General features: G+C 71.1%; 46 protein-coding genes and 4 pseudogenes (1 of these 50 only partly in view). 24 read left to right on the top strand and 26 right to left on the bottom strand.

The window, feature by feature from the left end; genetic code table 11:
• Together mltG and AB0M76_RS38785 are read right to left on the bottom strand one after the other, a co-directional pair.
• On the bottom strand, positions 1-322 hold the 5' end (the start) of the coding sequence (mltG, locus tag AB0M76_RS38790) for an endolytic transglycosylase MltG (RefSeq protein ID WP_365957434.1). It extends 545 nt beyond the left edge of the window; the window shows 322 of its 867 coding nt (coding positions 1-322); the start codon lies at positions 320-322; its stop codon lies beyond the left edge, outside the window.
• 63 nt (positions 323-385) lie between these two features.
• Complete coding sequence (locus AB0M76_RS38785) at positions 386-2,311, bottom strand: ABC transporter ATP-binding protein (protein ID WP_365957433.1); 1,926 nt, start codon at positions 2,309-2,311, stop codon at positions 386-388.
• Between the two features lie 86 nt (positions 2,312-2,397).
• Between AB0M76_RS38785 and AB0M76_RS38780 the strand changes: the two genes are divergently transcribed.
• The 4 genes from AB0M76_RS38780 to AB0M76_RS38765 all read left to right on the top strand — a co-directional run bounded on the left by AB0M76_RS38780 (position 2,398) and on the right by AB0M76_RS38765 (position 9,653).
• On the top strand, positions 2,398-2,862 hold the full coding sequence (locus tag AB0M76_RS38780; RefSeq protein WP_365957432.1) for a MarR family transcriptional regulator: 465 nt from the start codon (positions 2,398-2,400) through the stop codon (positions 2,860-2,862).
• Between the two features lie 65 nt (positions 2,863-2,927).
• A complete protein-coding gene (locus tag AB0M76_RS38775; RefSeq protein ID WP_365957431.1) occupies positions 2,928-5,876 on the top strand; it encodes an FAD-binding and (Fe-S)-binding domain-containing protein in 2,949 nt (982 codons plus the stop codon).
• A 145-nt stretch (positions 5,877-6,021) separates the two neighbouring features.
• Positions 6,022-7,875 carry an ABC transporter ATP-binding protein gene (locus tag AB0M76_RS38770; RefSeq protein WP_365957430.1) on the top strand — a complete coding sequence of 618 codons (1,854 nt, stop codon included), beginning with the start codon at positions 6,022-6,024 and terminating at the stop codon, positions 7,873-7,875.
• Complete coding sequence (locus tag AB0M76_RS38765; protein WP_365957429.1) at positions 7,872-9,653, top strand: ABC transporter ATP-binding protein; 1,782 nt, start codon at positions 7,872-7,874, stop codon at positions 9,651-9,653. The genes AB0M76_RS38770 and AB0M76_RS38765 overlap by 4 nt, the downstream gene beginning before the upstream one ends.
• An 81-nt stretch (positions 9,654-9,734) precedes the next feature.
• Here the strand turns inward: AB0M76_RS38765 and AB0M76_RS38760 are convergent, their stop codons facing one another.
• Positions 9,735-10,526, bottom strand: coding sequence for a metal-dependent hydrolase (locus AB0M76_RS38760; RefSeq protein WP_133898761.1), 792 nt, complete (start codon positions 10,524-10,526; stop codon positions 9,735-9,737).
• A gap of 145 nt (positions 10,527-10,671) precedes the next feature.
• Here AB0M76_RS38760 and AB0M76_RS38755 point away from each other — a divergent pair, with 145 nt between their 5' ends.
• The 3 genes from AB0M76_RS38755 to AB0M76_RS38745 all read left to right on the top strand — a co-directional run bounded on the left by AB0M76_RS38755 (position 10,672) and on the right by AB0M76_RS38745 (position 14,637).
• On the top strand, positions 10,672-13,194 hold the full coding sequence (locus AB0M76_RS38755; protein ID WP_365957428.1) for a DUF3516 domain-containing protein: 2,523 nt from the start codon (positions 10,672-10,674) through the stop codon (positions 13,192-13,194).
• 106 nt (positions 13,195-13,300) lie between these two features.
• Positions 13,301-14,203, top strand: coding sequence for an acyl-CoA thioesterase II (locus AB0M76_RS38750; protein ID WP_365957427.1), 903 nt, complete (start codon positions 13,301-13,303; stop codon positions 14,201-14,203).
• A 32-nt stretch (positions 14,204-14,235) separates the two neighbouring features.
• Positions 14,236-14,637, top strand: a complete 402-nt coding sequence (locus AB0M76_RS38745) for a YchJ family metal-binding protein (protein WP_365957426.1) — start codon at positions 14,236-14,238, stop codon at positions 14,635-14,637.
• On the opposite strand, the gene AB0M76_RS38740 is transcribed toward AB0M76_RS38745, so the two are convergent.
• Entirely contained in the window at positions 14,625-15,470 is an 846-nt protein-coding gene (locus tag AB0M76_RS38740; RefSeq protein ID WP_365957425.1) for a DUF6397 family protein, read from the bottom strand. The two genes, AB0M76_RS38745 and AB0M76_RS38740, sit on opposite strands and share 13 nt — an antisense overlap.
• Positions 15,471-15,574: 104 nt before the next feature.
• Positions 15,575-15,973, bottom strand: coding sequence for a roadblock/LC7 domain-containing protein (locus AB0M76_RS38735; RefSeq protein ID WP_030296771.1), 399 nt, complete (start codon positions 15,971-15,973; stop codon positions 15,575-15,577).
• A 108-nt stretch (positions 15,974-16,081) separates the two neighbouring features.
• Here AB0M76_RS38735 and AB0M76_RS38730 point away from each other — a divergent pair, with 108 nt between their 5' ends.
• Entirely contained in the window at positions 16,082-16,510 is a 429-nt protein-coding gene (locus AB0M76_RS38730) for a PPOX class F420-dependent oxidoreductase (RefSeq protein WP_267001064.1), read from the top strand.
• Positions 16,511-16,542: 32 nt separating this feature from the next.
• Here AB0M76_RS38730 and AB0M76_RS38725 read toward each other — a convergent pair whose 3' ends face one another.
• From AB0M76_RS38725 to AB0M76_RS38705, 5 genes are all read right to left on the bottom strand, one after another.
• Positions 16,543-17,208 (bottom strand): ATP/GTP-binding protein, encoded by a 666-nt coding sequence (locus AB0M76_RS38725; RefSeq protein WP_365957424.1) that lies wholly within the window; start codon positions 17,206-17,208, stop codon positions 16,543-16,545.
• Positions 17,208-17,597 carry a DUF742 domain-containing protein gene (locus tag AB0M76_RS38720; protein WP_365957423.1) on the bottom strand — a complete coding sequence of 130 codons (390 nt, stop codon included), beginning with the start codon at positions 17,595-17,597 and terminating at the stop codon, positions 17,208-17,210. Before AB0M76_RS38720 ends, AB0M76_RS38725 begins: the two co-directional genes overlap by 1 nt.
• 12 nt (positions 17,598-17,609) lie before the next feature.
• Positions 17,610-18,053 (bottom strand): roadblock/LC7 domain-containing protein, encoded by a 444-nt coding sequence (locus tag AB0M76_RS38715; RefSeq protein ID WP_266631662.1) that lies wholly within the window; start codon positions 18,051-18,053, stop codon positions 17,610-17,612.
• Entirely contained in the window at positions 18,053-20,719 is a 2,667-nt protein-coding gene (locus AB0M76_RS38710; RefSeq protein ID WP_365957422.1) for a nitrate- and nitrite sensing domain-containing protein, read from the bottom strand. The genes AB0M76_RS38715 and AB0M76_RS38710 overlap by 1 nt, the downstream gene beginning before the upstream one ends.
• Before the next feature lie 91 nt (positions 20,720-20,810).
• Complete coding sequence (locus AB0M76_RS38705; protein ID WP_365957421.1) at positions 20,811-21,617, bottom strand: MHYT domain-containing protein; 807 nt, start codon at positions 21,615-21,617, stop codon at positions 20,811-20,813.
• 214 nt (positions 21,618-21,831) lie between these two features.
• Here AB0M76_RS38705 and AB0M76_RS38700 point away from each other — a divergent pair, with 214 nt between their 5' ends.
• Positions 21,832-22,431 (top strand): methyltransferase domain-containing protein, encoded by a 600-nt coding sequence (locus AB0M76_RS38700; RefSeq protein ID WP_365957420.1) that lies wholly within the window; start codon positions 21,832-21,834, stop codon positions 22,429-22,431.
• Between the two features lie 66 nt (positions 22,432-22,497).
• Here AB0M76_RS38700 and AB0M76_RS38695 read toward each other — a convergent pair whose 3' ends face one another.
• Positions 22,498-23,412 (bottom strand): oxygenase MpaB family protein, encoded by a 915-nt coding sequence (locus tag AB0M76_RS38695; RefSeq protein WP_365957419.1) that lies wholly within the window; start codon positions 23,410-23,412, stop codon positions 22,498-22,500.
• Between the two features lie 135 nt (positions 23,413-23,547).
• Between AB0M76_RS38695 and AB0M76_RS38690 the strand changes: the two genes are divergently transcribed.
• Together AB0M76_RS38690 and AB0M76_RS38685 are read left to right on the top strand one after the other, a co-directional pair.
• The gene (locus tag AB0M76_RS38690; protein WP_365957418.1) at positions 23,548-24,342 is read left to right on the top strand and encodes a hypothetical protein; all 795 of its coding nucleotides are present in this window, start codon (positions 23,548-23,550) and stop codon (positions 24,340-24,342) included.
• Between the two features lie 22 nt (positions 24,343-24,364).
• A pseudogene (locus AB0M76_RS38685) lies at positions 24,365-24,821 on the top strand (SAM-dependent methyltransferase).
• 106 nt (positions 24,822-24,927) lie between these two features.
• Here the strand turns inward: AB0M76_RS38685 and AB0M76_RS38680 are convergent.
• A complete protein-coding gene (locus AB0M76_RS38680) occupies positions 24,928-25,110 on the bottom strand; it encodes a hypothetical protein (RefSeq protein WP_266669547.1) in 183 nt (60 codons plus the stop codon).
• 399 nt (positions 25,111-25,509) lie between these two features.
• Here AB0M76_RS38680 and AB0M76_RS38675 point away from each other — a divergent pair, with 399 nt between their 5' ends.
• The gene (locus AB0M76_RS38675) at positions 25,510-26,886 is read left to right on the top strand and encodes a GAF domain-containing protein (RefSeq protein ID WP_365957417.1); all 1,377 of its coding nucleotides are present in this window, start codon (positions 25,510-25,512) and stop codon (positions 26,884-26,886) included.
• Positions 26,887-26,940: 54 nt separating this feature from the next.
• The gene (locus AB0M76_RS38670; RefSeq protein WP_365957416.1) at positions 26,941-28,464 is read left to right on the top strand and encodes an aldehyde dehydrogenase family protein; all 1,524 of its coding nucleotides are present in this window, start codon (positions 26,941-26,943) and stop codon (positions 28,462-28,464) included.
• Positions 28,465-28,591: 127 nt separating this feature from the next.
• On the opposite strand, the gene AB0M76_RS38665 is transcribed toward AB0M76_RS38670, so the two are convergent.
• The 6 genes and pseudogenes from AB0M76_RS38665 to AB0M76_RS38640 all read right to left on the bottom strand — a co-directional run.
• Complete coding sequence (locus AB0M76_RS38665; RefSeq protein WP_365957436.1) at positions 28,592-28,747, bottom strand: maleylpyruvate isomerase N-terminal domain-containing protein; 156 nt, start codon at positions 28,745-28,747, stop codon at positions 28,592-28,594.
• Positions 28,748-29,167: 420 nt separating this feature from the next.
• On the bottom strand, positions 29,168-30,154 hold the full coding sequence (locus AB0M76_RS38660; protein WP_030296791.1) for a helix-turn-helix domain-containing protein: 987 nt from the start codon (positions 30,152-30,154) through the stop codon (positions 29,168-29,170).
• Between the two features lie 660 nt (positions 30,155-30,814).
• Positions 30,815-31,411 (bottom strand): NAD(P)-binding domain-containing protein, encoded by a 597-nt coding sequence (locus tag AB0M76_RS38655; RefSeq protein WP_266631639.1) that lies wholly within the window; start codon positions 31,409-31,411, stop codon positions 30,815-30,817.
• A gap of 44 nt (positions 31,412-31,455) precedes the next feature.
• Entirely contained in the window at positions 31,456-32,274 is an 819-nt protein-coding gene (locus AB0M76_RS38650) for a 3'(2'),5'-bisphosphate nucleotidase CysQ (RefSeq protein WP_365957415.1), read from the bottom strand.
• Positions 32,275-32,382: 108 nt separating this feature from the next.
• Positions 32,383-33,957, bottom strand: coding sequence for a GMC family oxidoreductase N-terminal domain-containing protein (locus tag AB0M76_RS38645; protein WP_365957414.1), 1,575 nt, complete (start codon positions 33,955-33,957; stop codon positions 32,383-32,385).
• Positions 33,958-35,396: 1,439 nt separating this feature from the next.
• Positions 35,397-35,564, bottom strand: a pseudogene (locus AB0M76_RS38640) (pirin family protein); the annotation flags it as partial.
• A gap of 93 nt (positions 35,565-35,657) precedes the next feature.
• Here AB0M76_RS38640 and AB0M76_RS38635 point away from each other — a divergent pair.
• The 3 genes and pseudogenes from AB0M76_RS38635 to AB0M76_RS38625 form a co-directional block, all read left to right on the top strand.
• Positions 35,658-36,008 (top strand): annotated as a pseudogene (locus AB0M76_RS38635) (site-specific integrase); the annotation flags it as partial.
• A 475-nt stretch (positions 36,009-36,483) separates the two neighbouring features.
• Positions 36,484-36,810: a tyrosine-type recombinase/integrase gene (locus AB0M76_RS38630; protein WP_365957435.1), complete on the top strand. Its 327-nt coding sequence runs from the start codon at positions 36,484-36,486 to the stop codon at positions 36,808-36,810.
• Between the two features lie 307 nt (positions 36,811-37,117).
• Positions 37,118-37,630 (top strand): hypothetical protein, encoded by a 513-nt coding sequence (locus AB0M76_RS38625; RefSeq protein WP_365957413.1) that lies wholly within the window; start codon positions 37,118-37,120, stop codon positions 37,628-37,630.
• Here AB0M76_RS38625 and AB0M76_RS38620 read toward each other — a convergent pair.
• Together AB0M76_RS38620 and AB0M76_RS38615 are read right to left on the bottom strand one after the other, a co-directional pair.
• Positions 37,611-38,439, bottom strand: a pseudogene (locus AB0M76_RS38620) (IS5 family transposase). The gene AB0M76_RS38625 and the pseudogene AB0M76_RS38620 overlap by 20 nt on opposite strands.
• A gap of 117 nt (positions 38,440-38,556) precedes the next feature.
• Positions 38,557-39,192, bottom strand: coding sequence for a VOC family protein (locus tag AB0M76_RS38615; RefSeq protein ID WP_365957412.1), 636 nt, complete (start codon positions 39,190-39,192; stop codon positions 38,557-38,559).
• Between the two features lie 586 nt (positions 39,193-39,778).
• Here AB0M76_RS38615 and AB0M76_RS38610 point away from each other — a divergent pair.
• From AB0M76_RS38610 to AB0M76_RS38595, 4 genes are all read left to right on the top strand, one after another.
• Positions 39,779-39,994, top strand: a complete 216-nt coding sequence (locus tag AB0M76_RS38610; protein ID WP_365957411.1) for a hypothetical protein — start codon at positions 39,779-39,781, stop codon at positions 39,992-39,994.
• Between the two features lie 102 nt (positions 39,995-40,096).
• Positions 40,097-40,729, top strand: a complete 633-nt coding sequence (locus AB0M76_RS38605; RefSeq protein ID WP_365957410.1) for a restriction endonuclease subunit S — start codon at positions 40,097-40,099, stop codon at positions 40,727-40,729.
• Complete coding sequence (locus tag AB0M76_RS38600) at positions 40,720-42,717, top strand: N-6 DNA methylase (protein WP_365957409.1); 1,998 nt, start codon at positions 40,720-40,722, stop codon at positions 42,715-42,717. Before AB0M76_RS38605 ends, AB0M76_RS38600 begins: the two co-directional genes overlap by 10 nt.
• A 474-nt stretch (positions 42,718-43,191) precedes the next feature.
• On the top strand, positions 43,192-47,169 hold the full coding sequence (locus AB0M76_RS38595; protein WP_365957408.1) for an ATP-binding protein: 3,978 nt from the start codon (positions 43,192-43,194) through the stop codon (positions 47,167-47,169).
• Between the two features lie 121 nt (positions 47,170-47,290).
• Here AB0M76_RS38595 and AB0M76_RS38590 read toward each other — a convergent pair whose 3' ends face one another.
• Positions 47,291-47,866, bottom strand: coding sequence for a hypothetical protein (locus AB0M76_RS38590; protein ID WP_365957407.1), 576 nt, complete (start codon positions 47,864-47,866; stop codon positions 47,291-47,293).
• On the opposite strand from AB0M76_RS38590, the gene AB0M76_RS38585 reads away from it, so the two are divergent.
• Positions 47,861-48,946: a hypothetical protein gene (locus AB0M76_RS38585; RefSeq protein WP_365957406.1), complete on the top strand. Its 1,086-nt coding sequence runs from the start codon at positions 47,861-47,863 to the stop codon at positions 48,944-48,946. The two genes, AB0M76_RS38590 and AB0M76_RS38585, sit on opposite strands and share 6 nt — an antisense overlap.
• A 607-nt stretch (positions 48,947-49,553) precedes the next feature.
• Here the strand turns inward: AB0M76_RS38585 and AB0M76_RS38580 are convergent.
• Entirely contained in the window at positions 49,554-50,672 is a 1,119-nt protein-coding gene (locus tag AB0M76_RS38580; protein ID WP_365957405.1) for an acyl-CoA desaturase, read from the bottom strand.
• A gap of 7 nt (positions 50,673-50,679) precedes the next feature.
• The gene (locus AB0M76_RS38575) at positions 50,680-51,735 is read right to left on the bottom strand and encodes a ferredoxin reductase (protein WP_365957404.1); all 1,056 of its coding nucleotides are present in this window, start codon (positions 51,733-51,735) and stop codon (positions 50,680-50,682) included.
• Positions 51,736-51,822: 87 nt separating this feature from the next.
• On the opposite strand from AB0M76_RS38575, the gene AB0M76_RS38570 reads away from it, so the two are divergent.
• Positions 51,823-52,962: a helix-turn-helix domain-containing protein gene (locus AB0M76_RS38570; protein ID WP_365957403.1), complete on the top strand. Its 1,140-nt coding sequence runs from the start codon at positions 51,823-51,825 to the stop codon at positions 52,960-52,962.
• 306 nt (positions 52,963-53,268) lie between these two features.
• Here AB0M76_RS38570 and AB0M76_RS38565 read toward each other — a convergent pair whose 3' ends face one another.
• Positions 53,269-54,138: a recombinase family protein gene (locus AB0M76_RS38565; RefSeq protein WP_365957402.1), complete on the bottom strand. Its 870-nt coding sequence runs from the start codon at positions 54,136-54,138 to the stop codon at positions 53,269-53,271.
• Positions 54,139-54,269: 131 nt separating this feature from the next.
• Between AB0M76_RS38565 and AB0M76_RS38560 the strand changes: the two genes are divergently transcribed.
• Positions 54,270-54,830, top strand: a complete 561-nt coding sequence (locus AB0M76_RS38560; protein ID WP_365957401.1) for a recombinase family protein — start codon at positions 54,270-54,272, stop codon at positions 54,828-54,830.
• On the opposite strand, the gene AB0M76_RS38555 is transcribed toward AB0M76_RS38560, so the two are convergent.
• Both AB0M76_RS38555 and AB0M76_RS38550 read right to left on the bottom strand, forming a co-directional pair.
• Complete coding sequence (locus tag AB0M76_RS38555) at positions 54,804-55,673, bottom strand: PhzF family phenazine biosynthesis isomerase (protein ID WP_365957400.1); 870 nt, start codon at positions 55,671-55,673, stop codon at positions 54,804-54,806. The genes AB0M76_RS38560 and AB0M76_RS38555 overlap by 27 nt on opposite strands.
• A 110-nt stretch (positions 55,674-55,783) precedes the next feature.
• Positions 55,784-56,095, bottom strand: a complete 312-nt coding sequence (locus AB0M76_RS38550; RefSeq protein ID WP_365957399.1) for an EthD family reductase — start codon at positions 56,093-56,095, stop codon at positions 55,784-55,786.
• 167 nt (positions 56,096-56,262) lie between these two features.
• Here AB0M76_RS38550 and AB0M76_RS38545 point away from each other — a divergent pair, with 167 nt between their 5' ends.
• Positions 56,263-57,165 (top strand): LysR family transcriptional regulator, encoded by a 903-nt coding sequence (locus tag AB0M76_RS38545; protein WP_365957398.1) that lies wholly within the window; start codon positions 56,263-56,265, stop codon positions 57,163-57,165.
• Positions 57,166-57,429: the final 264 nt, after the last annotated feature.

The following is a 57,429-nucleotide window of genomic DNA, read 5'->3' as shown; positions in this document are numbered from 1 at the left end:
CGGGGTACGTCGCCGGGAACAGGAAACCCTCCGGATTGCCCTTCGCCTCTGCGGGCAGGGCCAGTCCGGCCGTGGCGACCGCCGCTTTGGCGGAACCTGCCGGGAGCTTCAGTTCGCGGTCGATCGCGGCGTACACCTGAGGTGCTCGCCAGCCCTCGGGAATGGTCAACTGGCGCGGCTTCTCGGGGGCTTCCGCGCTCCGCAGCAGCGGAAAGACGGCTGCGGTCGCACCGATGGCGAGCAGCATGCCGAGGAGGAGCGCCAGACGGCCCCGGCGGGTGAGCCGGGAACGACGCCGTGGCGGCTGGTACTCATGACGCATGCGGGCACGCTAACCCGCGAAGCGTCACATGTCGGGCATCACGCCCGTACATCTGTCATACGATCACACGTTTACCGGCGTAGGTTGCGCGGCTCCCCCCGCCGGCTCCGCTGACCTGGCGCCCTTGGCCACCGACACCTCCCGGACCACTCGGGCCGCGGCCGCCTCCGGGGTGAGCGCGGCTTCCCGGTCACGGCGGACCAGGGCCGCGTACCGGCCCTCCGCCTCCAGCAGTTCCTCGTGCGTACCGCGCTCGGCGATACGGCCCTTGTCCAGGACGACGATCTGGTCGGCGTCGCGGACGGTGGAGAGCCGGTGCGCGATGGTGATCGTGGTGCGGCCTTGGGAAAGGTTGTCGATGGCCCGCTGCACGGCATGCTCGGTGCGGGTGTCGAGAGCACTGGTGGCCTCGTCGAGGATCAGCACCGGCGGGTCGCGCAGGATGGTGCGGGCGATGGCGAGGCGCTGCTTCTCGCCTCCGGAGAAGCGGTAGCCGCGCTCGCCGACCAGGGTGTCGTACCCGTCGGGCAGGGACTCGATGTGGTCGTGGATCTGGGCCGCGCGGGCCGCCTCGGCGATCTCCTCGTCGGTGGCGTCCGGCTTCGCGAAGCGGAGGTTGTCGGCGACCGAGGCGTGGAAGAGGTACGTCTCCTGGGAGACCACGCCTATGGAGCGGGCCAGCGAGTCGAAGTCGAGGTCGCGTACGTCCACGCCGTCGATGGCGACCCGGCCGCCGGTCACGTCGTAGAGCCGGGGCACGAGGTAGCTCAGCGTGCTCTTGCCCGAGCCGGTCGGGCCGACCACGGCGAGCGAGCCGCCGGCCGGGACGGTGATGTCGATCCCCGCCAGCGTGGGCCCGTGCTTGGCGTCGTACGCGAAGTGCACGTCCTCCAGGCGGACCTCGCCCCTGGCCCGGTCCAGGCGCACCGCGTCCGCGCGCTCGGTGATGTCCACCGGCAGGTCAAGGTACTCGAAGATCCGGCCGAACAGGGCGAGCGAGGTCTGGATCTGCACGCCGGTCGACAGCAGGCTCACGGCGGGCCGGAACAGGCCCTGCTGGAGCGTCACGAAGGCGACGAGGGTGCCGACCGAGAGCGAGGGGGCGCCCGACTGCAGGGCTATGCCGGCGGCCCAGTAGATGAGCGCGGGCATGGCGGCCATGACGATGCCGATCGTGGACATCCGCCAGCGCCCGGCCATGCTGGAGCGCACCTCGAGACCGACGAGCTTCTCGGACTCGTCGGAGAAGGACCGGGTCAGCGAGTCGGCGCGGCCCATCGTGCGGCCGAGGAGGATGCCGCTCACCGACAAGGACTCAGTGACCGTGGCGGCCATGGCGGCCATCTGCTTCTGCCGCTGGAGCGTGATCCTCTTGCGCTCGCGGCCGACCCGCCGGCTGATCCACACGAACACCGGCAGCAGGAGCAGCGAGACGAGGGTGAGCCGCCAGTCGAGGGCGAGCATCGCGACGACGGAGGCGATCACTGCCGTCAGGTTGGAGACGAGCGAGGTCGCGGTGGAGGTGACGGTGGCCTGCATGCCGCCGATGTCGTTGGCTATGCGGGACTGCACCTCGCCGGTCCGGGTGCGGGTGAAGAAGGCCAGCGGCATCCGCTGGAGCTGGGCGTACACGGCGGTGCGCAGGTCGTGCATGACGCGCTGGCCGACGGTGGTGGAGATCAGGGTCTGGAGCACGCCGAACACGCTGGTGACGACGGCGGTGAGGATCATGCCGAGCGCGAGCAGGCTGAGCAGCCCGGTCCGCCCCTCGGGGATGGCGACGTCCAGGATCTCCTTCAGCAGGAACGGCGAGGCCACTCCGACCAGCGAGGAGGCGCAGACGAGCAGCCCCACGACGGCGAGGCGGCCGCGGTAGGGGCCGAACAGGCCCACGATCCGGCGCAGCTCACGCGGCTGCTCCTCGGGGGCGGGGCGGTCGGGGTCGAGGGCTTCTTTCGATGGGGTCCACTTCGGTTCTTCGGGGCGCATGGGCCTCCTTCTGACGAGACTCGCATGAGCATAGCTCATTGTTACCTATGCTCACAATGAATCTGGTCCTGGTACTGTTTCCCAGTATGAGCACCGCTTCCGAAACCGACAGCACAGACGGCGTCCTCGCCGAACAGCTGCTGCGGCTGACCCGCCGGCTGCACCGGATCCAGAAGCGCCACCTGGAACCGCTCGGCATCACCCCCGCCCAGAGCCGGCTGCTGCGCCTCGTCTCGCACTACGACGGCGACGAGCCGCCCCGGATGGCGGACCTCGCCGCCCGTCTGGAAGTCGTGCCCCGCGCCGTGACCACGCTGGTGGACGGCCTGGAGGCCGCCGAATGCGTGCGTCGCGCGCCCGATCCGGCGAACCGGCGCGTCATAAGGATCGAGCTCACCGACACGGGCCGCGCCACGCTGCGCCGGCTGCGCAACGCGCGAACCGACGCGGCAGAGGAGATCCTGGCTCCGTTGACCGCCGGGCAGCGCGAGGTGCTCGGCGGCCTGATGAACGCTCTGACGGACGCCCCGATGGAGCGCCGCTGCCGATAAGGCCGCCCCCGAGGCCGGGAAACGCTCCCCGGGACTAGGCCGAACGAGTAGGCAAGGGGTCGCGCATGCCGCTGCTGGAACCGAGGCCCGGGGCCCTGCGCCCGCGCAGCATCAGCGGCCCCGCCCCCGACCGGGTCCCGGAGCACCACGCCGCCGGCACCCCGGAGCCGCTGCGCACCGAGCTGACCGAGCTGCTGGGCGCCGAGAAGGTGCTGTGCAAGGTCTCCGACCTGGTCCGCTACGCCTCCGACGCCTCGCCGTACCGGTTCGTGCCGCAGGTGGTGGTGATCGCCGAGGACATCGACGACGTCTCCGCGGTCCTCTCGTACGCCCACGGCCGCGGGCGCGAGATCGTCTTCCGCGCCGCCGGGACCTCGTTGAACGGCCAGGCCCAGGGCGAGGACATCCTGGTCGACGTACGCCGCCACTGGGCCGGTATCGAGGTGCTGGAGGACGGCCGCCGGGCCCGGATCCGGCCCGGCACCACCGTGGCGCGGGCCAATGCCGTGCTCGCCCGGCACGGCCGCGTCCTCGGCCCCGACCCCGCGAGCGCCGTCGCCTGCACCCTCGGCGGAGTCGTCGCCAACAACGCGTCCGGCATGACGGCGGGCACCACGAGGAACTCGTACCGCACGCTCTCCTCCCTCACCTTCGTACTGCCCGGCGGCACCGTCGTGGACACCGCCGATCCGCTGGCCGACGAGGAGCTGGCGCGCGCGGAACCGGCTCTGTGCCGCGGGCTGATGGAGATCAAGCAGGAGATCGAGGCCGATCCCGAACTCGTCGCCCGGATCCGGGCCAAGTACGAGATCAAGAACACCACCGGCTACCGCCTCGACGCGTACCTGGACGGCGCCACGCCCGTCGAGATCCTGCGCGGGCTGATGGTCGGCTCGGAGGGCACGCTCGGCTTCATCGCCGAGGTCGTCTTCGACACCGTGGCGCTGGACCGCGAGCTCACCAGCGCCCTGCTCTTCTTCCCCTCGCTGCCCGCGGCGGCCGCCGCCGTACCGCTGTTCAACGAGGCGGGCGCCCTCGCCGTCGAGGTGATGGACGGCAACACGCTGCGCGCCTCGGTCAGCGTCGAGGGCGTCCCCGCCGACTGGGCCGGCCTGCCGAAGGACACCACCGCCCTGCTGGTGGAGTTCCGCGCTCCGGACGAGGCGGGGCGCGCGGAGTACGAGCGGCGCGCCGCCGAGGTCCTCGCCGGGCTGGACCTGGTCGCGCCGGTGCCCTCGGTCACCAACGCCCTCACCCGGGACACGAAGACGATCAACGGCTACTGGAAGGCCCGCAAGGCCTTCGTCACCGCCGTCGGCGGGGCCCGCGCCTCCGGCACCACTCTGATCACCGAGGACTTCGCAGTGCCGCCCTCCCGGCTGGCCGAGGCCTGCGAGTCGCTCCTCGCACTCCAGGCGGAGCACGGCTTCGATGCGGCCGTCGCGGGCCACGCGGCCCACGGCAACCTGCACTTCCTGCTCGCCTTCGACGCCGCGAAGCCCGCCGACGTGGAGCGGTACGGGGCCTTCATGGAGGCGTTCTGCCGGCTGACGGTGGAGCGGTTCGACGGCTCACTGAAGGCCGAGCACTCCACCGGCCGCAACATGGCCCCCTTCCTGGAGCTGGAGTGGGGGCCCCGGGCCACCGAGCTGATGTGGCGGACGAAGCGGGTCGTCGACCCGGACGGACTGCTCGCGCCGCGCATCCTCCTCGACCGCGACCCGAAAGCCCATCTGCGCGGGCTGAAGACGATTCCGCAGGTGGAGGCGGTGGCCGATCCGTGCATCGAGTGCGGTTTCTGCGAACCGACCTGCCCCAGCGAGGACCTGACGACCACACCCCGGCAACGGATCGTGCTGCGCCGGGAGATGATGCGCCAGCAGCCCGGCTCCCGGGTGCTGGACGGGCTGCTCGAGGCCTACGGCTACGACGCCGTGGACACCTGCGCGGGTGATTCCACCTGCAAGCTGGCCTGCCCCGTCGGCATCGACACGGGCGCCCTGATGCGGGACTTCCGCCACCGCCGGCACAGCCCGCGCGAGGAGCGGGCCGCCGCGCTCGCCGCGACGCGGTTCAAGTCCGTGGAGGGCGCCGCCCGGCTGGCCGTGGCCGCCGCCGACAAGCTGGTCGACCGGCTGGCCGACCGGGTCGGGAGCCGGCTGCTGGAGGCGGTCACCGGGGCCGCGCGCAAGGCCGTACGCCCCGACCTGGTTCCCGAGTGGCTGCCGCAGATCCCCGGCGCGGCCGCCCGGAAGCTGCCCGGGACCCGGCGGGTGGGCGCGGCGGCCGTGTACTACCCGGCCTGCGTGAACCGGATCTTCGGCGGCCCCAAGAGTCGGCCCGGCCCCTCCCTGCCCGAGGCCGTGGTGGCGGTGTCGGAGCGGGCCGGGAAGCCGGTGTGGATCCCCGGCGACGTCGCGGGCACCTGCTGCGCGACGATCTGGCACTCCAAGGGCTACGACGCCGGGAACCGGGTGATGGCCAACCGGATCGTGGAGGCCGCCTGGGGCTGGACCGCCGGCGGGCGGCTGCCGCTGGTGGTCGACGCGTCCTCGTGCACGCTGGGCATCGCGCACGAGGTGGTCCCGTTCCTGACGGACGACAACCGGGCGCTGCACGCGGAGCTGACGGTCGTCGACTCGGTCGTGTGGGCGGCGGACGAGCTGCTCCCGCACCTGGAGATCCGGCGCACGGTGGGCTCGGCCGTGCTCCATCCGACCTGCTCGATGCGGCACTTGGGCGACGAGGCGCAGCTGCGGGCGGTGGCCGAGGCGTGTGCGACGGAGGTGGTGGTTCCGGACGATGCGGGCTGCTGTGCCTTCGCCGGCGACAGAGGCATGCTGCATCCGGAGCTGACGGCATCGGCGACGGAGCGCGAGGCGGCGGAGGTGACGTCGCGGGCGTACGACGCGCATCTGTCGGCGAACCGGATGTGCGAGGTGGGCATGGACCGGGCCACCGGCCGCAGCTACTACTCGGCTCTGCTGGAACTGGAGCGGGCCACCCGTCCTTGACGTGGCGATACGCAGCCGGTCGGGCCGCAAGAGCGCCGCACATCCCGCCACGTAAGGCCTTGGCCAACGCAAAATCGATTGCCCGGGACCGGTCCGGAAGGCGAACCTTGCACGGTTTGAACCACTCGACCAGTCATGAGGCGTCATGCAGATCAGCGATCTTCCGTATCCGGACCCCGGGGTACCCGATGCTCGCTCCGGCCCGCGCTTCCTGTTGTGGCTGGGACGGGGCCAACTCGGCGGGCAGGCCAGGAGTCTGTGCTGGGGACTGGTGCACTTCTGCGGCATCGCCGGGCTGCCGTACGCGGTGGGCATGGGCGTCGACGCGGTCGTACGGCGGGACGGCACCGGGCTGCTGCTGGTCGGCGCGCTGCTGGTGCTGATCGGCATCGCCATCTCGGTCGGCGATGCGATGCTCCACCGGACCGCCGTCACCAACTGGATCACCGCCGCCGCGCGCGTGCAGCAGCTGCTCGCCCGCAAGACCGCCGAGCTGGGCTCCGCCCTGACCCGGCGGGTCGCGGCGGGCGAAGTGGTCGCGGTCTCCACGGGCGACGTGGAGAAGATCGGCTGGTTCGTCGAGGCGGTCTCCCGCTTCCTCGCCGCCGCCTTCTCCGTCGTCGCCATCTGCGTCGGCCTGCTGTTCTACGCGCCGTCGATCGGCGTGGTCGTCGCGATCGGCGTCCCGGTGCTCGCCCTGTCCGTGCTGCCGCTGCTGCCCCGCGCCACCCAACGCGCCGACATCCAGCGCGAGAAGGCCGGCAGGGCCACCGAACTGGCCTCCGACACCGTGGCCGGCCTGCGGGTGCTGCGCGGCATCGGCGGCGAGGAGCTGTTCCTCGGCCGCTACCGCGAAGCCTCGCAGGAGGTCCGCAAGGCGGCCGTGCGCAGCGCCCGGATGTGGGCGCTGATCTCCGCGATCCAGGTGCTGCTGCCGGGCGCGCTGCTGATCACTGTGGTCTGGTACGGCTCCGTGCTCGTGCTGGACGACCGGCTGGCGGTCGGTGAACTCGTGGCCGCCTTCAGTGCGGTGGCCACGATGCTCTACCCGTTGCGGCACTTCGAGGAGATCGCCATGGCGTACTCCTTCTCCCGGCCCTCCGCCCAGCGGGCCGCCCGGGTGCTGTCGCTGACGCGTACGGACGCCCCGGAGCCGGCGACGCCGGACGCCGGGATTCCGCAGGCTCCGGCCCCCGGCGGGGACCTGTACGACCCTGCGACCGGACTGCTGGCCCCGGCCGGCCGGTTCACCGCCGTGGTGTGCGGGGACCCGGACCTGGCGGGCGGGCTCGCCGAGCGCCTCGGCGGCCATCCGGCGGACGACGGGCCGGCAGCCGACCGGGTCTCGGTGCTGCTGGGCGGGGTCGCGCTGGACGAGCTCGCGCTGGACACCGCGCGCACGCTGGTCCTCGTCCAGGACAAGGACCCGGTGCTGCTGTCCGGAACCCTGCGCGAGCTGTTCGCCGTACCGGCGTCCGGAGCGGTCGAGGCCGGGGAAGCGCTGGCCGCCGCCCAGTGCGGGGACGTCCTGGACGCGCTGCTGCAGTCGGCGCCGGACGGGGTGGACGACCCGATGGACGCGCGGATCACCGAGCGCGGCCGGTCCCTGTCCGGCGGGCAGCGCCAGCGGCTCGCGCTGGCGCGGTCCCTGGCCACCGACCCGGAGGTGCTGGTGCTGGACGAGCCGACCTCGGCGGTCGACTCGCACACCGAGGCGCGGATCGCGGACGGGATCACCGCCCTGCGCGCCGGGCGCACGACGGTGGTACTGGCCTCCTCGCCGCTGCTCCTGGACCGTGCCGACCGGGTGGTCCTGATCCACGAGGGCGCGGTCGCCGCGACCGGTACGCACCGCGAACTGCTGCACGGCGAACCGCTCTACCGGGCGGTCGTCACCCGCGAGACCGAAGAGGAACAGCGGGTGGCCCGGATCGAACTGACCCGGCTGGAAGAAGCCCGGCTGGAAAAAGCACTGACAGAGATCGAGGAATCCGCATGATCGGCCTGGCGCCGCCGCAACACGATCCGGCGGCCCCCGAATCGGCCGCCACCCTGCCCGTCGGCACGACGGCGACCGTACGGGGCTATGTGCGCGGCCTGTTCCGCCGCCACCGGCGGGCCTTCGTCGTGCTGGTGACGGTCAACGCGGCCGCGGTAACCGCCTCCATGGTCGGCCCGTACCTGCTGGGCCGGGTCGTGGACCAGCTGGCGGCAGGGGCGCGCGAGCTCCATCTGGGGCGCGTGGCCCTGCTGTTCGCGCTGGCCCTCGTGATCCAGACGTTCTTCGTCCGGCTGGTCCGGCTGCGCGGCGCGATGCTCGGCGAGGAGATGCTGGCCGATCTGCGCGAGGACTTCCTGGTGCGGTCCGTGGGCCTGCCGCCGGGCGTACTGGAGCGGGCCGGCACCGGTGATCTGCTGTCGCGGATCACCACCGACATCGACCGGCTGGCCAACGCGATGCGCGAGGCCGTTCCGCAGCTGGCGATCGGCGTGGTCTGGGTCGTGCTGCTCTTCGGCGCGCTCACCGTGACCGCACCGCCGCTGGCCCTGGCCGCGCTGGTGGCACTGCCGGTGCTGGTGATCGGCTGCCGCTGGTACTTCAAGCGGGCTCCCTCGGCGTACCGCTCGGAGGCCGCCGGGTACGCGGCGGTCGCGGCCGCGCTCACCGAGACGGTGGACGCCGGGCGCACAGTCGAGGCGCACCGCCTCGGGCCGGGCCGGATCGCGCTGTCGGAGCGGCGGATCAAGGAGTGGACGGCGTGGGAGCGGTACACGCTGTTCCTGCGGACGGTCCTCTTCCCCGTCGTCAACGTCACCTTCGTGACGATCCTCGGCTCCGTGCTGATGATCGGCGGCTACTGCGTGCTGCAGGGCTGGATGTCGGTGGGGCAGCTGACCACGGGCGCACTGCTGGCCCAGATGATGGTCGACCCGATCGGCCTGATCCTGCGCTGGTACGACGAGCTGCAGGTCGCCCAGGTCTCCCTCGCCCGCCTGGTGGGCGTACGGGAGATCGAGCCGGACGCGGGCGACGCGGCCCTCTCCCCGGCCGGGCGGGACGTCCGGGCCGACGAGGTGCGCTTCGGCTACCGGGAGGGCGTGGACGTGCTGCACCAGGTGTCCATGTCCGTGCCGCCGGGCACCCGGATGGCACTGGTCGGACCCTCGGGGGCGGGCAAGTCCACGCTGGGCCGGCTGCTGGCGGGCATCTACGCGCCGCGGACCGGCGAGGTCACCCTCGGCGGGGCGCAGCTGTCGCGGATGCCCGCGGAGCGGGTGCGCGAGCAGGTGGCGCTGGTCAATCAGGAGCACCACGTGTTCGTGGGCTCGCTGCGGGACAACCTCCGGCTGGCGCGCACCGAGGCGGCCGACGCCGAGCTGTGGGCGGCTCTGGACGCGGTGGACGCGGACGGCTGGGCCCGGGCGCTGGAGACCGGTCTGGACACCGAGGTGGGCTCGGGCGGTACGGCGCTGACCCCGGCGCAGGCGCAGCAGATCGCGCTGGCCCGGCTGGTGCTGGCGGACCCGCACACGCTGGTCCTGGACGAGGCCACCTCACTGCTGGACCCGCGGGCCGCACGGCATCTGGAGCGTTCGCTGGCCCGGGTGCTGGACGGCCGCACGGTCATCGCGATCGCCCACCGGCTGCACACCGCGCACGACGCGGATGTGATCGCGGTGGTCGAGGGCGGCCGGATCAGCGAACTGGGCTCGCACGACGAGCTGGTCGCGGCGGACGGCGCCTACGCGGCCCTGTGGCGTTCCTGGCACGGCTGACCCGCCCGCGCCGGCTGCCGTACGAGGCCCCGCTCCCCCGCTGCTGTACGGGGGAACGGGGTCTTTGCCTTGCCGGACGGACTAGATGAAGCCGAGGGCGGAGGCTCCGCCTATGCCGCCGAGCAGCATGAACACGGGCATGAGCACCTTGAGCTCCACCCAGCTGCCGGCCCGGAAGCGCATCCCCTTGGGCGGGCCGATGGGGTACCAGCGCTTCCCGGCGATCGGCAGGGGCCACAGGATGGGGCAGCCGGAGACGGTCAGGGCGTCGCCGATGTCGTGGACCAGGGCGCCGAGGAGGATCGGCAGGCCGAGCCATAGGTACTCCTGGCCGGGGCCGGTGAACAGCCATCCGGCGCCGTTGCCGGGCTGGTCGAGGACGCCGGCCAGGATCCAGGCGCTGGTGGCGCCGAGCAGCCAGACGAGGACGTCGCTGGACATCCGGGCGGCCCGCCAGAGCAGGCCCTCGACGGCCAGGACCAGGTGGACGAAGAGCAGGACGAGCACGCCCCAGCGGTCGGTGGTGGCTGCCAGCGCGGAGGAGCCGGCGCCGATCAGGACGGCCCACAGCCAGGTGTGCGTCAGGGTGCGGTGACCGCCGGTGCGGCGGGCGTCCTTCGGGGCGCGGGTGGCCTTGTAGACGGCGTAGGAGATCTTGTCGACCACCTCGCACAGGCCCCGGGAGAGCGGGCCGAAGGCGCGCGAGATCGTCGCCGACTTGTGGTCCAGGTCGGGGGCGAGGGCGGCACCGGCGCAGATGAGCGCGCCGACGACGAGGACCGGCCAGGGCATCGGGTGTCCGGCGGCCGCGGCCGCCGCTCCCACCCCCAGCCAGGCTGCCGCCCCGGACAGTGAGTGCGCCGGACCCATCATGGTCGTTCCCCGCCCCAGTCGTGTGGTGGTCGGGCCCTGTTGACGGTTTCGTTCGGGCCCGGTCGACGGCACAGCGTACAGTCGGTGATCTTCGCCGTATCCGCCGGTTCCCTCTTCCGGCGGGAAGCCAGGCAAGATGGGGGGTGTGACCCTCATTGATCAGCTCCCGCCGAACGCCGACCCCGACGCCCTCTTCGAGGCTTTTTCCTCGTGGGCGGAGGATCAGGGCATCACCCTGTACCCGGCGCAGGAGGAGGCGCTGATCGAGGTCGTCTCCGGGGCGAATGTGATCTTGTCCACCCCGACCGGCTCCGGCAAGAGCCTCGTCGCGGCGGGCGCGCACTTCACCGCCCTCGCCCAGGACAAGGTGACCTTCTACACCGCCCCGATCAAGGCGCTGGTGTCGGAGAAGTTCTTCGATCTGTGCAAGCTCTTCGGCACCGAGAACGTCGGCATGCTGACCGGCGACGCCTCCGTGAACGCGGACGCCCCGGTGATCTGCTGCACCGCCGAGGTGCTGGCGTCCATCGCCCTGCGTGACGGCAAGTACGCCGACATCGGCCAGGTCGTCATGGACGAGTTCCACTTCTATGCCGAGCCGGACCGCGGATGGGCGTGGCAGATCCCGCTGCTGGAGCTCCCGCAGGCGCAGTTCGTCCTGATGTCGGCGACGCTCGGCGACATGAAGCGGTTCGAGGGGGACCTGACCCGGCGCACCGGCCGGCCGACCTCGGTGGTCCGCTCCGCGACCCGGCCCGTGCCGCTGTCGTACGAATACGTCACGACGCCGATCACCGACACGATCACCGAACTGCTGGAGACCCGGCAGGCCCCCGTCTACATCGTGCACTTCACGCAGGCCCAGGCGGTCGAGCGGGCGCAGTCGCTGATGAGCATCAACATGTGCACCCGCGAGGAGAAGGACAAGATCGCCGACCTGATCGGCAACTTCCGCTTCACCACCAAGTTCGGCCAGAACCTCTCCCGCTACGTCCGGCACGGCATCGGCGTCCATCACGCCGGCATGCTGCCCAAGTACCGGCGCCTGGTCGAGAAGCTGGCCCAGGCCGGCCTGCTGAAGGTCATCTGCGGTACCGACACCCTGGGCGTCGGCGTCAACGTCCCCATCCGCACGGTGCTGTTCACCGCGCTCACCAAGTACGACGGCAACCGGGTCCGCACGCTGCGCGCCCGCGAGTTCCACCAGATCGCCGGCCGCGCGGGCCGGGCCGGCTTCGACACGGCGGGCTATGTGGTCGCCCAGGCGCCCGAGCACGTCATCGAGAACGAGAAGGCGCTCGCGAAGGCCGGCGACGACCCGAAGAAGCGCCGCAAGGTGGTGCGCAAGAAGGCTCCCGAAGGCTTCGTCGCCTGGTCGGACACCACCTTCGAGAAGCTCATCGCCGCCGACCCGGAGCCGCTCACCTCCCGGTTCAAGGTCACCAACATCATGCTGCTGTCCGTCATCGCCCGTCCGGGCGATGCCTTCCAGGCGATGCGCCACCTCCTCGAGGACAACCACGAGCCGCGCAAGGCCCAGCTGCGCCACATCCGCCGGGCCATCGCGATCTACCGCTCGCTGCTGGACGGCGGCGTGGTCGAGAAGCTCGACACCCCCGACGCCGAGGGCCGCACGATCCGGCTCACCGTCGACCTCCAGCAGGACTTCGCGCTCAACCAGCCGCTGTCCACCTTCGCCCTGGCCTCCTTCGACCTGCTGGACCCCGAGTCCCCCTCCTACGCACTGGACATGGTCTCCGTTGTCGAGTCCACGCTGGACGACCCGCGGCAGATCCTGGCCGCCCAGCAGAACAAGGAGCGCGGCATCGCCGTGGGCGCGATGAAGGCCGACGGGATCGAGTACGAAGAGCGGATGGAGCGTCTCCAGGACGTCACCTATCCCAAGCCGCTCGAAGAGCTCCTCTTCCACGCCTACGACGTGTACCGCAAGAGCCACCCGTGGGTCGGCGACCACCCGGTCTCCCCGAAGTCGATCATCCGCGACATGTACGAGCGCGCGATGACCTTCACCGAGTTCACCTCCTTCTACGAGCTCGCCCGCACCGAGGGCATCGTGCTGCGCTACCTGGCGGGGGCGTACAAGGCGCTGGACCACACCATCCCCGACGACCTCAAGTCCGAGGACCTCCAGGACCTCATCGCCTGGCTGGGCGAGCTCGTCCGCCAGGTCGACTCCAGCCTGCTCGACGAGTGGGAGCAGCTGGCGAACCCGGAGGTGGAGACGGCGGAGCAGGCCCAGGAGAAGGCCGACCAGGTCAAGCCGGTCACCGCGAACGCGCGCGCCTTCCGCGTCCTGGTCCGCAACGCCATGTTCCGCCGCGTGGAGCTCGCCGCGCTGGACCACGTCGACCAGCTGGGCGAGCTGGACGGCGAGGCCGGCTGGGACGCGGACGCCTGGGGCGAGGCCATGGACGCGTACTGGGACGAGTACGACGACCTGGGCACCGGCCCCGACGCGCGCGGCCCGAAGCTGCTCCAGATCGAGGAGGACCCGGCGCACGGCCTGTGGCGCGTCCGCCAGACCTTCGCGGACCCGAACGGGGACCATGGCTGGGGCATCAGCGCCGAGGTCGACCTCGCGGCCTCCGACGAGGAGGGCCGTGCGATCATCCGGCTGACCTCGGTCGGTGAGCTCGGCGCGCTCTGACTTCCCCCTGGACTCCGTCCGGGGGGACCCCCACCCGCAAGCGACCGGCCTCGCCGGCTCCGGTTTCCCGCCGGCGGCGCCCTGACCTGACAGTGGAGAACCTCTGATGACGAACCCGGCCGAGAGACTGGTCGATCTGCTCGACCTGGAGCAGATCGAGGTCAACATCTTCCGCGGCGCCAGCCCGCAGGAGTCCCTCCAGCGGGTCTTCGGCGGGCAGGTAGCCGGCCAGGCGCTGGTGGCCGCCGGCCGCACCACCGAGAGCGACCGCCCGGTCCACTCGCTGCACGCGTACTTCCTGCGCCCCGGCATCCCGGGGGTGCCGATCGTGTACCAGGTGGAGCGGGTGCGCGACGGGCGGTCCTTCACCACGCGCCGCGTCACCGCGGTCCAGCAGGGCAAGACGATCTTCAATCTCACCGCCTCCTTCCATCATCCGGAGGAGGGCAGCATCGAGCACCAGCTGCCTCCCCGACTCGACTTCCCCCACCCGGACGCGCTCCCGAAGGTCGCGGACGAGATCCGCGAGCACTTGGGCGCGCTGCCCGAGGCGCTGGAGCGGATGGCCCGCCGCCAGCCGTTCGACATCCGGTACACGGACCGGCTCCGCTGGACTCCCGAGGAGCTCAAAGACGCCGATCCGCGCAGCGCGGTGTGGATGCGCGCCGTCGGCCCGCTGGGCGACGACCCGCTGGTGCACACCTGCGCCCTCACCTACGCCAGCGACATGACCCTCCTCGACGCCGTGCGCATCCCCGTGGAACCCCTGTGGGGCATGCGCGGGTTCGACATGGCCTCGCTGGACCACGCCATGTGGTTCCACCGGCCGTTCCGCGCGGACGAGTGGTTCCTGTACGACCAGGAGTCGCCGATCGCGCACGGCGGCCGGGGCCTGGCCCGTGGCCGTATCTACGACGTTGAGGGCAGGCTGCTGGTCTCCGTGGTCCAGGAAGGCCTCTTCCGCCCGTACGCCGAGAACGCGGCCAAGCCGCCCGTGTCCCCCCAGTAGTCCGCCCCCTCCCCGAAGAGCTGAGCACACCCATGCCCACCCCGGCCCTCCCCTGCCCCTGCGGGCTGCCCGCCGCCTACCCGGAGTGCTGCGGCCGCTTCCACTCCGGTGCGCAGCAAGCGCCCACCGCCGAGCTGCTGATGCGCTCCCGCTTCAGTGCGTTCGCCGTCGGCGACACCGCATATCTGCTGCGCTCCTGGCACTCGAGCACCCGGCCCGCCCGCCTCGACCTGGATCCCGACCAGCGCTGGGAGCGCCTCGAGATCCTCGCCGCCGAGCGCGGCGGGATGTTCGAGACGGAGGGCTCGGTGGAGTTCCGGGCGTACTACCGCGAGGGCCGGCACGCCGGTTCCCTGCACGAGCACAGCGCCTTCACGCGCGAGGCCGGGGCCTGGGTCTATATCGGCCCCCTCTCCCCCGTCTACTTCGGCTGACCGCGCGCCCCGGTCAGCGCGAAGTCCAGGCTGGTGCGGTACCAGTGGATCTCGTCCGGCGGCTCCGCCCGCAACAGCCGGAGCGCCACGGCCGCGGCGGCCGGGATCTGTGGGTGCCCGTACGGCGGGGGCGGGGCGAGCGCGGCGAGCACGATCCGCTCCGCCGGATCCGGCACGGCCTCCCGCAGCTCGTCCGCCGGGAGTACCGAGGCCAGGACGGCAGCCCGCTCCCAGGGGTCGGCGGTTCGTCTCAGCAGCAGCCCCACATGCCGCCCGCGCCACTTCCGCGGCCGCAGATCCGCTCTGGCCGCCATCAGCTCCCGGTCCGCCGGGGGCGCGCTCCCGCGCAGTATCCCCGCTTCCCGGGCGGCGAACTCCCGCAGCTCCGCGGCCAGATAGAGCCACACCACCACCCGGTAGCGGTTGATCCGGTAGCCGACCGGGGTGATGTGCCCGCAGCGCGCGAGCCGGGTGAACCGGCCGGGGCTGATCCCCAGCACCCCGCCCGCGGCCTCGGCTCCGGCCACGGTCTCGACCCGCTCGCGCAGCGCGCCCGGGAACCCGTCCGCCAACCGGATCCGGTCCAGCTCCGTCCGCGGGTAGCGCGCGGCCCCGCCCGGCGCCGGCGGCCCTGCGCGAAGGATGCCCAGCTGGACGGCCCGGGCGAACTCGGTCCGGGTCAGCCCCAGTTCCCCGGCGGCCCGGGCGCCTCCCACCGCCGCATCCGGCAGCGGGTCCGCCCGTACCACCGCCGGCCCGTACGCCCGCACATCCGGCAGGGCCGGCTTTCCTGCATCCGGCAGCACGCGCCCCGACTGCGTCGCGACCTTCATGACGGTCCTCCCCCACGAGCGATGATTACTCTGTGTGAAGACCGTAACTCAGCGCTACGACGCCCCGCGAGGCCTGTGGATAACTCCGGGAAGGCCGGAAGTCATCAGCCCCCGGTGATCCGCCGCTCTGCCACACCCAGGTGCTCTCCCACCCGGTTGACCAGCAGCGTCATCTCGTACGCGACCTGACCGATATCGGCCTCGGCGGCGCTGAGCACGCACAGCGAACTCCCCGCGCCCGCCGCCATGACGAACAGGACGCCGTCGTCGTATTCGACCATCGTCTGCCGTACCTCGCCGGCCCGGAAATGCCGGCCCGACCCCTTCGCCAGGCTCTGCAGCCCCGCCGCCACCGCGGCCAGGTGCTCCGCGTCCTCCCGAGCCAGCCCCGCGCTCGCACCCGTCACCAGGCCGTCGTTGGACAGCACCACCGCATGCCTGACCTGCTGGACCCTGCGCGTCAGATCGTCGAGCAGCCAGTCCAGCTGCTTGTCCAGTGCCATTTCGAGCCCCTCCCCGTCGACGCCGCCGGCATGGCCGCGCCCCACCCCGCGTAGTAAGTGCACGCCAGCCTTCCCCACCAGTGCCTTTCGGGCAAGGAGGATGTGCCCATGGCGAAGAAGATGACTCAAGAGGAATGGCGGGCATTCGTCTCGTACGGGACCCGCACCGGCAAGCTGTCCACCGTCCGCGAGGACGGCAGTCCGCACATCGCACCCATCTGGTTCGTTCTCGACGGCGATTCCTTCGTGTTCAACACCGGCAAGGGCACGGTCAAGGGCCGCAACCTGCTTCGCGACGGACGGGTCGCGCTCTGCGTCGACGACGACCGTCCGCCGTTCTCCTACGTCGTCCTCCAGGGGCGCGCCGAAATCAGCGAGGACCTGGAGGAGATGCTCCCCTGGGCGACGCGGATCAGCGCCCGTTACATGGGCGAGGAGCGTGCCGAGGCCTTCGGCCGTCGCAACGCCGTCCCCGGCGAACTCCTCGTCCGCGTCACCATCGACAAGGTGATCTCCGTTGACGGCGTGACCCACTGAGGCGAGCACCGCCGCGCCCACCGCAGGCCCACTCACACGGAATCGGCCTGCGGCTCCACCGATTCGAGCAGCCGGGCGGTGTGCACCCGCCCGGCGTACTCGACCAGCCTGATCAGCACCTCCTTCCCCGAATCCTTGTCCCGCGCATCGCACAGCACCACCGGCGTCCCCGACTCCAGGTCCAGTGCCCGCGAAACCTCGTGCGCCCCGTACCTCCGCGCGTCCGTGAAGCAGTTGACGGCCACCACGAACGGGATGCGCCGGTGCTCGAAGTAGTCCACCGCCGGGAAGCAGTCCTCCAGCCGGCGGGTGTCCGCGAGCACCACGGCGCCCAGGGCGCCCTGTGACAGCTCGTCCCACAGGAACCAGAACCGGTCCTGCCCCGGGGTCCCGAACAGGTAGAGCGACAGCCCGGACCGGATGGTGATCCGGCCGAAGTCCATGGCCACGGTCGTCGTCGTCTTCTGGGCGACCCCGCCCGTGTCGTCGACCAGTTCGCCCGCCTCGCTGAGCAGTTCCTCCGTCCGCAGCGGCCGGATCTCGCTGACCGCGCCGACCAGCGTGGTCTTGCCGACCCCGAACCCGCCCGCCACGAGTATCTTCAGCGCGAGCGCGGCCAGTTCCCCGTCGGCCTCCGGATCCTGGTCCGCGTCGGGCACCCGGGCCGGTCCGCCCTGTCCGTCGTGGCTTTGTCCCATCACAGCGCTCGCAATCCCTCGATGACTTCACGCAGAATCCGCTCGTCCGGCAGCCGGGCGGGTGGCACCGGCCGGCTGACCTTGACGTGCCCGCCCTCCAACAGGTCCCCGAGCAGCACCCGCACCACGCCCACGGGCAGGTCCGCGTCCGCGGCGAGCTCCGCCACCGACTGGGTCTCGGACCGGCAGAGCCCGAGCAGTGCCCGGTGTTCGGGGCCCAGCAGCGACTCGGCCGCCGCATCCGTGCCGGCAGCGCCCTCGTTGTCTATGACGACCAGCGCGATCAGGTCGAACCGGACCCCGTGCGGACCCGGCTTCGTACGCCCGCCGGTCATGGCGTACGGACGGACGAGCGGGCCCGCGTCGGCGTCGTACCACTGGCCGTTCATTGACCGCCGCTCTCAGCCTGCAGCCGGCGGCCGCGCCGCGAACCGGGGCGGGGTGTAAAGGTGCTCCCCGACCCGCTTCACGAGCCGGGCCATCTCGTAGGCGATCAGCCCGATGTCGGCGCTCGCCGCGCTGAGGACGGCAAGGCAGGAGCCGTCCCCGGCGGCCGCGACGAACAGGAACCCCTCGTCCATCTCCACCATCGTCTGGCGCACGCCCCCGACGTGGAAGTGCCGGCCCGCGCCCTTCGCCAGGCTGTGGAATCCGGAGGCCACGGCGGCCAGGTGCTCCGCGTCCTCCCGGCTGAGCGCGCTGGACGCGCCCACCGCCAGTCCGTCGTTGGACAGGACCACGGCATGCCGGACCTCGCGGACCCGGACCACCAGGTCGTCCAGCAGCCAGTCCAGTTCGCCGGACCTGCGGACGCCGTCGAGGTCGAATCTCTGGTGCTCGATCATCACACTTCTCCTTCACTGCCTGCGTGGGCAGAGTTCTCCTGGGCCCCGCGGACCCAGCCGGCCCGGTAGGCCGCCATCCGGTCCCGGGCCTGCTCCGGACTGCGCCCCGGCGGGTCCTCGGACGGGCGCGCCCCGGCCGGGGTCTTCGGGGCGGGGGTCTCGCGCAGCTGCGGGACCAGGCTGGCCTGGCGTACGCGGCGCGGCAGTTCGGTGACCGAGGCGTCGGGCACGGAGGCGGAGCCTCCGGCGAGCCGCGGGGCGGGTGCGGGCGAAGGCGCCGGAGCGGAATCCTCCGCCGACGCCGGAACCGGTGCGGCCTGAGTACGGGCGGCCGCGCCCCCGGGACCCCGCGGCCGCAACGAGGCCACCGGGGCCGGGCGCGGCTCCTCCCGTACGGGGCTGCGGTCGGGGAGCGGGATGCCGCGCCCGTCCTCCCGTACCGCCGAGCGGCGGGCGGCGTCGTCCCGTACCACGGTCATCGCGGGCGGCTGCGGTGCCGGCTCCCCCCGTCCCGCCGGGGCCTCGGCCAGCGGGTCCCGGTCCGGGGCCGCCGCCGGCGCGGAGCCGGTCTCGATCGCGCCCTGGAGCAGGGAATTCGGCAGGAGCACCACGGCGGTCGTGCCACCGTACGGTGACGTACGCAGGTGCACCCGCACACCGTGCCGGGCCGAGAGCCGGCTGACCACGAAGAGCCCCAGCCGGTCGCTGTCGAACAGGTCGAGGGCCTCGGACTGTTCGATGCGCCGGTTGGCCTCGTGGAGGGTCTCGCGGCCCATGCCGAGCCCCCGGTCCTCGATCTCCAGGACGTATCCGGCGCCGACGGCCTCGCCGCTGACGCGGACCTTGGTGTGGGGCGGGGAGAACTGGGTGGCGTTCTCGATGAGTTCGGCGAGCAGGTGCGTGAGGTCGGCGACGGCGCCGCCGATCACGGCGGCCTCCGCCAGCTGGCGGACCTCGACGCGCGGGTAGTCCTCGATCTCGGAGACGGCGGCCCGTACGACGTTCGTCAGCGGGACCGGCATCCGCCAGGCGCGCCCGGGGGCGGCACCCGACAGGATGATCAGGCTCTCGGCGTGCCGGCGCATCCGCGTCGTGAGGTGGTCGAGGCGGAAGAGGTCGCCGAGTTCGCCGGGGTCGTCGGCGCGCCGTTCCATCGAGTCGAGCAGGGTGAGCTGCTTGTGCACCAGGACCTGGCTGCGGCGGGCGAGGTTGACGAAGACGCCGCTCACGCCGCTGGCGAGCTCGGCGCGCTCGACGGCTGCGCTGAGGGCCGCCCGGTGGACGGTGGCGAGCGCCTCGCCGACCTGGGTGATCTCGTCGTCGGCGGGCGGTCCGGGCGGGGTCTCGGCGTCGACGTCGATGTCCTGGCCGGCCCGCAGCCGGTCCATGGCGTGCGGGAGCTTGCGGTGGGCGATCTCCAGGGCGGTGTTGCGCAGCGAGACGAGTTCCACGACGAGGGCGCGGCCGATGCGGACGGAGATGACGAGGGAGGCGGCGACGGCGGCGAGGCCCAGCAGTACGGCGGCTCCGGCGGTGCTGAGCCCGGCCTGGGCGAGGGGGTCGGTGCGGTCGGCGGCTGCGGCGTGCGCGGCGGCCTCGATCTCGCGCATGGAGGTGCTGATGCTCGTGTACGCGGCGTCCCAGCCGGCCGGCGCTCCGCGGGCCGCGTCCTTGGCCGACGCGGTGGCTGACCCGGCGGCCGCGCCCGTGGCCGTCCCCGCGGCGACCACCCGGTCCTCGGCAGCGGTCAGTTCGGCGTAGGCGGCGCTCTTGGCCACCGACTGCCAGGCGGCCTGCTGGGCGGCGGGCAGGTCGTCGGCGGAACTCGCGGTGAGAGCGCGGCGGGTCTCGACGATGCCGGTGAGGCGCCGAAGCGTTTCGGCGGTGCGCGGGCCGGGCGCGGCGATCAGCGCGTCCTCACGGGAGAGGAGTTCCCCGGCGCGGGCGAATTCGAGCAGGACGCGGGCATCGGGGCCGAGTTCGGCCTTCTGGCCGCCGGAGAGGGATCCGTCGACGGAGAGGGCGCTGTCCACCACGCGGGCGTACGTCTCGTACGCCGCGTCCGTGGTCGCACGCCGGTCCGCGACGTCCTTGCGGGTGGAGCCGAGGCCCTCCGCCGCGGCCACGAAGGCCCCGACCCGGACGACGACTTCGGTGCGGTGGTCGCCGGATTCGGCGACGGTGTGCCGGTCGCCGAGCCGCAGCCGCGCGACCGCGGCGTCGGTGCGCCGCGACTGCTGTTCCAGGGCGGCGCCCTGGTCGGCGGAGGGGTCGGCCAGGTAGCGGACGGCGGCGCGCCGTTCGGCCTGCAACTCGGTGACGGCGGCCGCGACGGGGGTGCGTATCTGCTCGTCGACCCGCTGGACGCGCGTGAGCCGGGCGATGTCCTGGGCGGTGCTGACGGTCGCGAAGCCCCAGAGGGCGAGCAGCGAGACGACCGGGACCATCAGGAGCGACACGATCTTCGCGCGGACGGTGGCGGGGCGCAGCCGCAGCCGGCGGGACCCGCGATCGGCGTCAGCCGCCGGGGCGGGACGGCCGGACTGCCGGTCCTGCCGCGCCGCCGGCTCCTCGGCGGGCGGTCCGGCGTGGGCCCGGCGGCCGCGCGCCGGGGGCGCGGGCAGCTGCGGCGCCGCTGCTTCCGGTGGTCTGCGGGGTGTGCGCATGGGCTCCTCGTTCGGGGTGCGGTCCAGCGGGGTCGAGTCGGGGAGTCGGGCCGGGTCGGGCCGACGGGCCGATCAGGCCGAGGTCAGCGGTTCAGCAGGCGGGCGCGGCGGGCGCAGCGGACCCGGGTGCCTGCTTGCCCAGGTGCCGGGCGGCCGAGGCGGAGGCGGCACGCTCGTCCGCGGTCGGGGAGAGCGCGACGAACGCGGAGGTGATGAAGAGGTACGAGCCGAGCCCGACGGCGAGTGGGAAGATGAACTGCATCGCGGTGGCCCCCGGCAGGGCATGGTCCGAGGGGACGACGCGGACGGCGACCGCCATCATCCCGGTGTAGTGCATGCTGCTGACGGCGGCGCCCATGACGAGCGAGGCGACGGCCACGGCGGTCGGCGCCTTGATGTGGAGCGCGGCCCACAGTGCGGCGGTGGCCGCGACGACGGCGATGGCGACCGAGAGCCCGACCATGAGGGGGTCGTACGAGATGCTGCCGTGCAGGCGCAGGGCGGCCATGCCGAGGTAGTGCATGCTGGCGACGCCGAGGCCGGTGGTGAGCCCGCCGAGGACCAGGGCGCGGCCGCGCTCCCTGCCGTAGCCGACGGCGAACACGCCAGCGCCGACGACGATCACGGCGACGAGCAGGCTGAGGATGGTCAGCGGCACGTTGTAGTGGATCTCGGTGCCGGTGACGTTGAAGCCGAGCATCGCGACGAAGTGCATCGTCCAGATGCCGGTGCCGATGGCGGAGGCGGCGGTGAGGAGCCAGTTGCGGCGGGAGGATCCGGTCGTCGCGGCGAGTGCGCGGACGGTGCAGCGCAGCCCGAGGGCGGCACCGATGGATGCCATCACATATGACAGTACGGGTGTCAGCCAGCCATAGGCCGCGTGGTCGAGGTGTCCCATGGCCCCGGGACGCTAGTCCGGGTGAGGGCACGAACAAGGGGCGCATTTCGAAAGCAGCTGGAACTGCGGGAATATGACAAAGCTACGTTCATCTTCGATCACGCCACGTGCCACCTTGCGCACACACCGCACGCACCGCACGCACCGCATGCACTGCACACGCAGCTCGCACCGCTGACACCCCGGGCACAAGCCCGTGGGGGATCATGTCTGTATGAGCGAAGACCACACGCACGTGCAGGAGTTCTTCGGGGCACGCGCCGCCGACTGGGACCGGAAGTTCCCGGATGACGGGCCCGCGTTCACGACCGCCGTGGCCGAGTTCGGCCTGCACCCCGGGGACCGCGTGCTCGACGCGGGCTGCGGAACCGGGCGGGCGCTGCCGGCGCTGCGCGCCGCCGTCGGCCCGGCCGGCACGGTGCTCGGCGCGGACCTCACCCCGCAGATGCTGGCCGCCGCGCGGCAGGCCGGCCGGGGCGCGCAGGGCACGCTGCTGCTCGCGGACGTGGCCCGGCTGCCGCTGCGCGACGGGGTGCTCGACGCCGTCTTCGCCGCAGGGCTGATCGCACACCTGCCCGACCCGGAGGCGAATCTGCGGGAGCTCGCCCGCGTCGTGCGCCCCGGTGGCGGGCTCGCCCTGTTCCACCCGATCGGGCGAGCGGCCCTCGCGGCGCGGCAGGGACGCGAGCTGACGCCCGACGACCAGCGGGCCGAACACAACCTCGGCCCGCTGTTGGCCGGTTCGGGCTGGGACATGACCTCGTACGCTGACGAGGACGCCCGCTTCCTGGCGCTCGCGGTGCGCCGCGCCTGACCCGCACACCCTTCACACACTTTTGTACGTCGGCACCTCGCCCGGCGTCCGCGGAGGTACCCCGGATCACGCCGGAGGCTGGGCCTCGGCCCCGGCCGGCCGGCGGGGATGCGGCACAGGGCATCCCCCCGAGCCGGGCACGGGAAACGTGCCGAGCTCGCCCACGTCGTAGCCGTGGGGGTAGCCCTTGATCTCCGGGTTCTGCCGGGCGTAGTGCGGGGCCTTGCGCGGCGGCAGCAGCCGGACGGCGCGGCCGCGCAGCTTCAGGGCGCCCCGGAACAGTGCCTTGACCTGGGGGCGGGGGCTCTCGTAGCGGAATGCGGAGAGCAGCGGCTCGTCGAGGAGGGAGAGGCTCAGTGCGCGCACCGCGGGGGCGAGCGGGGCCGGGTACCAGGAAGCCATCAGGCCGATGGTGGAGTCGGCGACCTTGCGGCCGCCCTCGTCCCAGCCGAAGTGGGCCCCCTCGTAGGCGTTCAGGGTCTCCTCGAACTCCTCGTAGGAGCCCGGGATGTCCGTGATGCCCAGGTGCCGACCGAGTTCGGCGTAGTAGTTCGCGCTGGCCCGGCGCTCGTGGTGGGTCATCGGGCGCCAGCCGTAGGCGTCCAGCCAGCGCACCGGAATCACCACGAAAGTGCACAGGACGTAGCGCATGTCCTCGTTGCCGATGTCGTAGGCGCGGTGCATCTGGTTGACGCGGCGGATCGCGGTGCGCGCGGTCTCGCTCTCGAATCCGTGCTCCACGACGGCGTCGAGGAGCAGCGCGGTGTCGTCGTAGCGTTTCTGCGGGCGGTCGGTGAACTCGGCGGTCTCGGCCAGCAGGCGGCCGATGCCTGGCACGGCGTAGGTGCGGAAGAGGGCGAGCTCCAGCGCACGCGTGAAGTCCCAGGGGAACTCGTAGGTGGCGGTGAGCCGGTAGATGGTGAGGAAGTCCTTGTCGGGGTCGAGACGGAGGATCTCCCTCAGCCGGTCGTAACGCTGCACCGGGTGTCCCTTTCTGTGGCGGGGACCCAACTCTACGTGCAGGTAGCAGGCTTGGAAATCGTCGCCCGCAGGCTCTCGACGCGGGGGTTACCCGCTGGTTAGGGTGCGCCGACGAGAGAGCGACCGGGAGGCCACGTGTCCGACGAGGAGGAGGGCGGTTCGCTCTATGTGCTGACCGCCGTGCTGCTGACCTCTGCGCAGTTCCCGAGCATCCTGGGCGACGATTTCCCGGAGGCCTGCGCGCTGCTGGGTGTGAAGCCGGTGGCGCGGGGGTACGGGCTGGTGCTCGGCCAGGACGAGGAGGGTGCGCGCTGGACCGTCGTCGTGGACGACGTCTCGCTCGTGGCCATGGCGATCGCGTCCTGGGACTGCGGCATGGAGTACGACCTGTCGCCGGACGAACGGACGATCGTGGTCTCGCTGGCGGGCTGGCCGCTGGACCTGTCGGTGGCAACGCCGGGGGTCCCGGATCCGCACGATCCGGAGCAGGGCGCCGACGGCACCGGGCGGGTGCCGCTGGCGCCCCCCTCCGCCGAGGCGTGGGGGCCGGTGCAGCGGCGCATGGGCGCGGACCAGATCGCCCGGGAGTGGTCCGACTGGCGCGAGCGCATCGCGACGGACGGCGGGGCTGCGGCCGCGGCGCACCCCGGGCTCGCGCGGGCGCTCGAGGAGGCCGTGGAGTACACGCAGAGCCCGCCGCCGCCCGGACGGGTGCGGTCGTCCTTCGCGGGCGAGGGGGCGCGGACCCTGCGGGTGGACGGCCCCGGGTGGTCGCTGGTGGCCCGCACCGACGACGCGGCCTTCGTACTGCTGGACGAGGAGGCGGGCGAGGTGCTCGCGGTCCCCCGCGACGGGGATCCCGATCTCGGTCTGCCGAAACTGCCGGAGCTGTTGGCGGCGCTGGACCGCATCGCCGTACGCCCGGTCTGAACCCGAGGGAGACGCTGTGCCGGTGGAGTCGGAGCCGGTGGCCGTGGTGGTGGGCGGCCGCGCGGAGGTCGTCGACGACGGCTGGGGGGCGGGAGACGGCCGTGATCCGCCTGGACGCCGGACGGTTCGGCCCGGAGGCCCTGTACGGGCTGGCGGAGTTCTCGCACCTCGAGGTCGTCTACCACTTCGACCGCGTCCCGGTGGAGAAGATCGAGACGGGCGCGCGGCACCCCCGGGGCAACCCGGACTGGCCGCTGGTCGGCATCTTCGCGCAGCGCGGCAAGAACAGGCCGAACCGGCTGGGTGTCTCCCGGTGCCGGATCCTGAAGGTGGACGGCCTGGACGTGCACGTGGAAGGCCTGGACGCGGTGGACGGCACCCCGGTGCTCGACCTGAAGCCGTACCTGGCCGAATTCGGCCCGCCCGGAGAACTGCGCCAGCCGGAGTGGGCCACGACGCTGATGCGGGACTACTACTGACCCCGGCCCGCCGCGCCGGGGCGCGGGCCCGGACGCCCCGCCCAGGCCCGGGCCGCTCAGCCGGCCCCGGGTCCGGGCGGTGATGGGCGGATGCGGCCGCGCCCGCTCAGCGGCCGAGCTGCTTCTTGGATATACCCCGCAGACGACGCCGCTGGGAGGAGTCCAGCAGCAGGTAGGCGGCCGCCGGCACCCCGATCAGGACCAGCAGCCCTGCCCAGAACCCGACCGTCCAGAACAACACGATGGCTGCCGCGACTCCGGCAACCGCGACCTTGCCGCGCTTGGACATCTGCGGACACCTCCAGCTGTCGTCGACCACTACCCCCTCAACGCGCCACCGCGACCACGCGTTCCCGGAGCCTGCCACGGGCAGGACCCGTTCCTGCTCCTGCTGCCGCGCGGGCGCGGCCCTGGCGGCGCCGGAGGACGACCGCACGTCGGGCCGGACCACCCCTGCCCGGCCCCGCGCGCTCCGGCCGCCAAGGCTCCGCTCCTGCGCCGCGTCCGCGCCCGGTGGACGGTCCCGAGAACGCACCACCAGCTCCGGCTGCGCGGGCACCGGCCGCGAGCAGCTGTACCTGGCGGCGTTTCGCCGCCGCGTGGCCGACGTAGTGCTTGTCGGGGCTCGGGGTCGGGACGACGATGGGGACGCTCCGGACACGACACCGCGGCACCACGGGAGGGTGACATGGACGATCCGTCGGTGGCGCTGCCGGGCGGGGCCGATCCCGCCGAGCGCACGCGCGTGCTTCGCCGGGCGCACACCGCGTTCATGCAGGACGGGCTGGTCGAGGCCCCGGTCCGGGCGGTGATCGCGAACTCCTGGCGGCGGTGCGCCCGGGCCCGGGTCGGCCCGGAGTGCACGCCCCGGGTGGACCTGGCGGAGGCGGAACTGCGGTCGTACCGTGCGCAGCACCCGCTGGCCCGGGTGATGCCGGTGTTCCGGGACCTCGTAGGGGCCTTCGCGGCGCACGGGGCCCATCTGCTGGCGGTGTGCGACGCGCGGGGCAGCCTGCTGTGGGTGGAGGGCGAGACGGCCACGCTGCGCCGGGCGGAGGGGCTCGGCTTCGTACCGGGCGCACGCTGGGCCGAGGCGGCGATGGGGACCAACGCCCCGGGTACGGCGGTCGCCGTCGGGCAGCCGGTCCAGGTATTCGGGGCCGAGCACTTCAGCCGCCCGGTCCACCCCTGGACGTGTGCGGCGGCCCGGGTGCGCGACCCCCGTACCGGCCGGCTGCTCGGCGCGGTGGACATCACCGGCGGCGACGGCCTGGCCCATCCGCACTCCCTCGCCTTCGTGCAGGCGGTGGCCCGGGCCGCGGAGGCCCAGCTGGCGCTGCTGGACCCGTTCCCGCAGGGCGCCGGGGACACCCTCGGCGCCCTCGGCCGGGACGAGGCCCTGCTGGCCGGCGGTGACGGCGCGAGGATCCGGCTGGGGCGGCGGCACAGCGAGATCATGGCGCTCCTCGCGCACCACCCCGAGGGGCTGTCGGGCGAGGAGCTGGCGATCGCGCTGTACGAGGACGAGTCGGTGTCACCGGTGACCCTGCGCGCCGAAATGTCACGGCTGCGCGGGCTGTTGGGGGCCCGCGGCCCGCTGTCGCGGCCCTACCGTACGGCGGCGCCGCTGGAGGCGGACTTCACCGTCGTGACCCGCCACCTGGCGGCCGGCGCCGTGTCGGCGGCGCTCCACCACTACGCAGGCCCGCTGCTCCCCGGCTCGACCGCGCCGGGCATCGTCCGGCTGCGGCGCCGGATCGAGGACCAGACACGGGCCGCCGTGATCGCCCGGGCGGACGTAGGGCTGCTGACGGACTGGGTGTGCGCCCCGTGGGGCGCGGACGATGCGGCGGTGTGGCGGGCGCTGGCCGCCGCGCTGCCGCCGGAGGGACGCCCGGCCGCGCTGGCCCGCGTACGGGCACTCGACAGCGAACTCGGCACCGCAGGCCCTCACCCCACCACCGCATCCGTGCCCGTACCCGTATCCGGCGCCGAACCGCCCACCGTCCGGCGGGAGTCGGCGCGGCCGGGCCGTGCAACGTATCCGCAACCTGCCCGCTCCTAGCCTCCTCCCGAGCGCTGTCCGACGGCGGCCGGCGCCCGGCAAGGGGAGGACACCATGGCCCGTTACGCTGCGCCCGGTACCGAAGGCGCGCTCATGTCGTACGCGTCCCGCTACGGCCACTTCATCGGTGGCGAGTACGTCGAGCCCGCCCGCGGCGGGTACTTCGCCAATCCCTCCCCCGTCAACGGCCAGCCGTTCACCGAGGTCGCGCGCGGCACTGCCGAGGACGTGGAGCGGGCGCTCGACGCGGCGCACGCGGCCGCGCCCGCCTGGGGGCGCACCTCGGTCGCCGAGCGCTCGACCGTCCTGCTGCGCATCGCGGACCGGATGGAGCAGAACCTGGAGGCCTTGGCGGTCGCGGAGACCTGGGAGAACGGCAAGCCGATCCGGGAGACCCTCGCCGCAGACATGCCGCTGGCCGTCGACCAGTTCCGCTACTTCGCGGGCGCGCTGCGCGCGCAGGAGGGCGCGCTCAGCCAGCTCGACGACGACACGGTCGCCTACCACTTCCACGAGCCGCTGGGCGTCGTCGGGCAGATCATCCCGTGGAACTTCCCGATCCTGATGGCGGTGTGGAAGCTGGCTCCGGCGCTCGCGGCGGGGAACACGGTGGTGCTGAAACCGGCCGAGCAGACCCCGGCCTCGGTGCACTACTGGCTGAGCCTGGTGGCGGACCTGCTGCCGCCGGGCGTGGTGAACATCGTCAACGGCTTCGGCGAGGAGGCGGGCAAGCCGCTGGCCTCCAGCCCGCGCGTGGCGAAGATCGCGTTCACCGGGGAGACGTCCACGGGGCGGCTGATCATGCAGTACGCGGCGGAGCACCTCAAGCCGGTCACCCTCGAACTCGGCGGCAAGAGCCCGAACCTCTTCTTCGACGACATCTGGACCACCGACGACGACCTGCGCGACAAGGCCCTTGAGGGCTTCACCATGTTCGCCCTGAACCAGGGCGAGGTGTGCACGAGCCCCTCCCGCGCGCTGATCGAGCGCGGCCGGTACGGCGACTTCCTGGACGCGGCGGTCGCGCGCACCGAACTGATCGTGCCCGGACACCCGTTGGACACGGACACGATGATCGGCGCGCAGGCCTCCGAGGAGCAGCTGCGCAAGGTCCTCTCGTACGTGGAGATCGGCCAGCAGGAAGGCGCGAAGATCCTCACCGGCGGGCAGCGGATCGACCACGGCGGCGACCTGGCCGGCGGCTTCTACGTGGAGCCGACGATCTTCGAGGGCGACAACCGGATGCGGATCTTCCAGGAGGAGATCTTCGGCCCGGTCGTGTCGGTGACGTCCTTCCAGGACTTCGACGACGCCGTCCGGATCGCCAACGACACGGCGTACGGCCTGGGCGCCGGCGTCTGGACCCGCGACATCAACACCGCCTACCGCGCCGGCCGCGCGATCCAGGCGGGCCGCGTCTGGACGAACTGCTACCACGCCTACCCGGCCCACGCCGCCTTCGGCGGCTACAAGCAGTCGGGCATCGGCCGCGAGACCCACAAGATGATGCTGGAGCACTACCAGCAGACCAAGAACGTTTTAGTCAGTTACTCACCCAAGAAGCTTGGGTTCTTCTAGAGAACAGAAATCCGTTGCCTGGAGCGGGCATCGCCTCTCCAGGCAACATTGACTCCAAGCGCAGAAGGTAATCAAACGGCAGCCATACGTGACCTCCGGACCACTTCGGAACCTTCCCCCGGACCAGTCACGGACCAAGAAGTTGGAAATCGCTCAAGGCCGAGTGGGCGAACCTGGTCGGCGGCTGCTGGATGCGCCGGCGAAGCAGCTCACTGAACCACCAGTGCTCGCTGCCGACGTGCCGCGTGAGGTCCCCGAGAGTCCAGCCGGGGCAGGTCGGCAGCGGGGTGGAGGGTCGGCTCCCGTGACCGTGGCGACGAATGCGGCGGTCTCGGCTGCGAAGGCCGCTCCGTGCTGGGCGGGGTTCATGACTGCGCCCTTCCTCTGATGACGCTGCCTCAGGTGGCGATACTCAAGGCCTCTGGCGTCGTACTCGGCGTCGATGCTGGGCAGGGCTCCGTTGACGTCCCAGGACGAGGTGCGGAGCACTGTGCTGCCCTTGGCAGCCGTGACGCGATAGCCGTCGGAGTCACAGGCGAAGCCGTGACGGTTCGGGCAAGTCATCCCGGCCCTCGTTGTCGGCGGGTCGCGTGCGGTGCAGGTCGTCGAGCCTCCAGCCGGTGCCCAGGCCGCCCACAGCGCCCCGCTGCCTTGCTTGGGACACGAGTCGGCGGCATCCGCTGAACTGCAGCCGTACCTCTGGTCACGCGCTATCGGCCGACCCGTGGCCCGGCGGGTGCCGGTTCGGCGAGAGCGAGGCCGGTCCGGTCGAGCGGGCGCACTCGGTGGGAGTCTGACCGTAGTGCTTCTTGAAGGCTCGGGTGAAGTGACTGCCGTCCGCGAACTGCCAGTGTGCGGCGAGTTCCGAAATGCTCAGGCGCCCTGACGGCGAGACAAGGGCGAGCCGGGCCTCATGCAGTCGCCGGTGGCGGATGTAGGTGCTCACCTGCTCTCCCACCGCGGCGAATGCCCGGTGCAGCGTGCGGACGGAGACGTTGAGTTCACGCGCAAGCATCGCCGGAGAAAGTTCGGGATCAGCGAGCCGACGGTCCGCGAGGTCCTTGGCTGCCTGGGTGAGCGCGGGCGCCAACCGGGGCTCTACGTCGTCGAACCGGCCCTTCACCACCGCCTTGGTCAGCTCGATCAGGGTACCTTGGGCAGCTGCCACACCGGCCGGGCCGAGGTCGGCCACGGTCATGTGGATCATGTCTGCAAGGGCCGTCAGCAAGCGCACCTCGGCCGAGTCCGCCGGCCCGGTGACGACCCGGTTCCCGAGCAGGGGTTTGAGCTCGCCGGGGGGCAGGACGAGGAACTTCGCCGTGAGGTGCGCCGTCGTCTCGAAGGCCGTCAGGCGCCCGAGGTGCCGGACGAGGAACTGCCCGGCCGACACGGTCTGGTCGCCGTAGCCGGACGGGCCGCCCAGAGTCCATGCGCCGCTCCGCACGACATACATGGCAACCAGATCCTGATCGCCGCCCGGGACGTCCGCGGTCCGGGTTGCCGACGCGGCGTGGAGATCGGCGATCGCCGCGCCATGCACCTTGGCAACCTTGCCCTTGACCCGGAAGTCACCGATCGTGTCCGGGCTGAAGGCCGGCAGTTGGAAGACATCGTCGCCGACCTGCGTCTGCCACCCGCGTCGGAAAACGTCGAGTCCCCGCGGTGCGGAATCCGGGGCGGTCGAGTCCACTGCGAACACCCCGCGCGCGCCGTCGACCTCCGCTCCAGTACCGTGCATCCCTCTGCGATCCTCTCGTCTTCATTGCTTCAACGCCGTCCTGTGGTGGTCGTGTTCCGCAGGACGCCGCCATGACCCATGTGGACACCGCGCCAATCTTCCTATAGACGGCTCGCATTGCAGCGGCCGGGAGGCAGAGCTGATGTTTCTGATTCGGCGAGATGAACGACGCGACCCCTGACGATCAGGTCGCAGCCTGATCGTCAGGGGTCGCACTCGCACTCGGTCCTCCCTCATGGGGCTCGTGCCGGGGACGTCTTCGCCGCCTCGGTCGGACCTTTCGCCGGAGGTAACGGTTAGTGGCCGGCGCGCAGTTCGCCGTGTGGGCCGATGGCGTCGGCCACGCCCAGGCAGGTGCTGCCCCGGAGGCACCGAGTTCGTAGTGCACAGCCCCGGTGTTGACGGAACGGACCGTGAGCGCGACCTCGTAGTTGCCCGGGTAGGTCACTCACCGAGCCGCAGCCGAATCCGGGCGTCTTCCGGCCGGCGGGCCATGCCGATCGGCCTGCCAAGCCGTGTCGGCCGAGATCATCCTGTCGCGGTCGTGTCCCACCGGGAACCCATCCGTGCCGGTGCCGGCTCCGGTCACCTGCAGGTTGCGCGGCTCGACGGTCAGCGGGCGATCGAGATCGCGAAGGGGGTGAATCCGATGGACCGGATGACGTGCGGTACGAATAGTATCGCGGCCTCCGTGGCGCGGGCGGTCTGGATCCCGCCGAGGTCGGTGATCCATTCCTTGCGCCAGCCGAGGTCGATGAGCAGTTCAAGGACGGTCCGCTTGGCCTCCGGTTCCTCGCCGGAGAGGAAGGCGGTTGGCGTCTGGGTGAGCGTGGCCGGGGCGGTCATCACCGGGAAGAGCATGGTGTTGAGCGTCTTGACGACGTGCGTTTCGGGGAGCGCTGCCTGGAGTTGCTCGGCGAGGCTTGAACCGGGGTAGATCAGGGCGGCGGGCAGTCCGTCCGGTCCGTCGACGGTGGCGTTGGAGACGTCCACGAGGATCTTGCCGTGCAGCTCTTCGCGCAGGGCGGCGAGACGTTCCAGGGAGCCGGCGCCCGGGGTGGCGTTGATGACGATCCGGGCCGCCCGGGCGGCATCGGCGGCGGCGCCCGGCGCGCGGTCCGCGACGGTCACCTCGTGCCCTGCCAGGGTGAGGGCTTTCGCCAGGTTGCCGCCGACGCGGCCGTTTCCGAGAACTGCGATCGTGGTCATGATGTTCTGGTCCTTGCGTTGGGTGCGGGTTGTGGTGTGCGGGGTCAGCGGGAGAGCGTGGCGACGGCTTCGGCGTGGACGCCGGGCGCGGCGGCCAGGAAGCTCTCGCTCTGCGGGGTCCAGGGGCGGCCCTCGGCGTCGGAGATCTGTCCGCCGGCCTCGGTGACGAGCAGCGCGCCGGGCAGCAGGTCCGCTCGGGCGCCGGCGAACTGCCAGAAGGCGTCGATGCGGCCGGCGGCCACGTTCGTGAGGTGCAGGGTCGCGGGCACGGCGGTGCGGACGACGAGCGCGTCGAAGAGCATCGCGGTGATCGAGGAGCCGACGCGCCGTACGACCCTCTCGTCCTCGTCCGGCCGGGCCTGGCTGGTGGCCACGATGCTCAGGCCGAGGTCCGCGGTCGGGGAGACGCGCAGCGGCCGGCCGTCGAGGTAGGCGCCGGCGCCGGTGAGCGCGGTGTAGGTCTCGCCGGTCAGCGGCAGGTGGACCGCGGTGAGCACCGGCTGGTTCTCACGCACGAGGGTCGCGGTCACCGCCCACTCCGGCAGCACGTGCAGGTGGTTGACGTTGCCTTCGGCCGGGTCCACGACCCACCACTCGCCGGGCGGCAGCGCCCCGCCGTCCAGCTCGTCCTCCACCCAGCCGGCCTCCGGGCGCAGGCTCGTGAGGCGGGGGCGCAGGATGTCCAGGGCCGTGTCGTCGTTGACGGCGAGCGCACGCATCAGCTCGTCACGGGTCTCGTAACGGACCACATCGCCGAAACGCTCGCGCAGCGCCGCACCGGCGGCGCGCACGGCGGTCGCGGTGCGGTCGAGCAGGTCGGCGTCGGAGGTGACGACGTCAGTGGTCTGAAGCGTTTCGGACATGGTGGTGCTCCTGTCTGAGGAGGGGTGATGAGGCCGGTCGGGGTCGCGTTCGACGGACGACGGGGGGATGAAGCGCGTTGTGGAAGCGCCGTGGGCGCGGAAGAAGGCTCAGTCGATCAGTTCGGCGGCCCGTTCGGCGATGGCGTAAACGGTCGCGTTGGTGTTGGCCGAGGGGATGGACGGCATCACCGAGGCATCGGCGACACGCAGTCCGGCTATTCCGTGCACGCGAAGGTTCGCAGGGTCGACGACGGCATCGGCGTCGGTTCCCATGCGGCAGGTGCCGGTGAAGTGGAAGTAGGGGCCGGTGGCCTTGCGAATGAACTCGTCCACAGATTCGCCGCTCGTCCCGGAGCCCGGCACCGCTTCCTGCTTGCGCCAGTCGGCGAACGCGTCGGCCTCGCCGATGCGGCGTGCCACTGCCAGGCCCTTGCGCATGACCTCCAGGTCACGGTCGTCGCTCAGGTAGCCCGGGTCGACGACGGGAACACTGGCGGGATGGGCGTCCGCCAGGCGCACGGTGCCGCTGCTGTGCGGAGCCATCGCGGAGAAGGCTATGGAGTAGCCGTTGGCCGGCGGCTGGCCCCAAGCCGACGGGAGCGGTGCGGCGACGATGTAGACCTGAAGGTCCGGCCGGGCCGCGGCGGGATCGCTGAACAGCAGGCCCATCATTTCGGCCGGCGGGTTGGCAGGAACGAACGGTACGGGCTGGTCGGCCTCGTACACCACGCCCGCCATCGGATGGTCCTGCAGATGGGATCCCACTCCCGGCAGGTCGGCGACGACGTCGATACCGTGTTCCTCAAGGTGTTGGGCCGGGCCGATCCCTGACAGCATCAGGAGGTGCGCGGAACCGATGGCTCCCGCGGTCAATATGACCTCGGCGCTGTCGATGGACAGGTGCTCCCCACCGATGGTGTACTCGACGCCGGTGCAGCGGCCCGCGGTGGTGCGCAGCCGCTGCACGGTCGCGTCCGTGACGACGTCCAGGTTCGGCCGGTCGAGGAACGGACGGATGTAGGCGTCGGCCGCGCTCTGGCGGGCGCCGCTGGGCAGATTCATGTCACTCCACCCGAACCCGGTCTCCAGCCCGCTGCCGATGTCATCGGCGCGTGCGAACCCAGCCTCCACTGCGGCGTCGACGCCCGCCGTGGCCAGGGGATGGGGTTCCGGGACCGGGGCGACCGCGACCGGCCCGTCCGTGCCCCGCACGGAGGCATCACGGCTGCGAGTGCTCTCGCTGCGGCGGAAATAAGGCAGCAGATCGTCGAAACCCCAGCCCGGAGCACCGAGGCCGGGCCATTCGTCGTAACCGGACCGGTGCCCCCGCAGGTGGTAGAGGCCGTTGATGCTCGACGATCCGCCGAGCGCCTTACCGCGCAGCACGTCAGCGGCCCTGCCTGTACCGGCCTGCACGGTTGAGGCGCCCAGCCAGAGGGATGACGGGTCAAACCCCAGGAACCCCCAAGGAGATGCCATCGCCTCGGTTGCGTCCCGGGCTCCCGCCTCCAGCAACAACACCCGCACGCCCGGGCGTTCCGAAAGCCGGGAGGCAATCACGCACCCCGCCGTCCCCGCTCCCACCACGACATAGTCATAAGGACTCTTGCCCATCATGTCTCCGCTTCCCACGGCAGCACTGTCCGACCACCGGGTTTCAGGAAAAGGCTCCTCGACGATCAAAGAGCTGATTGCTTGCACGAACTAAAGGGGCCGAGAAGTCCGAGCTCGGCGCGCAGAAGGCGTGGAACCGGCTGATCAGCAGCGAGCGGGCTCCAGTGGAGCGGGGCTGTCCGCAGGCAGGCCGCGCGCGCTGCTGGTGCTGACGGACACCGAGGTGGCCCGGCGGCAAACGATCACCTTGATCCGACGGGCCTGGAGCGCCCGGTCCGGCCATTGCCGATCACCCCGTTGGGGATGTCCATGCCGGCGCCGGTGCCTGCGATGACGGCCTTCCGGCTGGACTTCTCTTGTTTCACGCGTTTCTTGTCCTTGGTGTGTACCCGTCCTGGAACAGCCCGGGTTTCCCTTCTGCCGTCGAATCTTAGGAATACGGACACGGCGCGTACTTGAACCTCCGCGACGTTCGTTCGGAACCTCAGCGCCATACGTGTGGCGAGACAGTCGGCGTCACACAGCACTGGGTCAGGCTGCTCGTACACGCCGACCGACTTCTTCCCCTGCCACAGGTGGCCGCCCTTTCCCACCGACGGCCGCGTGAACCTGGGTCGGCAGCAAGGACGTTAGGCGGCCGCAGTTCCGGCCACGGCGGGCCCGTGGCATCGGGGATGGGCGCGGATCCTCACGTCCGTCCACCGGGAGATCGACCTCTGGCAGCAGGTCGACGAGAACCTCGGCCCGGAAGCCACCCTCCGCCTGCTCTCCTGCACGGCTCCCACACCGAGTCGATCGGCGAGTGGTGGGGCTCCGGCTGGTACGAGACGATGGTCCGCCGCGCGGTTGTCCGCGCGGCGGACGACGGAAGCCTCCCAGCAATCATTCCCAGAACTTCCCGGCCCACCCCACGACAGGAGCGCCCGGGCAAAGATCCGGACCAGCTCCGGACCAGCCCAGACCAAGGGGGCGCATCAACTGACGTTTCCGCTGGTCAGCATGGGTGTGCCTCCCGTACCACCAGCAGACGAAGAACATTTTAGTAAGTTATTCCCCCAAGAAGCTCGGCTTCTTCTAAAAGGTTGAGCACGGTGTCTGACCTGCGCAAAAGACCGGTCAGGCACCGTGCCCTGGTCTCGGGGCAGCTACCGAAGTCGAGTGATTCCAGAGTTCACTTGCCTCCGATACCCCACTTCATAGAGAAGATCCGGGCCGTGCACGGGCCAGCGCGATCGCCGGTCCACCGCGCATACCAGCAGACACTGGCCGTCTTCGGAGCCCGTAGCCACCGTCCACGCCGCCTGCGCAGTGAACGACCCACCCCAGACGTCGAGCAGAAGGCGTCAGCACTCGGAAACCGGCGGCGTTGAGCATGGCGGCCACTAGTGACCTGACCACACCGTGCCCCACATGGGAGACGACCCCAAGATCAAGAACCCTCTCCGCAAACCACACCGGGGTAATGACAACCCTTCCGTCCGGCCCATCCCTCACAACATCGGCGCAGTTCAGCGCACTCTTCCCCTAGGCTTCAGGCGAGTTGGGGGCAGTTCCGGCGCAGGAATCTGAGGGCCGTCGTAGCCCTTGACCTCGCCGTAGCGGGTGCCGTTCATCCAGTCCTCGCGGAAGCCTGCGATATCTTCTTGGGACCGTCCGATCCAGTTCCAGAACGTAACACGAGATATCCGTCTTCGTGCAGGTCAGGAACGCATTAGACCCTCCAGCGTCAGCAAAATGTCAGTATTGGCGCCGGAGGGGTCCCGCACCGCATGGCAACGAAGTCACTCGCCCACGGCATGGGCACCTTCTTCAAGGACTGCGAGCACCCGCAGTCCCGCTGGTCGAAGTGCCCGCACGAGTACACGATCCGCTACCGCAGCGCGGCCGGTAAGCAGACCGAGGAGGCAGGCTTCTCCACCCAGGACAAGGCCATCGACCGCCTCACCACGGTCTACCAGGAGAAGAAGGCCGCCCCAAGGAACCAGGGCAAGGCCGAGCGGATCCAGAAGTACGGCGCGATGCAGTTCCGCGAGTACACCGCGGAGTGGAAGGCCGGCCAGCGCGACCTCGCCGAGTCGTCGCTCCGCACGCTGGAGTCCCTGCTCGAGAACCACATCCTGCCCACCCTCGGCAGTCGCCGGATGAGCACCTTCGACCACAAGGTCGTCGACGGCTTCATCCGCACAATGGAACGCAACGGCGCTGGCCTCGCCACCCAGTCCAACGCCTTCGACAAGGTGAAGTCGGTCCTCCTCGACGCGTACCGCCTCGGCATCTACACGGAGAACCCCGTCCTGCGCGTGAAGCCCCCGCAGTACGACCCCGAGCGTGCGGTCATCCCCTCCCCCGCCCAGCTCCGCGACATACGCACTGCTGGCGACGACCGATTCCTGCTCATCGCCGACCTCATGAGCGGCTGCGGCATGCGCAACGGGGAAGCCTTCGCCGTCAACATCAACAACCTCGTCGCCAGCGACGTCTACCGCATCACCGAGCAGGTCAACCAGACCACGAAGACCTACGGCCGCCTCAAGCACCGCAAGCCCACCGACTACCGCGACGTCCCCTCCCAGCCCGGATCCGCGAAACGATCGAGTGGTACGCCGACAAGCACGGCACGGTCGACGGCCACCCCCTCCGCCACCCCATGGACCCCACGAGGCCATTCCTGGCCTACTACCTCGAGAACCAGTGGCAACGCATCAAGCGCGCCGGCGAAGTCGACGCCCCGACGGCATAGTGATCTACAGCCTCCGCCACTTCTTCGCCTCGAACTGCCTCACCAACGGCATCCCCATCACGGACGTCGCCGAATGGATGGGCCACAAGAGCCGCGACATCACCTTCAAGATCTACCGCCACCTCATGCCCGGCTCCATCGGCAAAGCCGCCAAGATCCTGGACGTCGGCCTCGCCGCGTAAAGCGCTCCGGACGTCACGTCGGATGGAAGTGCGGCCACATCATCCAGTCGCCCTGGGGGCCCGTCGGCTGGGCCAGCGACCACATCAGCGACGAAGTCAGTCGCGCACCGGCCGCCGTCCCGATAGCGCTAGCCCGAGTGCCCGCGGGATGAGGTCAGGCCCCAAACCCTTCCCCCCCGCTGGTGGCTCCGGTCTGCTGTGGCGAAGGCCCTCGGCCTGACAGTCCGTCTCTTCCGATCAGCACAGACGTGGCCGTTGTACGACTCGGTGCGTCCCGTGCACGAGCGTCCCTGCTCCGCTCCGCAGTGTGCGCAGGGGCCGCGGTGATGTCGCCCTGTTCTCCACCGGGCGGGCAGCCGGATCCGCGCGCCTGGGAGGGCGGGTTCTGGCGGTCGGCGGGGACCGGCTCCCGTACCGGGCCGGCGACCGCACGCAGATACTCAACGGGAACCCGCTCGCCGAACCGTACCTGCCACCCGAGCCCCCGCCCTCAGCAGCGGCCTTCGACATCCTGGTCCCCGAGGGCCAGGTCGTGGCCCTGGGCGACAACCGGGTCGAGCCGCACGAGCGCGCCTTCCCGGAAGGCGGGCCCGGCGCGTTCGACGCCGCGGACATCCGGGGCAGGGCCGGCCCCAAGCCCAACTGGCTCCTGGTGGCGGCCGGGGCCATCGCGCTGGGCGCGCCGCTCACCCTCATCAGCGGCCGCCTGGGCCTGTCGGCACTGTTCGCCAGACGCCGCGCACGCCCCGGCCCAGCCCGTATTCATAACCTTCAAACTGGACTAGGTTCTGTCTCTTTGGTCAGCGTCGTGCCCAGGTGAGGATGGCGGCGAGGTGGAGTGCTGCCTGGTAGGCGATGGCGAGTTGTTGCATCGTGTGGCCAGGCCGCGCCACTGCTTGAGGCGGTTGATGCAGCGTTCGACGTTGTTCCGCTGCTTGTAGATCTCGGCGTCGAAGCCGGGCGGGCGGCCGCCTCGGCGTCCTCGCCGCAGGCGGTGGCCGATCTGGTCGGACGGTTGCGGGATGACCGTGCGGATCCCGCGTCGTCGCAGGTGGGGCCGGATGGCACGGGAGGAGTAGGTCCGGTCCGCGAGCACGGCCAACGGCCGGGTTCGAGGCCTGCCGGGCCCGCTTCGTGGCACGCGGATGCGGGCCATGACCGCTTCGAAGGCGGGTGCGTCGCCGGCGTGGCCCGCGGTGACGGTCAGGGCCAGGGGCCGTGCACGGTCGTCGGCGGCCAGGTGGACCTTGGTTCTCAGGCCGCCGCGTGAGCGTCCGAGGGCGTGGTCGGCGGGCTCGCTGCGGCCTTCGGCCCCTTTTTGCGTGCTCCGGCGGAATGCTGGTGGGCGCGGACGACGGTGGAGTCGACCGAGACGGTCCAGCCGATGTCGTCACCGGCGTCCGCGGCCGCCAGCACGGCGGTCAGGATGTTCTGCCAGGTTCCGTCGACAGCCCATCTGATCAGCCGTTTGTGGGCGGTCTGGAACGGGCCGAGCTCGTCGGGCAGGTCCCGCCAGGGCGAGTTGGTGCGGTACTTCCACGCGATGGCCTCGAGCGTTCGGCGGTGATCAGCCCACCGCCGTCCACGGACCGGATCGGCCAGCATCAGCGGCTCGATCCGGCCCCACATCGCATCAGTGACCACTCATCGGGCAGACACATCCGATCAACTGACCAGCCCATCGATGAGACACGCGCTAGCCAGGAGACCCCAGCCGGCTGCTCCCGCGGGGCAGTCGGGCCCTGGTCAGATCGTGACCGGGCCGTGGGCGGTGGCGAACTCGACCGAGACCAGGCCCGGTTCCTCATCCTCGACCCAGGTGACGTCGATCTGGTCGAGGGGGTGGTCGGCCGGTTCGCCGAGGAATTCGGCGATGGAGGCGGCGTCGCCGGCGATGGAGAGCCCGTGGATGGTGGTGGAGGTGCGCGGGTCGGCGCTCGGGCGCTCCTCGATGGGGACCGACCATTGAAGGAAGTAGGGCAGTTGCGGGTCCTCCAGCAGTTCCAGCAGGCCGATCTGCTTCCACCTCAGGTCGAACCCGTCGGGGCGGACACGGTGGCCCTCGGCCGAGGTGCGGCCGAGGCGGGCCTCGACCGGGGCGATGTCGTCGACGGAGACCACCCAACCGAGCCAGCCGCCGCCCTCGGCGGCGCGGCGCGCGACCGCCTGGCCGAAGGGTGCGCGGTCGGCGGCGGGGTGGTCGAGTGTGGTGACGACCTCGACGTAGGTGCCGCCGCTCAGCGGGAGAATGAAATTGCGGGTGCCGAATCGCGGGTGCACGCCCCCGTCGACGAACCCGGCGCCGAGGGCGGATCCGATCCACTGGACGGTCGAGACGAAGCTGTCGCGGGCCACCGCATAGGACACGTGATCAAGTCGCACTGCGCCATCATCACCCGACAACTCGCACACATCCCGACGCCACGCCCGCCGCCCCGGCCGCGTCCGCCGTGGATTCAGCCGTGGAGCGGATCGACCATCGTCATCCCGGCGGGGGGAGGCCCGGTCGAAGCCAGGCAGCAGCGCTGCCGCCTCGTCAAGGCCCGCGCCCCGCTCGATCAGCCGCTGCGGGGCGAACGCTGCTGCCACAGGATTTCGATCCGGCACGCAACACCATGCGCACCGCACTTCCAAGAGACAGGCTCTAGGCGAGGAACGGCCGGACAGGGGAGAGTCCTTCGCCTCGTCGGCCTCAGCCTGCATGCGGCGAGACGCAGCCTCACCTCCCCAACTGCGAAGCTAGCTTCGCAGCCTGACGGTGTGTACGCTTCGGTGTATCGAAACTCAAGAACGACAGGACTTCGTGAGTGGTCACGGGCTGGGAGAAGTGCGCTGTTTCCCGTCCACGGCCATCGGCAAGACCATCCGACTCATCAGATACCGCACCACCCCGCGTGGTTTGGACGCCCGGCAGGGCGGTGCGGCTCGACCATCCCCGCGCCATGCGCGGGAACGGAAAGGACAACCCATGCGGATTGTCGATACCCATAATGCCTGGTCCTTACCGCCTCGGACCAAGAGCGGTGTCCTGCCGCTCGTTGTGATCATCGTGGTCTGCATCTTCGGCTCCGCGATTACCGGACACGCGGCCGATGCGCTGGCCGTAGTGGTTACGGTTCTGCTGACCGTTGCGACGGAGGAGCTGGTACGGGCCGCGATGCGGCACCGGCTGCCCGTCGCCTGACCATGTGACGTGTGTGGTGGGGCGCCGTGCCCAGTACCGCGCCCCACCACGCACCACCCGCAACACGGAACCACAGGAGCGAGGGAAAGGAGGTGAGGTGTCGTGCCGCAAGGCAACACACCCACGGCCCATGGTGTCCGGATTCTGCTGGGCGACCTCTGCGAGGTGACGGCCGGCCCGTCCGGGTCGCTCCTGGACCGCCTGCACAACGGCCCCGACGGCGTGCCCGTGATCTCACCACCGGACCTCGCCGGAGACCACAGGGTGGACAGCCGCAAAGTGCGACGGGTGCCGCAGAGCGACGCGAACAGGCTGGAGCGGTTCGCCGTGCGGGAGGGCGACGTGCTCGTCGTACGGCAAGGGGCACTCGGGAGGCTGGCGCTCATCGAGCAGGCTCAGTCCGGATGGCTCTACGGATCGTCCTGCCTGCGCCTGAGGCCCCTGCCCGGTGGCATCCTGCCCGCCTTCCTGGCGGCCTACCTGTCGCATCCGCCGGTGCAGAGGGCCATGCTGGGCCAGGCCCTCCCCGGTACCGTGCCCGCACTCAACTCGGCGTTGCTCAGAGAGCTGCCGGTCACCGTGCCGCCCATGGACCGGCAGTACGCCGTCGTCGAGGCCCTCGCAGACGTCGCCGACCAAATCAGGATCCAGCGGCAGATGGCCGAGCGGCTGGAGGCCCTGCGGCCGGCCATCTTCACGGAACTGCTCCAAGGGACGAGGGACACATGGCGCTGATGACCGTCCGGCGACTGACGGAGGAACTCTTCAGGGCAGCCGACATCCTGCGCGGTCGGATGGACGCGTCGGAGTACCGCGACGTCCTTTTCGGAATGCTGCTGCTCAAACGTGCTTCTGACCAGCCCGGCATCCTCAACGTGCCCGACGAGTCGCGCTGGCGGCACATCGTCGATTCCGAGACCAAGGCGCCAGAGGTGCTCAACAAAGCGCTGTCGGCGCTGAAGCAGAACAACCCGGACAGACTCGACGGAGTCTTGGGAGTCCTCGACTTCAACAAGGGGCTGGGGCACGCCCGGCTTAAGGCGCTGATCGATCACTTCGACCGTATTCCTCTGGGTGACGACGATCTGGAGTTCAGCGATGTGGTCGGCCGGGCCTACGACCACACGCTGGGCTGGCTCGCCGACGCAGCAGGCAAGAAGGGGGGCGAGTTCTATACGCCTCGTTCCGTGGTCCAGCTGATGGTGGATCTGGTGCGTCCGGAACCGGGGCAGTCGGTCTACGACCCCTTCGCCGGCTCCGGCGGCATGCTCCTCCAGGCCAAGGAGTACGTCGCCGAGTACGGCCGGGACGCCGTCGGCCTCGGCCTCTTCGGGCAGGAACTGAATGTCGAAACGTGCTCCACCGCCCGGCTGAACCTATTGCTGCACAACGTGACGGACGGCTCGGTGCTCTGTGGTGACACCCTGGCCGATCCGCTCCACCTGCACGGTGACGGCCGGCTCAGACGCTTCGACCGGGTGCTGACCAACGCTCCGTTCTCGATGAACTACACGGAGAAGGAGATCAAGCACCCGGAACGGATGCGATACGGCTGGACTCCCGCACAGGCGAAGAAGGCTGATCTGATGAACGTCCAGCACGTACTCGCCGTGCTGCGCCCTGACGGGATCGGAGCCGTCGTAACCCCGCACGGTGTGCTGTTCCGGGGAGGCTCCGAAGCGGAGATCCGCCGGGGCATCGTCGAAGAAGACCGACTCGAAGCAGTGATCGGTATCGGGCCGAACGTATTCCACGGCACATCCCTCCCGGCCTGCATCCTCGTGCTGCGTGGCAGTGACGGAACGCCGGTGGGCGAACGCGGCACCGTGCTGTTCATCAATGCCGAGCGCGAAGTGGTCACCGGCAGGTCACTGAACCGCCTGGAGCCGGAGAACATCGAGAAGATCGTGAGTGCCTTCCAGGAGAGGGCTGACATCGACGGCTTCTCCCGCGTGGTCACGCTGCAGGAGATCGCGGAGAACGATTTCAACCTCAACATCCCGCGCTACGTAGACGCCGGTCCGCCGGAAGAGCCGTTGCTGGACGTCCGCGCGGCGCTGTTCGGCGGCGTCCCCAGACACGAGGTGGAGGCGGAGGAGCCGAGGTTCCATTCCTTCGGCATCGACCTCGCGGACCTCTTCCAGCCAAGGGACCTGGACTATTTCAGCTTCCCGGCCGAAGGCTGCGAAGCCACGGCCGCCTGCATCCCGGATCTCGCGACCGCCCAGGAGCGCAGGTTCATCGACCAGTGCAGCCGGTGGTGGGAGGGCGCGGGAGCGCAGATCGCCGAACTCGCGGGCACGAAAAAGCTGTTCAAGTCGCGCTCCCACCTCATGGCTTCCTTCCGTGAGGAACTCCTGCCATTGGGGATCATGGACCGGTATCAGTTGACCGGAGTCTTCGCGGCATGGTGGTCCGATCGGCAGGACGACCTCAGAAGCCTGGAACAGCGCGGATTCCCCGGAGTGATCGACCGATGGGCGGCGGCAGACGGCGAGCTCTCCTGGTACAGCGGCCCGGCGCGTGAACGAGTGCTCGAGGTTCTCGGTGACGATCTCTGCTCACGCGTCACGGAACGCGTCGCTGCGCAGCGGCAGGGGCTGGTCGCGCTCTACCGTTCGTGGGGCGACCGGTACGAGACCTCGTTCGCAGACCTGGAGCAGCAGAGTCAGGCAGCGACAGAACGGCTCCGGTCCCGCCTCCGGGGGCTCGGCTACCGCTGACAGCCCATGCAGGCGCCGGGCCCATCGAGGTCGCCGGAGCGGACCGTGCCCGTACCGGCCAGCGGGCCGGTGGGCCGGTGCCCCGGCCCACCGGCCGTCCCCCGTTGTCGTGTCTCGGGTGTCAGCCCGACAGGCGGGCGATGTGTGAGGCCAGTTTCTCCGGCGTGGGGTGCGCGAAGAGCATGTCCTGCCGTAGCCCCCAGTCCTGTCGGCGCTGGTAGCCCTCGCGTCAGGCAAGCACGCACCGACCCTGACTGCTCGCGACAGTCGGGGCCCACAGGAGTTGCGCCGCGCCCCTGGCGCCTTCCCGCCCCGGGCCCGAGTCGGCCGAACCGGCCCTGTGTCCCCGGGCGTTCCGGCGCCGTAGGCCCCCGCTGATCGGGACTCGGCCCGCTGACGGTCCGGTAGATTCGGCGACACGGCTGATCTTCAGGGGAGCGGCAGGATGCCGCGCGTGCGACACGGGGGCAGTGGGTGCGGAACGGACACGCGCAGGACCGTCGACGGCGGGCCCTGCTGGAGTGCTGGCGCGCGATCGAGCTGTTCAGCCCGCCGACCATCCCGGCGCTACCCCGCCGACGCTCCGCCGCCCGCTCCGGGCCGAGGGACGAGTACGTAACCGACCTGACGCCGCAGCCGGGCCGGGTACCACCGCTCCTGCCGTGGGCTCCGGACCATCCGGAGACGGGGGCACGGCGGGCACCGTACGGCCGCATGTGGCGGCACGAGGTCTACTGCGGGGTCTTCGACCTGGAGCTGCTCCGCCAGGCGATGATCGCGGTACTGCCCGCGGGGACCGATCCCGACCCCGGCGTGCCGCAGACCGAGCTGGTGCTGTCGGGCCAGAGCGCGATGTTCGCGCTGGTCCTGGACGACGAGGGCCGACCGCTCGAGGACACGTCCGTGATCTCCGCGTGCGCCTGGGCGACCGGCCGCCTCTTCGATCCGGGGCCGTCCACACCTGGGTGGCTGGACGGATTCGAGGAGCTCGACGACGCGTTCGGCGGGGCGATCGACGAGCTCACGGCCACCGCGATCCCTTACGGCCCCACCGCACCGGCCGCCGGAACGGCGTACGAGCGGTGGCCCGGCTCCGAGGGTGCGGCGGGAGCGCCGGGCGCGGCCGGCGGCGGCTGGCAACGGCTGCTCGCCGAGATCCTGGGCGGCGCTGCCGTCGGCGCGGTCGGGGCCCTGTTCGGCGAGGTCGCCGGCGCCGCCCTGCAGGGTGCGGCGGAACCTCTGGTGCGCCGCGCCGCGGACTGGGTCGCCGCCCGCCGCCCCGCCGAGGAGCAGGTGCAGTCCGGGCGGCCGGACGGCACCCGGGGCGTCCCCGAGGGGTCGTCGGCCGACGGTCCTGACATGTCGACCGAGGCGGATTACGGGGCTGGCGCCGGTGCCCGTGCGCTCGGGTTCGCCGATCTAGTCGCCCTGACCGCGCAGATCGCCGACCTGTGCGGGGTACGGGACCACCTGCGGCCGCAGGTGGTCCGGGTGCGCAGCAGGCTGGTCCGCCGGCCGACGGACCCGCGGAAGAAGGTCGCCGCCGCAGCGCCGTTCCTGAACAGTCTGCTTCCGCCGGACCTCGCCCGGGTGTCCGCGGCGGTCGGCAAGGGCATCGGCCCGGCGCTGGAGGCGTACCTGACCGAGCTCGACTCCGTCGCCGTGGGGGCGCGGACGGATGTCCGCCAAGAGCGCGGGGTCGTCCTCGACGGGGTGGCTCCGGACCTCGTTCCGGACGGCCGCTGGCCCGCACCGGCGGATCAGCCGCTCGCGCTGAGCCAGCAGTTCGCGGTCGACCGCATGCTCGCCGACCGAGCGGGGACCGAGGGCGGGATGTTCTCCGTGAACGGCCCGCCGGGCACGGGCAAGACCACGATGCTGCGCGACCTGGTCGCCGCACTGGTCGTCGAGCGGGCTGCGGTGCTGGCCACGTTCGACCGGCCTGGCCAGGCGTTCACCGGTCCGCCGTGGCGTGGCCGGGACCGCCAGGGCCGCCACCCCCGCTTCGTGTCGCGGCTCGACCCGCGGCTGACCGGGTTCGAGATCGTGGTCACCTCGTCCAACAACGGCGCCGTGGAGAACATCACCGCCGAGCTGCCCGGCATCGGTGCGCTCGGCGAGCACTGGCAAGCAGGCGCCGACCACTTCTCCGACCTCGCCTCCGCTCTCCTCGGCGGGCCGGCCTGGGGTCTGGTCGCGGCGGTGCTCGGCAACAAGGCCAACCGCAAGGAGTTCGGGGAGCGGTTCTGGTGGGGCCGGCTGCCGGAGAAGGAGACCGACGCCCGCAAGGCCGCGGAGCTGCCGCCGCTGCGCGGCATGCGGGAGGTATTGAGCGACTGGATTCCGCCGAACCCCCCGCCCGATGGCCGGCGTCCCGGCACTCCGGCGGACCAGGCTGCGACTGCGGCGGCCGGGCCCACTCTGCCCGTGCCGTCGTGGACCGACGCCGTCGCCGCGTTCCGTACCGCCCTGGCCGAGGTCGAGCGGCTGCGCGCCGGGCGCGCCCGGCTGGCCGGGGCCCTGGCCGCCGTCGAGTCCCCCTCGGCCGGGCAGCGGATCGCGGACCTGGAAGCCGCCGTGTCCCGGGCCGACCAGCAGATCGCCGCCGCCGCTGCGGTCCTGGACCGGGCCACCGCCGCCACTGCCGGCGCCCGGACCGCCACCGCTGCGGCCGAGGCCGGACACCGGACGGCATCCGAGCACGTACCGCGGGCCCGCCAGGAGCTGGCCACCGCGCGCGCGGACCTGTCGGCCGCCCGTGAACTGGCCGCGCACCACCGCGAGTACGTGACTGCCCTCACCGCCCGCCACGACGCGTCCCCGGCCGTCGAGCGGGGCCTGCGCGGCGGGCTGCGCCGCCTGCTGCGGAGCGCGGCCGACCGGCAGGCCGCCGAACGGCAGCAGGAGCACACTCAGGCCGAGATCGCGTACCTGCTCGTCCAGCAGCGCGCCGCGCTCGAGGACTCCCTGGAGCAGGTCGCCGCGGCCGTGCGCGCCGAGTCCCTGGCCGCCGACCGGCACACCTGGTCCGGCACCATCGTCGACGAGGCCGCCGCCGGCCTCACCGCGGCCCTCGACCACGAACGGGCCGCGAGCGCGCGGGAGGCCGTGGCAGCCGCCGCCCTCCGACACGCCCGGCACATCGCAGACGCGGCCCGCCGCGACCTGCGGGCCGCCGTGGCCGAACTCGACGGCCGCCACCGCGAACTGCGGGAGGCGGCCCGGACGCTGCCGTCCCTGCCGCTCGGCTGGTCGCACCTCGCCGAAGCCGACCAGGAACTCGGCTCGCCCTGGTCCGACGAGGCATGGTCCACCGCGCGCAGCGACCTGTTCCTGCGCGCCCTCGACCTGCACCGCGCCTTCGCCGCCGGGGCAGCGAAGAAGGTCCGCGGCAACCTCCAGGTCCTCATGGAGCTGATGGCCGGGACCAACGGGCCCGTCCCCGACGAGGAGGTCGCGCACGCCTGGCAGACCCTGTTCCTCCTGGTGCCCGTCGTCTCGACCACCTTCTCCTCCGTCGGGAGCATGTTCGCCCGCCTCGGCCGGGAGTCCATCGGCTGGGTCCTCGTCGACGAGGCCGGGCAGGCCACCCCGCAGGCCGCCGCCGGCGCGCTGTGGCGCGCCCGCAGGGCCGTTCTGGTCGGCGATCCGCTCCAGCTCGAACCCGTCGTCACCATGCCCGAGGCCCTCCAGCGCCGACTGCTGCGCGCCTACGGCGTCGACGAGCACTGGCTGCCCTCGACCACCTCGGCCCAGGCCGTCGCCGACCGGACCAACCGCTACGGCACCTACCTGCCGGCCCCGGACACCGACGACGAGCACGTCTGGGTGGGCTCGCCGCTGCGCGTACACCGCCGTTGCGAAGAGCCGATGTTCACGGTCAGCAACGAGGTCGCGTACGGCGGACTCATGGTCCACGGCACCGAACACAAGGCGTTCCCCGATGTGGCACGTGACGGCCTGTTACCCAGCCGCTGGCTCAACACCGACGACCCGAGCCGCCCGTCCGAGGCCTCGTGGGGCGAACGCGACCGCCGGGCCTTCGAGTTCGTCCTCGACCACTTGCACCGGCACGGCGTCACCGTCGAGCGCGTGCGCGTCATCGCCCCCTTCCGGGCCCTCGTCGCCGAATGCCAGAAGATCTGCCGCGGCCGTGACGGCTGGACGTCCGAACTGATCGAGGAGCGCTGCGCCACCGTCCACCGGGCCCAGGGCAAGGAAGCCGACGTCGTCGTCCTCGTGCTCGGCGGCGGTCGGCCCGGCGCCCGCGAGTGGGCGGCCCGCACCCCGCACCTGCTCAACGTCGCCGCGAGCCGCGCCAAACGCCGCCTCTACGTCATCGGCGAGCGCAACCTGTGGGCCCCGCTCCCGCACTTCGACGTCCTCGCCTCCGAGCTGACGGAGTTCCATCACCTCCGCGACCACGCCACCTGGCCGCCGGACGGCGAGTAACCGCCGACGAAACGGCAGAGCAGAGGGCTACACGGGCGTCACGATACGACGCCGCAAGCCCGACTCAAGGCGCAAGCCAGAATCGACCCCTTGGCCCGTGCACGACAGATTCCGCTCATCCTCAGAACGGAAGCTGGCCGACTCGCGCCTTAGCAGCCAGGTCGCGCGTGATTCCTAGAACCCCGGCGAGGGTGCAGGTGAACGCCTGCACCTGTTCCCGGAGTTGGGCCTCCATGCCTTCGGGGGTCGCATAGAACCCCAGGGTAGTGCCCTGCGGTTTTGGCTGGTGCCGCTCAGCCTGATACTGGGCCCAGTTGGTGCGGTGCACAGCTCGGGCGTGGAGAAGATGTTCCTCCTGCACCTGTTCAGTACGGAGCCGGGCGGTGACCTGCTGGGCTGCCATCATGATCACGATTGCGTCGGTCACTGTCAGCGGCACGTCTGGACGGCCGATGCCGCGCTCCAGTAGCGGCACGCCGGTGGAACGCCATGGGGAGCACACGGCTGTGAGGACCGCGTGCAGCTTTTCCCAATCGGGCTTGCGGGTCTTCTCACCTTGCTCAATCAGAAGTTGGGCAGCGCGGCGCTCGTGAAACGCAGCGCTTGGGTGGGCGAACTGGTCGACAATCCGGCTCTGGATTTGAAGCAGGTCCAGGCCGGGCTCGCGGTGTCTGCCGACGGCGGTATCCCCGTGCACTCCCGGGTCTTCGACGGCGCCGCGGCCGAGGTCAGCCAGGTCGTCGGAGCGATGAACGACCTCAAAGCGATGGCCGGCGCCAACACGTTTTTGATGGTCGCCGACTCCAAGCTGGTGTCCTACTCCAACATCACCGCCCTGCTTGAGGCCGGGGTGGAGTTCATCGCGCCCGTCCCGGCCGCGCAGATCAAAGACGAGGTCTACGCAGCCCTGGATCCCCAGCGGGCCCAGGCCGTCGACTGGGTGCCCGGGCGGGACGAGAGGAAACCGGAGGCGGAACGGGAGACATACCGGGTCCTGGAGGACACCCACACCCTGACCGGCCGCCGCAAAAGCGACCCGCGGCTGACGGTGCGCCGGATCCTGGTCCACTCCACCGCCGTCGCGGCCGGCCAGCAGGCGGCCCGGGCCAAACGACTGGCCAAGGCCGCCGACGACCTCGACAAGCTCACCGCCGCGGCGGGCGGACGGCACTACAAGACCCGGGAGAAGATCGTCGCCCGGATCGGCGTCGTCACGGCGAAGCGCCGCGTCACCTCCTGCCTGCGCTGGCACATCACCGCCGACGAGCACGGCACCCCCGGTCTTGCCTGGTACTTCGACCAGGACGTGCTGGAGGCCGAAGCGGCCGTCGACGGCTGGTGGGCGCTGGTGACCAGCGTCCCGGCCGAGAAGGCCGGCCCGGCCGAGGTACTGATCCATTACAAGGGCCAGGGCGCGGTCGAACGGCGTTACCACGACTTCAAGGGCCCCCTCGCGGTCGCACCGGTCTTCGTGCAGCACAACCGGCGCGTCGCCGCGCTGATCCAGGTGATCTGCCTGGCCCTGCTGGTCTTTTGCCTGATCGAGCGGCAGGTCAGACGCGCCCTGGGGCCGGAAGAGACCATGGCCGGTCTCTATCCGGACAACCGCCGGGTCCGCGCCACCAGCCGGATGATCCTCTACCACCTCGGCGAACTCACCCTGCGGATCGGCAACGTCACCGACCCGCCAACCGTCCAGATCAACCGCGGCATCCAACTCCACCTCCTCGACCTCCTCGACACCGACATCACACAAACCCGCTGGCCACAGACCTAAACCAACGACCCGCGAAGTACGGGTCTAGTCAGCCTCCTCCAGCCTGATGACGAAGCGACAGAGGCCCCAGAGAGCTGCGGTGAGTGATCCAGCCGTGTACGCAGCCCCGTTGCCGGAAGGCCGTCCACTGGTCGCGATCGCTACCGCAACGCAGATCACTCTTTGGGATCCTCGAAGCTGGAAGCGCTCGTACAACACTTCGACAGCCCTTTGAACAATACGGTCGTCCCAATACACCAGGACGGCGAGGCGGAGCTGCTTGCCAGGCGAAACAGCACCGGCCTGCGTCTGTGGGATCCCCGGTCCGGTCGGCTTGTCCACTCCCTGCGCACTGCAGACCCGGCCACGAACATCGTGTCGACGAGTACCGATGGACTCCTGCATGTGAGCGGGCCCCGTGGGCGCGCACGACTCCGCTGGTCACATAGGCAGCAACACTGTCATCGTCGACAGGGGCCGACACCTGCCGTTGCTGGTGAGGGCATCGCTGCATTTCAGGAACCTGGTTCGCCCTGCCCAACGATCGGTGCCCCAGACGCCGCTGCTTGGACGTGGAGCGAACAGCTGGCCCGGGGTTCGGCCGAATGGTCTGAACCAGTACCGGGAATCAGGCCGCGGCGAGCTCCTGCTCGCGGTCCGGCGTCGTGACCTTGGGCTTCTTGTTCGGCAGCGAGAGCCGGAAGACCTTGTGCCACGCGGAGTACACCTGCTTGGGCAGCGGCCCAGTGACGTACTTCAGCTCGTACTTCTCGAACAAGGCGCGCACCTTCACCGCGACCTCGGCGTACCGGTTGCTCGGCAGGTCCGGGAACAGGTGGTGCTCGATCTGGTGCGACAGGTTGCCGGTCATGAAGTGCATGGCCTTGCTGCCGCTGATGTTCGCCGAGCCCATCATCTGGCGCAGGTACCACTGGCCACGCGTCTCGCCCTTGATCGACCGGCGCTCGAATACCTGCACGCCCTCGGGGAAGTGCCCGCACATGATCACCGAGTGGGACCAGATGTTGCGGACCAGGTTCGCGGTGAACGTGGCGGCGAGCGTGGTGAGGAACGACGGGCCCGAAAGGAGCGGGTGGATCACGTAGTCCTTGAGCACCTGCTTGCGGATCTTGCGACCCACGGCCCTGGCCCGCGCGCGGAACTCCGGGTTCTTGCGGCGGCGCTTGTGCAGGTTCCTGCCGAGTTCCAGGTCGTAGGCGGCGATGCCGTACTCGAAGAAGCAAGCGTTGATGAAGTTCCACAGCGGCTGGCCGAGGTGGAACGGGTGCCACTTCTGGTCCTCGTCGACGCGCATGATGCCGTAGCCGAGGTCGTTGTCCTTGCCGATCACGTTGGTGTACGTATGGTGCAGCTCGTTGTGCGAATGCTTCCACTGCTCGGCCGGCGAGACGTGATCCCAGTCCCAGGTGGTGGAGTGGATCTTCGGGTCCCGCATCCAGTCCCACTGACCGTGCAGGACGTTGTGGCCGATCTCCATGTTCTCCATGATCTTCGCCACGGACAGACCGGCGGTGCCGATCAGCCACGCGGGCGGGAAGATCGAGAACAGCAGGACGCCCCTGCTGACCAGCTCGAGTTTGCGCTGTGCCGAGATGACCTTGCGGATGTAGGCGGCGTCCTTCTCGCCGCGGCTGGCGATCACCTCGTCGCGGATCGCGTCCAGCTCGCGGCCGAGCTCCTCGATCTGCTCCGCGGTCAGGTGGGCGGTGGGGTCGATGGCGGTCAAGGTGCTCCTACCGTTCGATGTCGCAGGGGCCCGCCGCGGCGGACACGCAGGTCTGGATGAGGACGCCCGGCTCGGCTTCGGTGATCTCGCCGGTGCGCAGGTCGCGGACGGCGCCCGACCTGAGCGGCGTGACGCAGCCAAAGCAGATGCCCATGCGGCACCCGGACGGCATGAGTACGCCGGCCTCCTCGCCGACGTCCAGCAACGGCGTGGCGCCGTCCGCGTCGACGGTCTTGCCGGTGGTGCTGAACGTGACCTCGCCACCGTCGCCGCCGACGACGATGCTGCGGCGGAAGCGTTCGGTGTGCAGGCGCTCTGGGACGCCGTGCTCGGTCCAGTGGTCCTCGGCGGCGTCGAGCAGGCCCGCGGGCCCGCACGCCCAGGTCTCGCGCTCGGCCCAGTCGGGGACGAGTTCGCCGAGACGGGCGATGTCGAGCATGCCGTCCGTGTCGGTGTGCAGCTCGGTGAGACGCAGCTTCTTGTCCGCGACCAGGTCGTGCAGGTCGTTGCGGAAGATCACGTCGTGCGGCTGCGGTGCGGAGTGGACCATGACGACGTCGTCGAACTCGATGTCGCGCAGCATGCCCATCACCGGCGTGATGCCGCTGCCGGCCGTCAGGTAGAGCACCTTGGCGGGCTTGGCCTCCGGCAGCACGAAGTCACCGGTCGCCTGGTCGAGCTGGATCAGCGTGCCCGGTTCCGCCCTGCGGACCAGGTGGTTGCTGACCTTGCCGTCCGGGATCGCCTTCACGGTGATCGTGATCCGGCCGTCCCCGCGGTCTGTCGGCGAGGTGACCGAGTAGGCACGCCACAGGCGCACCCCGTCGACGTCGACCCCGATCCGCACGTACTGACCGGCTGTGTGGCCGCGCCAGCCCCGTCCCGGCCTGATCACGATGGTCGCGGCGTCACCCGTCTCGGGGTGCACGGCCTCGATGCGCCCCCGCAGGTCGCCGCCCGCACGCAGCGGGCTGACCAGGTCGAGGTAGTCCGACGGCAGCAGCGGCGTCGTGACCATCTCCAGCACTTTCCACGCCCTACTGCGGAGGGCTGCACTCGTCATGACCCCAGCTTGATGTGCTTCAGAGGGTAAAGTCCTGTCCGCAGGACGTGAATCTGATCGGTTGAATTGTTCGCAGGGAACAAAAACGTGAGCCATGCAGTCCGGAGGGCCAGCGAACTGGTCCTGGATGAGACGACGGTCACCGCGCTTCGGGCCGCGCTGAGGACCACCGCCGACGAGGTCGTCCAGGCGATCATCGACGAGGTCCCGCCCTACGCCAACGCCCTTTCGGGCCGCATGGGCGCCACCATCCGCCGAGCCGTCCGCACCGCCCTGGGCCTCTATCTTGACCTCGCGAGCGGGAACGCCACGGGCGGCGACGCCGGCGCCGCGGCCTACGAGCTGGGCCGCGGCGAGGTCCGCGACGGCCGTTCGATGGACGCCCTGCTCAGCGCCTACCGGGTCGGCGCCCGCGTGGCCTGGCGAGGCCTGGCCGCACGTGCCGTACCCGCAGGTCTGCCCGCCGCCCAGGTCGCCAAGTTCGCCGAGCTGACCTTCGCCTACATCGACGAGCTCTCCGCCGCGAGCGCCGCGGGCCACGCCGACGAACTGGCCGCGCGGGGCCGGGCCCACGAGCGCCACCTGGAACAACTGGCCCGCGACCTCCTCTCCGGCGCGAGCCCGGACGTGCTCCTTGCCGCTGCTGGGCGGGCCGGGTGGCAGCCGCCGGTTTCGCTGACCGCAGTCATGCTGCCCGCCGCCCAGGCCCGGCCGGCCTACCGCGCGCTCGACCCGGGCACACTTGTCCTCGACGATCTGCCGGACGCCTCCGGCGTGCTGCTCGTCCCCGATGCCGACCGAGCACGTCTCCTGAGGCAGCTGCCCGACCGCACTGCCGTGGTCGGCCCGGCCCGGCCGTGGACGCGTGCGTCCGCCTCGTACGCACGAGCCGTACGCGCGCGCTCCCTCTCCTCCGACATCCGCGACACCGAGGACCACCTGCCCGAGCTGGTACTGAGCGCCGACGCGGACGCGTTCGCTGACCTGCGTGCCCGAGCCCTCGCACCGTTGCGGACCTTGCGGGCCGCGACCGCGCGGCGGCTCGAGGAGACGTTGCGGGCGTGGCTGCTGCACCAGGGCAGGCGGGACGAGGTGGCGGCGGCGTTGTTCGTCCATCCCCAGACCGTCCGGTACCGGATGTCGCAGCTGCGGGAGCTGTTTCCGGATCTCGGGTCGCCGCACCGGGTTCTCGAACTGACGCTGGCGGTCGGTCTCCGGGTGGGCTGACGTGTTCTTCGACCGTCCACGACCGCGTCCTCGAACGGTCCAGGAATCGTGCCTCGCCCTCGGTGCGATCAGCCGGCTCATGCGGCCCGGGGAAGAACCGTATGAGTCGGCTAAGACTGAGAGTTGCGGAGCACCCGCACGCTTCTACGCGGCCGGATGGCTCTGTGATGGCCACCGACCACAGGAGGGTTGGCGGTACAGCGGCGGACCAACCCGAGGTGCGGCGCTCGGCTGACGGCCAGTCCTGGCCCCGAAGTCCTAGCCCAGACACCAGGGAACAAGTAACCCGCCGGTAGCTTTGGCGGCTCAGGCATTCGCGGCCGTGGCGACTTGTTCATCATGTTCGCGCAGCATGCGCAGGACGGTGGCGGGCGAGGGGTGCTGACCCTTCTTCGCGCCCTTGGAGATGACGAGCCGGGCCGCGATGTCGCGCAGGCTCAACTCCTCGTCACGTAGGCGCAGGGCGGTGAACAGCATGTCGTCGTCGGTGACGCCCGCGCCGCCAATGGTCTTGCCGCGCTTGCGGGCGGACTCGTGGCCTTCGAGGGTGCGGTCCCGGATGTACTCGCGTTCCATGCCGGACATCGCAGCGAGCACGGTGAAGACGATCCCGGAGGGGTCGTGTGAGCCCTTGAGCTCCCCAGTGAGGAACTCCAGGCCGACATCGCTCGCCTTCAGCTCCTCGGCGAGCATGGCCAGTTCGATGCCGCGGCCGAGCCGCTTGTGCTCGTGCACGACGAGCGTGACGGCAACGCCGGAGGCCCGGATCTCCCCGCCGAGCTTCACGGCGGCGTCCAGCTCGGGGCGCATGGTGGCGCGGGTGGAGATCTTCTCCGAGAAGACCCGGGTGACCCCGGCCTCGGCGAGCGAGTCCAGCTGCGCGTCCAGGGACTGCCGGGCCGTCGAGGCGCGTGCGTAGCCGAGGCGGACGTGCCCGACTGGGGTGATGCCGGCGCTTACGGGCCGGGGCAGTTCGGTCCAGGCCGAGCCGGGCTTGCGCACCGCGGGGGTCTGCACGCTGAGCACCTTGGCGAGTTGGGGCACGAGGCGGAAGCGGGCGGTGTGGTACTGGATCGCCACCTTGGCCTTGCCGGTCCGGCACGGGGAGCCCGCGGGGGCGGCGCAGGTGGACATCGGGCAGTCGCGCGATTCCACGCGCTTGAAGTCGTCGCTCACACCCCGAACTGTTTCATGAGGATGTTTCAGGAGTCCAGTCGTTTGCAACAACTCATGAAACATGATCACAGCAGGTGGGATGCGGCACGGGCGGGTGTTTCATGAGCGAACACCTATGAAACGGCCGGGCGGTGCGGGCTCACGTCAACGCCCCGCCCCGAATACCACTCCTCAGATGCCCCGAAGCGGTGCAGGGCCATACACACGGCCGGAAGGATGGTCGGCATGCACTCCTCGCCATCATCGAAGACGACCTGCACGCCAACGGCCGCCACTTCCGCACCCTCGACGGCATCGTGCTCGACACCAGCGACGACATGTGCGGCGAACTGATCTTCACCGTGTTCGCCGCCATCGCCAAGTTCCAACGTCAGCAGATCGTCAAAGGCACCCGCGAAGGCCTCGACGCCGCCCGCGCCCGAGGCCGCGTCGGCGGCCGTCCTCGCGCCCTGACCTCCGAACAGATCACCGACGCCCGCATCCTGCTCGGCGCCGGACAAACCCGACCGCCGTCGCCGCCAAGCTGCGCGTCTCCCGATGGACACTCAGCCGCGCCCTCTACACCGCGTCCCGCTGACGCCCGCCACCGGGTGCCAACGCTTGACCGCAGCGGACAGCCCCAGCCCCATGCGCGGATCGCAGAAGAGGACGGTCTAGTCGTCGCCTCAGTGTCCGTCGCGGACCACCGCTAACCCGCCGACCCGGGTCGTGATGCCCGCCGGCCCGCGTCGGGCCGAAGCGAGCACGCTGGCCGGTCGACCGAGGGTGTCGCCCTGCTCCACCTCGATCGCGACCGTCTGCGCCCCTGTCGTGTCGAGCAGGTGGGCGGCCAGGCAGCCGGTGCTGTTGGCGTTGGCGACGTCCTCGTCGACACCGATCGCCGGCGCGAACATCCGCGCCGCACCCGGTCGGTCGCCCGCCGGCGGTACGTACACGAAACAGCCGAGGAGCCCGTACCGCTGGCACGCCGCTGTCAGCTTGCCGAGGTGTGGGTGGACTCGGAGCAGCGCCGACCGGTCGTGGACCAGTACCAGCATGCGTGGTGCGCCGGGCGCGGCGATCCGTGGCGCGTCGGTCGGATGCGGGTCGTCCGCGGTGAGCCCGAGCGCGGCGACGATCGCGGCGCGCTCGTCCGGTGCCGGGTGACGCAGCGCGACGAGGCCCTGGTCGAACCACACCTCGATGCCGGCGGGGCGGCGGATCGCGACGGTGTCGAACGTGCGCCCGCCGGTGTGTTGGCGGTCGTTCAGCTCGCCCAGCGCGGTGCGGGTCAACCGGACGGCCTGCGCGGCAACGGTGCCGTGGCCGCAGCCGGACAGTTCGGCGGTGGCGGTGAAGAACCGGACCGGCCAGCCACCGTCCGGCGTCCGCCCCGGGCCGAGGAACGCCGCGTGCGAGGTGCCGGCCGCAGCAGCGACCGCACGCCGGTCCGCGTCCGTCGCCGCCGGGTCGTCGTCGGTGACGGCCGTGGGGCTGCCGCCCCGGCCGTCGCGCCGCACGCACGCATCAACCACCGTGACATCCGGCCAGGACATCGGCCCACCTTTGACGCTCAACGAACCGGCAACCGCGAACGGCGTTCCGCCGATAGCCGGACCTGGCCGCAACGGCCGACCGAACGCGTCCCGGAGCGTACCGTCCTGCCTCAGCCGGTGGCGTCCTGCACCGGATAGTGGATGATGACCGCACCGCCGGTGGCGTAGTTGGCGACATCGGCGGCCACCCGCTGGCCTTGCGGCGACGCCCGCGCCGCGGCCATGGCGGCGGCGTCAGCGAAGTCGCCTTCGAAGACCGCGAAATACGGCGCTTCTCCCTTGGTCGCCGCCACGTCGAAGCTGTAGCGCCACGCAAGCAGGCCGGGCCAATTCATGACCAGTGGAAGGTGGTTGGTCACGTAGTAGTCGCGGAAGTGGTCAGGGTCGGCGGGCTTGGAATACAGGACCACCAACTTATGCATGACGACCTCCGTCCAGATCAGGGTCGGCGGGCTGCGTGAGTGCGATGTCCAGGACCGCGGTCAGTTGAATCGTCATATGCGCAGGTTAGGGCTTGACGTGGGGTCGGGGGAAAGATCAATACGGGATAGACTCAGAACGGATCGTTATCAATCGGCAGGGAGGGCACATGGCACCGGATACGGTCAGCCTGCGGTACTTCCTGGTGCTGGCACAGGAGTTGAACTTCACCCGCGCGGCCGCACGGATCGGTATCGCACAGCCCGCACTCAGCGCCCGGATGCGCCGATTGGAGGCGGAACTCGGTACGGCCCTGCTGGTCCGCAACACGCGTAGCGTCGTATTGACCACGGCCGGTGCGGCTTTGGCGGAGTCCGCGCCGCCTGCGCTGGCGGCGCTGGACCGGGCATGGGACACCGCCCGGCGGGCGGGGGCCGGTGAGCTGGGCACGCTCCGCATCGGATACAGCCTCAGCGCCGGGGCCGAGACGGCTCCGGCCCTGGTGGACAAGCTGATTCGCAGCAGTCCCGGACTCAAGGTCGGCGCGGTCCCGATGGCGACGCTCGAGATCTCCCCCGCGGTCGCCGACGGCCGCATCGATGCCGGGATCACCCGCGGTGAACAGCCGGGCCGTGGCGTGCGCCGGTTCCTGCTGCGGCGTGAGCGGATCGGCGTCCAATTGGCGCAGCACCATCCGCTGGCCGAACACCCGGAGATCGAGATCGCCGACGCGGCCGCGTATCCGCTGCGACTCCCGGGCCGTGCGGCCAACCCCGTGATCCACGATCAGCTGTCCGCACTGTTCCGAGACACCCGACCACACCCCCGATTCCACACGCCCGCAGTCTCTTTCGATATGTCTCAGCGCGACCTGCACGACGGGGTCACCCTCGCCCCGGCCGGAGAAGCCGCGGTCACGGCAGCACCGGCCGGTCTCACCTGGCGACCTCTGCGGGGCGCGCCCAGCCTGACGATCCACCTGGTCCTCCCACGCGAGCAGTCGCCACTACACCGCCGCATCCGTGCCGTCGCCAAAACCCTGGCGCACGAGCTGCACTGGCTGCCGGACTGACGCGCAAGAGGTCAAGCGAGACGGACGTCTGCGGTGGCGAGGCCGAAGACCTTGCGCCGGGCGGCCGTGGTGACGGCGAACTCGTGTTCGGTCGGCGCGAACCGGGCCACCGCGTCGACCTCGCGCACCACGGTCGCCGGATTGTGCGGGCGCCCGGTGTTCCGCAGGACGGGCCTTGACCCAAGGCCGGGTAGTTAACGTTTTCGCAGGTCACGCAAGGGGTGTTGGGGTCCATGCCGTGGCGGCGTAGAGGCCGGGGCCGAG

It is taken from the genome of Streptomyces sp. NPDC051364 (assembly GCF_040682115.1).
Taxonomy (GTDB): Bacteria; Actinomycetota; Actinomycetes; order Streptomycetales; family Streptomycetaceae; genus Streptomyces.
The sequence above is the reverse complement of the archived record's forward strand: the minus strand, read 5'-3'. Positions and strand labels throughout refer to the sequence as shown.

What these genes read in the sequence shown, in the direction of transcription:
- AB0M76_RS38785 (WP_365957433.1), bottom strand. Translation starts at nt 2,311, where the DNA reads ATGCGCCCCGAAGAACCGAAGTGGACCCCATCGAAAGAAGCCCTCGAC.
- AB0M76_RS38780 (WP_365957432.1), top strand. Translation starts at nt 2,398, where the DNA reads ATGAGCACCGCTTCCGAAACCGACAGCACAGACGGCGTCCTCGCCGAA.
- AB0M76_RS38775 (WP_365957431.1), top strand. Translation starts at nt 2,928, where the DNA reads ATGCCGCTGCTGGAACCGAGGCCCGGGGCCCTGCGCCCGCGCAGCATC.
- AB0M76_RS38770 (WP_365957430.1), top strand. Translation starts at nt 6,022, where the DNA reads ATGCAGATCAGCGATCTTCCGTATCCGGACCCCGGGGTACCCGATGCT.
- AB0M76_RS38765 (WP_365957429.1), top strand. Translation starts at nt 7,872, where the DNA reads ATGATCGGCCTGGCGCCGCCGCAACACGATCCGGCGGCCCCCGAATCG.
- AB0M76_RS38760 (WP_133898761.1), bottom strand. Translation starts at nt 10,526, where the DNA reads ATGATGGGTCCGGCGCACTCACTGTCCGGGGCGGCAGCCTGGCTGGGG.
- AB0M76_RS38750 (WP_365957427.1), top strand. Translation starts at nt 13,301, where the DNA reads ATGACGAACCCGGCCGAGAGACTGGTCGATCTGCTCGACCTGGAGCAG.
- AB0M76_RS38745 (WP_365957426.1), top strand. Translation starts at nt 14,236, where the DNA reads ATGCCCACCCCGGCCCTCCCCTGCCCCTGCGGGCTGCCCGCCGCCTAC.
- AB0M76_RS38740 (WP_365957425.1), bottom strand. Translation starts at nt 15,470, where the DNA reads ATGAAGGTCGCGACGCAGTCGGGGCGCGTGCTGCCGGATGCAGGAAAG.
- AB0M76_RS38735 (WP_030296771.1), bottom strand. Translation starts at nt 15,973, where the DNA reads ATGGCACTGGACAAGCAGCTGGACTGGCTGCTCGACGATCTGACGCGC.
- AB0M76_RS38730 (WP_267001064.1), top strand. Translation starts at nt 16,082, where the DNA reads ATGGCGAAGAAGATGACTCAAGAGGAATGGCGGGCATTCGTCTCGTAC.
- AB0M76_RS38725 (WP_365957424.1), bottom strand. Translation starts at nt 17,208, where the DNA reads ATGGGACAAAGCCACGACGGACAGGGCGGACCGGCCCGGGTGCCCGAC.
- AB0M76_RS38720 (WP_365957423.1), bottom strand. Translation starts at nt 17,597, where the DNA reads ATGAACGGCCAGTGGTACGACGCCGACGCGGGCCCGCTCGTCCGTCCG.
- AB0M76_RS38715 (WP_266631662.1), bottom strand. Translation starts at nt 18,053, where the DNA reads ATGATCGAGCACCAGAGATTCGACCTCGACGGCGTCCGCAGGTCCGGC.
- AB0M76_RS38710 (WP_365957422.1), bottom strand. Translation starts at nt 20,719, where the DNA reads ATGCGCACACCCCGCAGACCACCGGAAGCAGCGGCGCCGCAGCTGCCC.
- AB0M76_RS38705 (WP_365957421.1), bottom strand. Translation starts at nt 21,617, where the DNA reads ATGGGACACCTCGACCACGCGGCCTATGGCTGGCTGACACCCGTACTG.
- AB0M76_RS38700 (WP_365957420.1), top strand. Translation starts at nt 21,832, where the DNA reads ATGAGCGAAGACCACACGCACGTGCAGGAGTTCTTCGGGGCACGCGCC.
- AB0M76_RS38680 (WP_266669547.1), bottom strand. Translation starts at nt 25,110, where the DNA reads ATGTCCAAGCGCGGCAAGGTCGCGGTTGCCGGAGTCGCGGCAGCCATC.
- AB0M76_RS38675 (WP_365957417.1), top strand. Translation starts at nt 25,510, where the DNA reads ATGGACGATCCGTCGGTGGCGCTGCCGGGCGGGGCCGATCCCGCCGAG.
- AB0M76_RS38670 (WP_365957416.1), top strand. Translation starts at nt 26,941, where the DNA reads ATGGCCCGTTACGCTGCGCCCGGTACCGAAGGCGCGCTCATGTCGTAC.
- AB0M76_RS38655 (WP_266631639.1), bottom strand. Translation starts at nt 31,411, where the DNA reads ATGACCACGATCGCAGTTCTCGGAAACGGCCGCGTCGGCGGCAACCTG.
- AB0M76_RS38650 (WP_365957415.1), bottom strand. Translation starts at nt 32,274, where the DNA reads ATGTCCGAAACGCTTCAGACCACTGACGTCGTCACCTCCGACGCCGAC.
- AB0M76_RS38610 (WP_365957411.1), top strand. Translation starts at nt 39,779, where the DNA reads ATGCGGATTGTCGATACCCATAATGCCTGGTCCTTACCGCCTCGGACC.
- AB0M76_RS38600 (WP_365957409.1), top strand. Translation starts at nt 40,720, where the DNA reads ATGGCGCTGATGACCGTCCGGCGACTGACGGAGGAACTCTTCAGGGCA.
- AB0M76_RS38575 (WP_365957404.1), bottom strand. Translation starts at nt 51,735, where the DNA reads ATGACGAGTGCAGCCCTCCGCAGTAGGGCGTGGAAAGTGCTGGAGATG.
- AB0M76_RS38555 (WP_365957400.1), bottom strand. Translation starts at nt 55,673, where the DNA reads ATGTCCTGGCCGGATGTCACGGTGGTTGATGCGTGCGTGCGGCGCGAC.
- AB0M76_RS38550 (WP_365957399.1), bottom strand. Translation starts at nt 56,095, where the DNA reads ATGCATAAGTTGGTGGTCCTGTATTCCAAGCCCGCCGACCCTGACCAC.
- AB0M76_RS38545 (WP_365957398.1), top strand. Translation starts at nt 56,263, where the DNA reads ATGGCACCGGATACGGTCAGCCTGCGGTACTTCCTGGTGCTGGCACAG.